The 56167-nt window shown below is 73.2% G+C and carries 55 protein-coding genes and 1 riboswitch (1 of these 56 cut by a window edge); of the genes, 24 read left to right on the top strand and 31 right to left on the bottom strand.

Annotated elements, in window-relative coordinates; all coding sequences use genetic code 11:
* A protein-coding gene (locus AC061S_RS21070) for an NACHT domain-containing protein (protein ID WP_478687496.1) crosses the window boundary here: on the top strand, nt 1–2418 show its 3' portion. 600 nt of this gene lie to the left of the window's left edge; the window shows 2418 of its 3018 coding nt (coding positions 601–3018); its start codon lies beyond the left edge, outside the window; its stop codon occupies nt 2416–2418.
* A gap of 82 nt (nt 2419–2500) precedes the next feature.
* On the opposite strand, the gene AC061S_RS21065 is transcribed toward AC061S_RS21070, so the two are convergent.
* The 4 genes from AC061S_RS21065 to AC061S_RS21050 are packed head-to-tail and all read right to left on the bottom strand — an operon-like array spanning nt 2501 to nt 6704.
* On the bottom strand, nt 2501–3727 hold the full coding sequence (locus AC061S_RS21065) for an amidohydrolase family protein (protein WP_478687495.1): 1227 nt from the start codon (nt 3725–3727) through the stop codon (nt 2501–2503).
* A complete protein-coding gene (locus AC061S_RS21060) occupies nt 3724–5010 on the bottom strand; it encodes an amidohydrolase family protein (RefSeq protein ID WP_478687494.1) in 1287 nt (428 codons plus the stop codon). Before AC061S_RS21060 ends, AC061S_RS21065 begins: the two co-directional genes overlap by 4 nt.
* Before the next feature lie 12 nt (nt 5011–5022).
* Complete coding sequence (locus AC061S_RS21055; RefSeq protein ID WP_274552546.1) at nt 5023–5907, bottom strand: SDR family NAD(P)-dependent oxidoreductase; 885 nt, start codon at nt 5905–5907, stop codon at nt 5023–5025.
* Nucleotides 5907–6704 (bottom strand): acetoacetate decarboxylase family protein, encoded by a 798-nt coding sequence (locus tag AC061S_RS21050; RefSeq protein ID WP_478687493.1) that lies wholly within the window; start codon nt 6702–6704, stop codon nt 5907–5909. Before AC061S_RS21050 ends, AC061S_RS21055 begins: the two co-directional genes overlap by 1 nt.
* Before the next feature lie 173 nt (nt 6705–6877).
* Here AC061S_RS21050 and AC061S_RS21045 point away from each other — a divergent pair, with 173 nt between their 5' ends.
* The 6 genes from AC061S_RS21045 to AC061S_RS21020 all read left to right on the top strand — a co-directional run bounded on the left by AC061S_RS21045 (nt 6878) and on the right by AC061S_RS21020 (nt 13376).
* Nucleotides 6878–7504 carry a TetR/AcrR family transcriptional regulator gene (locus AC061S_RS21045; protein ID WP_478687492.1) on the top strand — a complete coding sequence of 209 codons (627 nt, stop codon included), beginning with the start codon at nt 6878–6880 and terminating at the stop codon, nt 7502–7504.
* A 142-nt stretch (nt 7505–7646) separates the two neighbouring features.
* Entirely contained in the window at nt 7647–10304 is a 2658-nt protein-coding gene (locus AC061S_RS21040; RefSeq protein WP_478687491.1) for an MXAN_6230/SCO0854 family RING domain-containing protein, read from the top strand.
* Between the two features lie 59 nt (nt 10305–10363).
* Entirely contained in the window at nt 10364–11344 is a 981-nt protein-coding gene (locus AC061S_RS21035; protein WP_478687490.1) for a DEDDh family exonuclease, read from the top strand.
* Nucleotides 11345–11448: 104 nt separating this feature from the next.
* The gene (locus tag AC061S_RS21030; protein ID WP_112453882.1) at nt 11449–11682 is read left to right on the top strand and encodes a hypothetical protein; all 234 of its coding nucleotides are present in this window, start codon (nt 11449–11451) and stop codon (nt 11680–11682) included.
* Between the two features lie 130 nt (nt 11683–11812).
* Entirely contained in the window at nt 11813–12610 is a 798-nt protein-coding gene (locus AC061S_RS21025) for an SURF1 family cytochrome oxidase biogenesis protein (protein WP_478687489.1), read from the top strand.
* Nucleotides 12611–12620: 10 nt separating this feature from the next.
* Nucleotides 12621–13376 (top strand): SDR family oxidoreductase, encoded by a 756-nt coding sequence (locus AC061S_RS21020; protein WP_478687488.1) that lies wholly within the window; start codon nt 12621–12623, stop codon nt 13374–13376.
* 9 nt (nt 13377–13385) lie between these two features.
* Here AC061S_RS21020 and AC061S_RS21015 read toward each other — a convergent pair whose 3' ends face one another.
* From AC061S_RS21015 to AC061S_RS20980, 8 genes are all read right to left on the bottom strand, one after another.
* Nucleotides 13386–13934: an alkaline shock response membrane anchor protein AmaP gene (locus AC061S_RS21015; RefSeq protein ID WP_478687487.1), complete on the bottom strand. Its 549-nt coding sequence runs from the start codon at nt 13932–13934 to the stop codon at nt 13386–13388.
* Nucleotides 13931–14461, bottom strand: a complete 531-nt coding sequence (locus AC061S_RS21010) for a DUF6286 domain-containing protein (RefSeq protein WP_478687486.1) — start codon at nt 14459–14461, stop codon at nt 13931–13933. Before AC061S_RS21010 ends, AC061S_RS21015 begins: the two co-directional genes overlap by 4 nt.
* Entirely contained in the window at nt 14458–14820 is a 363-nt protein-coding gene (locus AC061S_RS21005; protein ID WP_478687485.1) for an Asp23/Gls24 family envelope stress response protein, read from the bottom strand. The genes AC061S_RS21010 and AC061S_RS21005 overlap by 4 nt, the downstream gene beginning before the upstream one ends.
* Entirely contained in the window at nt 14817–15044 is a 228-nt protein-coding gene (locus AC061S_RS21000; RefSeq protein ID WP_478687484.1) for a hypothetical protein, read from the bottom strand. The genes AC061S_RS21005 and AC061S_RS21000 overlap by 4 nt, the downstream gene beginning before the upstream one ends.
* A 10-nt stretch (nt 15045–15054) precedes the next feature.
* Nucleotides 15055–15489: an Asp23/Gls24 family envelope stress response protein gene (locus AC061S_RS20995; protein WP_478687483.1), complete on the bottom strand. Its 435-nt coding sequence runs from the start codon at nt 15487–15489 to the stop codon at nt 15055–15057.
* Between the two features lie 233 nt (nt 15490–15722).
* On the bottom strand, nt 15723–16502 hold the full coding sequence (locus AC061S_RS20990) for an enoyl-CoA hydratase/isomerase family protein (protein ID WP_478687482.1): 780 nt from the start codon (nt 16500–16502) through the stop codon (nt 15723–15725).
* A 170-nt stretch (nt 16503–16672) separates the two neighbouring features.
* Complete coding sequence (locus AC061S_RS20985; RefSeq protein ID WP_204357858.1) at nt 16673–16894, bottom strand: helix-turn-helix domain-containing protein; 222 nt, start codon at nt 16892–16894, stop codon at nt 16673–16675.
* Between the two features lie 354 nt (nt 16895–17248).
* Entirely contained in the window at nt 17249–18847 is a 1599-nt protein-coding gene (locus tag AC061S_RS20980) for an ABC-F family ATP-binding cassette domain-containing protein (protein ID WP_266909769.1), read from the bottom strand.
* 287 nt (nt 18848–19134) lie between these two features.
* Between AC061S_RS20980 and ypfJ the strand changes: the two genes are divergently transcribed.
* Nucleotides 19135–20025: a KPN_02809 family neutral zinc metallopeptidase gene (gene ypfJ / locus AC061S_RS20975; RefSeq protein WP_478687481.1), complete on the top strand. Its 891-nt coding sequence runs from the start codon at nt 19135–19137 to the stop codon at nt 20023–20025.
* 70 nt (nt 20026–20095) lie between these two features.
* Nucleotides 20096–20491 carry a VOC family protein gene (locus AC061S_RS20970; RefSeq protein ID WP_478687480.1) on the top strand — a complete coding sequence of 132 codons (396 nt, stop codon included), beginning with the start codon at nt 20096–20098 and terminating at the stop codon, nt 20489–20491.
* 121 nt (nt 20492–20612) lie between these two features.
* Here AC061S_RS20970 and AC061S_RS20965 read toward each other — a convergent pair whose 3' ends face one another.
* Both AC061S_RS20965 and AC061S_RS20960 read right to left on the bottom strand, forming a co-directional pair.
* Nucleotides 20613–22082, bottom strand: coding sequence for a hypothetical protein (locus AC061S_RS20965; protein ID WP_478687479.1), 1470 nt, complete (start codon nt 22080–22082; stop codon nt 20613–20615).
* A 153-nt stretch (nt 22083–22235) separates the two neighbouring features.
* Nucleotides 22236–23378, bottom strand: coding sequence for an alpha/beta hydrolase family protein (locus AC061S_RS20960; RefSeq protein ID WP_478687478.1), 1143 nt, complete (start codon nt 23376–23378; stop codon nt 22236–22238).
* Between the two features lie 322 nt (nt 23379–23700).
* Between AC061S_RS20960 and AC061S_RS20955 the strand changes: the two genes are divergently transcribed.
* The 7 genes from AC061S_RS20955 (at nt 23701) to AC061S_RS20925 (ending at nt 32627) form a co-directional block, all read left to right on the top strand.
* Complete coding sequence (locus tag AC061S_RS20955) at nt 23701–24981, top strand: inorganic phosphate transporter (RefSeq protein WP_478687477.1); 1281 nt, start codon at nt 23701–23703, stop codon at nt 24979–24981.
* Nucleotides 24982–25018: 37 nt separating this feature from the next.
* Nucleotides 25019–25240 (top strand): hypothetical protein, encoded by a 222-nt coding sequence (locus tag AC061S_RS20950; protein ID WP_243338472.1) that lies wholly within the window; start codon nt 25019–25021, stop codon nt 25238–25240.
* A 182-nt stretch (nt 25241–25422) separates the two neighbouring features.
* A riboswitch (cobalamin riboswitch) is annotated at nt 25423–25512 on the top strand.
* A 58-nt stretch (nt 25513–25570) separates the two neighbouring features.
* A complete protein-coding gene (locus AC061S_RS20945) occupies nt 25571–26548 on the top strand; it encodes a cobalamin biosynthesis protein (protein WP_478687476.1) in 978 nt (325 codons plus the stop codon).
* Nucleotides 26545–28083, top strand: coding sequence for a cobyric acid synthase (locus tag AC061S_RS20940; RefSeq protein WP_478687475.1), 1539 nt, complete (start codon nt 26545–26547; stop codon nt 28081–28083). Before AC061S_RS20945 ends, AC061S_RS20940 begins: the two co-directional genes overlap by 4 nt.
* 424 nt (nt 28084–28507) lie before the next feature.
* A complete protein-coding gene (locus AC061S_RS20935) occupies nt 28508–30634 on the top strand; it encodes a putative cobaltochelatase (RefSeq protein WP_478687474.1) in 2127 nt (708 codons plus the stop codon).
* A complete protein-coding gene (gene cobO, locus AC061S_RS20930) occupies nt 30634–31233 on the top strand; it encodes a cob(I)yrinic acid a,c-diamide adenosyltransferase (protein ID WP_243338462.1) in 600 nt (199 codons plus the stop codon). Before AC061S_RS20935 ends, cobO begins: the two co-directional genes overlap by 1 nt.
* The gene (locus AC061S_RS20925) at nt 31227–32627 is read left to right on the top strand and encodes a cobyrinate a,c-diamide synthase (protein WP_478687473.1); all 1401 of its coding nucleotides are present in this window, start codon (nt 31227–31229) and stop codon (nt 32625–32627) included. The genes cobO and AC061S_RS20925 overlap by 7 nt, the downstream gene beginning before the upstream one ends.
* A 20-nt stretch (nt 32628–32647) precedes the next feature.
* Here the strand turns inward: AC061S_RS20925 and AC061S_RS20920 are convergent, their stop codons facing one another.
* The gene (locus tag AC061S_RS20920; RefSeq protein WP_478687472.1) at nt 32648–33394 is read right to left on the bottom strand and encodes a ZIP family metal transporter; all 747 of its coding nucleotides are present in this window, start codon (nt 33392–33394) and stop codon (nt 32648–32650) included.
* A 218-nt stretch (nt 33395–33612) separates the two neighbouring features.
* On the opposite strand from AC061S_RS20920, the gene cobC reads away from it, so the two are divergent.
* A complete protein-coding gene (gene cobC, locus AC061S_RS20915; RefSeq protein ID WP_478687529.1) occupies nt 33613–35040 on the top strand; it encodes an Rv2231c family pyridoxal phosphate-dependent protein CobC in 1428 nt (475 codons plus the stop codon).
* Nucleotides 35041–35287: 247 nt separating this feature from the next.
* Nucleotides 35288–36523 (top strand): CapA family protein, encoded by a 1236-nt coding sequence (locus AC061S_RS20910; protein WP_478687471.1) that lies wholly within the window; start codon nt 35288–35290, stop codon nt 36521–36523.
* A 20-nt stretch (nt 36524–36543) separates the two neighbouring features.
* Here the strand turns inward: AC061S_RS20910 and AC061S_RS20905 are convergent, their stop codons facing one another.
* Together AC061S_RS20905 and AC061S_RS20900 are read right to left on the bottom strand one after the other, a co-directional pair.
* Complete coding sequence (locus AC061S_RS20905; protein ID WP_478687470.1) at nt 36544–37449, bottom strand: SCO1860 family LAETG-anchored protein; 906 nt, start codon at nt 37447–37449, stop codon at nt 36544–36546.
* A gap of 295 nt (nt 37450–37744) precedes the next feature.
* On the bottom strand, nt 37745–38860 hold the full coding sequence (locus tag AC061S_RS20900; protein WP_478687469.1) for an amidohydrolase family protein: 1116 nt from the start codon (nt 38858–38860) through the stop codon (nt 37745–37747).
* Between the two features lie 164 nt (nt 38861–39024).
* Between AC061S_RS20900 and AC061S_RS20895 the strand changes: the two genes are divergently transcribed.
* Nucleotides 39025–40113, top strand: coding sequence for a pyridoxal-phosphate-dependent aminotransferase family protein (locus AC061S_RS20895; RefSeq protein WP_478687468.1), 1089 nt, complete (start codon nt 39025–39027; stop codon nt 40111–40113).
* 5 nt (nt 40114–40118) lie between these two features.
* Here AC061S_RS20895 and AC061S_RS20890 read toward each other — a convergent pair whose 3' ends face one another.
* The 7 genes from AC061S_RS20890 to AC061S_RS20860 all read right to left on the bottom strand — a co-directional run bounded on the left by AC061S_RS20890 (nt 40119) and on the right by AC061S_RS20860 (nt 46944).
* Nucleotides 40119–40412, bottom strand: coding sequence for a hypothetical protein (locus AC061S_RS20890; protein WP_478687467.1), 294 nt, complete (start codon nt 40410–40412; stop codon nt 40119–40121).
* Between the two features lie 192 nt (nt 40413–40604).
* Complete coding sequence (locus tag AC061S_RS20885) at nt 40605–41315, bottom strand: DsbA family oxidoreductase (RefSeq protein ID WP_478687466.1); 711 nt, start codon at nt 41313–41315, stop codon at nt 40605–40607.
* A gap of 103 nt (nt 41316–41418) precedes the next feature.
* A complete protein-coding gene (locus AC061S_RS20880) occupies nt 41419–42873 on the bottom strand; it encodes a penicillin-binding transpeptidase domain-containing protein (protein ID WP_478687465.1) in 1455 nt (484 codons plus the stop codon).
* 62 nt (nt 42874–42935) lie between these two features.
* Nucleotides 42936–43589 (bottom strand): response regulator transcription factor, encoded by a 654-nt coding sequence (locus tag AC061S_RS20875; RefSeq protein ID WP_478687528.1) that lies wholly within the window; start codon nt 43587–43589, stop codon nt 42936–42938.
* A gap of 116 nt (nt 43590–43705) precedes the next feature.
* On the bottom strand, nt 43706–45004 hold the full coding sequence (locus AC061S_RS20870; RefSeq protein WP_478687464.1) for a sensor histidine kinase: 1299 nt from the start codon (nt 45002–45004) through the stop codon (nt 43706–43708).
* 46 nt (nt 45005–45050) lie between these two features.
* Nucleotides 45051–45950, bottom strand: coding sequence for a hypothetical protein (locus AC061S_RS20865; RefSeq protein WP_478687463.1), 900 nt, complete (start codon nt 45948–45950; stop codon nt 45051–45053).
* A 208-nt stretch (nt 45951–46158) separates the two neighbouring features.
* The gene (locus tag AC061S_RS20860; protein ID WP_478687462.1) at nt 46159–46944 is read right to left on the bottom strand and encodes an IclR family transcriptional regulator; all 786 of its coding nucleotides are present in this window, start codon (nt 46942–46944) and stop codon (nt 46159–46161) included.
* 156 nt (nt 46945–47100) lie between these two features.
* On the opposite strand from AC061S_RS20860, the gene AC061S_RS20855 reads away from it, so the two are divergent.
* Nucleotides 47101–48624, top strand: a complete 1524-nt coding sequence (locus AC061S_RS20855) for an aldehyde dehydrogenase (NADP(+)) (protein ID WP_478687461.1) — start codon at nt 47101–47103, stop codon at nt 48622–48624.
* A gap of 48 nt (nt 48625–48672) precedes the next feature.
* On the opposite strand, the gene AC061S_RS20850 is transcribed toward AC061S_RS20855, so the two are convergent.
* Both AC061S_RS20850 and AC061S_RS20845 read right to left on the bottom strand, forming a co-directional pair.
* Nucleotides 48673–49038, bottom strand: a complete 366-nt coding sequence (locus AC061S_RS20850; RefSeq protein ID WP_478687460.1) for an SHOCT domain-containing protein — start codon at nt 49036–49038, stop codon at nt 48673–48675.
* A gap of 10 nt (nt 49039–49048) precedes the next feature.
* Nucleotides 49049–49495, bottom strand: a complete 447-nt coding sequence (locus tag AC061S_RS20845; RefSeq protein ID WP_478687459.1) for a DUF6325 family protein — start codon at nt 49493–49495, stop codon at nt 49049–49051.
* Nucleotides 49496–49685: 190 nt separating this feature from the next.
* Here AC061S_RS20845 and AC061S_RS20840 point away from each other — a divergent pair, with 190 nt between their 5' ends.
* The 3 genes from AC061S_RS20840 (at nt 49686) to AC061S_RS20830 (ending at nt 52025) form a co-directional block, all read left to right on the top strand.
* Nucleotides 49686–49913 carry a hypothetical protein gene (locus AC061S_RS20840; protein WP_478687458.1) on the top strand — a complete coding sequence of 76 codons (228 nt, stop codon included), beginning with the start codon at nt 49686–49688 and terminating at the stop codon, nt 49911–49913.
* 92 nt (nt 49914–50005) lie between these two features.
* A complete protein-coding gene (locus AC061S_RS20835) occupies nt 50006–51283 on the top strand; it encodes a TerD family protein (RefSeq protein WP_478687527.1) in 1278 nt (425 codons plus the stop codon).
* A gap of 523 nt (nt 51284–51806) precedes the next feature.
* Nucleotides 51807–52025, top strand: coding sequence for a helix-turn-helix domain-containing protein (locus AC061S_RS20830; RefSeq protein WP_478687457.1), 219 nt, complete (start codon nt 51807–51809; stop codon nt 52023–52025).
* A gap of 272 nt (nt 52026–52297) precedes the next feature.
* Here AC061S_RS20830 and AC061S_RS20825 read toward each other — a convergent pair whose 3' ends face one another.
* Nucleotides 52298–52477, bottom strand: a complete 180-nt coding sequence (locus AC061S_RS20825) for a hypothetical protein (protein WP_478687456.1) — start codon at nt 52475–52477, stop codon at nt 52298–52300.
* Nucleotides 52478–52744: 267 nt separating this feature from the next.
* The gene (locus AC061S_RS20820; protein ID WP_478687455.1) at nt 52745–53983 is read right to left on the bottom strand and encodes a helix-turn-helix domain-containing protein; all 1239 of its coding nucleotides are present in this window, start codon (nt 53981–53983) and stop codon (nt 52745–52747) included.
* Nucleotides 53984–54282: 299 nt separating this feature from the next.
* Here AC061S_RS20820 and AC061S_RS20815 point away from each other — a divergent pair, with 299 nt between their 5' ends.
* On the top strand, nt 54283–54534 hold the full coding sequence (locus AC061S_RS20815; protein ID WP_478687454.1) for a hypothetical protein: 252 nt from the start codon (nt 54283–54285) through the stop codon (nt 54532–54534).
* 116 nt (nt 54535–54650) lie between these two features.
* Here AC061S_RS20815 and AC061S_RS20810 read toward each other — a convergent pair whose 3' ends face one another.
* The 3 genes from AC061S_RS20810 to AC061S_RS20800 all read right to left on the bottom strand — a co-directional run bounded on the left by AC061S_RS20810 (nt 54651) and on the right by AC061S_RS20800 (nt 55905).
* Complete coding sequence (locus AC061S_RS20810) at nt 54651–54899, bottom strand: hypothetical protein (RefSeq protein WP_478687453.1); 249 nt, start codon at nt 54897–54899, stop codon at nt 54651–54653.
* Between the two features lie 39 nt (nt 54900–54938).
* Nucleotides 54939–55451, bottom strand: a complete 513-nt coding sequence (locus AC061S_RS20805; RefSeq protein WP_478687452.1) for a hypothetical protein — start codon at nt 55449–55451, stop codon at nt 54939–54941.
* Nucleotides 55452–55530: 79 nt separating this feature from the next.
* A complete protein-coding gene (locus AC061S_RS20800) occupies nt 55531–55905 on the bottom strand; it encodes a hypothetical protein (protein ID WP_478687451.1) in 375 nt (124 codons plus the stop codon).
* Between the last annotated feature and the right edge of the window lie 262 nt (nt 55906–56167).

Genomic DNA, 56167 nt, shown 5'->3' with positions numbered 1-56167 from the left:
GAGCCCGGCCTGCAGACCCCGGTCAAGGCCGAGGTGGCCCTGAACGCCGCGGAGCGGGTTCTGCTGCGCGGACCGGCCGGCTCGGGCAAGAGCACCCTCGTCCAGTGGCTCGCGCTGAACGCCGCCCGCAGCAGCTTCGGGCCCCAGTTACGCGACTGGAACACCCTCGTCCCCTTCGTCCTGCCGCTGCGCTCCTTCAACTCCCCCGCCGGGCTCCCCCGGCCCGGGGACTGGCTGACCGCGACCGGGGTCCCGCTGACGGCCCCGGAGGGCTGGGTCGAGCAGCTCCTCGCCGCCGGGCGGGCGCTGGTGCTGGTCGACGGGGTCGACGAGGTGCCGCCGCGCCTGCGCAGCCGGACCGAGTCCTGGCTCCGGGAGCTGCTCGCCGCGTACCCGGCGGCCCGCTTCGTGGTCACCACCCGCCCGTCGGCCGTACCGGAGGACTGGCTCACCGCCCAGGGCTTCTCCTCGCTCGCCCTGCTGCCGATGGAACGCGACGACGTCGGCGCCTTCATCACGCACTGGCACGACTCCGCCCGCGCGGAGGCGGACGGCGAGGGAGCCGGCCGGGAGCGGGAACGCGAGCTGCTCGACCGGTACGAGAAGGCGCTGCTGCAAGCCGTGGGCACCCGCCGGGACCTGGGCCGGCTCGCGACGAACCCCCTGATGTGCGCCCTGCTCTGCGCCCTGAACCGGGACCGCCGGATGCACCTGCCCCGGGCCCGCAAGGAGCTCTACGACGCGGCGCTGGACATGCTCCTGATCCGCCGCGACAGCGAGCGGGACATCTCCGGGGTCGAGGGCGTCTACCTCAGCAGGGACGAGCAGACCCTGCTGCTCCAGCGCCTCGCGTACTGGCTGATCCGCAACGGGCGGGTGGAGGCCTCCGCCGAGGAGGCGATCGGGATGATCGCCGAATCGCTCGACGCCATGCCGCAGGTCAAGGCGCAGGGCAGCGCGCAGACGGTGTTCCGGCACCTGCTGATCCGCAGCGGGCTGCTCCGGGAGCCGGTACCCGGCTCGGTGCTGTTCGTCCACCGCACCTTCCAGGACTACCTCGGCGCCAAGGCGGCCGTGGAGGCGCGGGACTTCGGCGTCCTGGTGCGGAGCGCCCACGAGGACACCTGGGACAACGTGGTCCGGATGGCGGTGGGGCACGCCCGGCCCGACGAGCGCGCCTACCTGCTGCGGCAGTTGCTGCACCGCGCCGACCAGGTCGAAGCCGACCGCAGCCGCCTGGTGCTGCTCGCGGCCGCCTGTCTGGAGCACGCGCCGGAGCTGGACCCGGAGGTCTGGCGCGAGGTGGAGGCCCGTACCGCCCGGCTGCTGCCGCCGCGTTCCCCGAGCCAGGCCGGGGAGCTGGCCAAGGCGGGCGAGCTGGTCCTGGAGCTGCTGCCGGAGCCGGCCGGGCTCACCGAGGACGAGGCCGCCGCGACGATCCGTACCGCGGCGCTGGTCGGCGGCGACCGGGCCCTCCAGGTGATCGCGGGCTTCCGGACCGACGACCGCTACGCGGTGGGCCGCGAACTGTCCGACGCCTGGGGGCGGTTCCCCGTGGACGCCTACGTGGACACGGTGCTCGCGGACGCCCCCATGCGCGCGGCCCACCTGCACGTGCGCACCGCCGGGCAGCTGCGGGCCCTGGACCGGCTGCCGCACGTCCACCGTCTGCACGTCACCTGGGACGGTCCGGTACCGCGGGAGATCTCCGGGCGGCGGGACCTGGAGTCGCTGATCCTGCACCGCAACGCGCGGCTGGCCGACCTGTCCCCGCTGGCCGGGCGGACGGCGCTGCGGCACCTGGGCGTGCTGGACTGCCCGAAGGTCACCGGCATAGAGGTGGTGTCCGAACTGCGGGCGGAGAGCCTCGCCTTCGGCTACCTGCGGGACGACCTCTCGCTGGCCCCGCTGGCGGGGGCGGCCGGCCTGCGCTCGCTGGTCATCGGTTTCGAGCCGGAGCAGCGGCGGATCGGGGACGTCCCCGCCGCGGACTCGCTGACCGCGCTGCACCTGTGGCAGGGCGCCCGCCGGATGACGCTCGACGGGATCGAGCGCTGGCCGCGGGTGGAGAAGCTGACGGTCGCCGGGAGCGGCCAGTACCGGCAGCTGGTGCGCTCGCTGCCGCTCAGGGGACTGACCGGGCTGCAGATCCGGCACGCCGCGCCCCTCTCGGCCGGGGCCCTCCTGCCGTACGAACGCCTCGGCCGGCTCGTGCTGATCCGGTGCGCGCTGGAGGGGACCCTGGAGGCGCTGCGCGAGTTCCCGGCGCTGCGCCGACTGGTGCTGAGCGAATGCCTGGGGACCGTGGACCTGTCGCCGCTCGCCCCTTTGGAGGACCTGGTGATCGAGCTGCGCCAGGGCACGCACGTCACCGGGGCGGAGCTGATCCCGCCGGAGCGGCTCGTCCGCAGGGACTGAGCCGCGCCGGCGGGACCGCCCCGAGCACCGGGGCCGCCGGGTCAGGCGGCCGCGTGGCTACGGGGCGTTCGCGCGCTCCCCGTCACCAGACCCGGACCGAGCCCCCGCGGGCGAAGGCCGGGCTGGTGGCGCCCGCCGGGACCTCCGTCAGGGGCTGCGCGACCTCCGAGACGAGGGGGCCGTGCTTGGCGGCCACCGCGTCGAGGAGGGCGAGGTCGAAGCCGTACACCCGGGCGGCGTTGCCGCCGACCATGGCGGCGACCTCCTCGCGGGGCAGGCCCGCGTAGGCGATGCGCAGGCCCTCGCGGGAGTACGGCGTGGTGCCCTCGTCGTGGGGGTAGTCGCTGCCCCACATGATCTTGTCGAGGCCGATCCGGTCCCGCAGCGGGACCTCGTGGGGGCGCATGAAGCTCGCCCCCACGAAGCAGTTGTCCCGCCAGACCTCGCCCGGTCCCTTGCCCATGGACTCCGCGAGCCCCGCCCCGAACTTGGCCTCGGCGGTGGCGGAGGCCGCCACCAGGCGGCCGTGGTAGTAGTCGAGCATCTCGATCACGCCCGGGATCCAGCCGGAGCCCTGCTCCGTCAGGACCAGTTTCAGCCCGGGGTTGCGGCGGAAGGCCCCGCCGAAGATGAGGTGCCACAGGGCCCGGTGGGAGAACCAGGTGGTCTCCACCATGAAGACGGCCCGCGCCGCCGGCTCGTCGCCCAGCGGCGGCGAGGCGGAGCCGCCGTGGTGGTTGACCGGGACGTCCAGCTCGTCGCAGACGGCCCAGATCGGGTCGTACACCTGCGAGTAGAGCTCGGGAACCGTGGATCCGGGCGGGACGCCGGGCAGCAGGATGCCGCCGGTCAGGCCCGCGTTGCGGGTGCGGCGGATCTCCTCGACCGCCGCGTCCACGTCGTTCAGCAGGATCTGGACCACGCCCGCCCGGCGGCCCGGCGCGTCCGCGCAGAAGTCCGCCAGCCACCGGTTGTGCGCCTGGAGCCCGGCCCAGCGCATCTCGTACTCGGCCGCCGTCGGGGGCTGGGCCATCAGGGAGGCCTTGGGGAAGAACGGCGGGATGGTGTTCGGGAAGAGCACCTCCGCGACGATCCCGTCGGCTTCGAGCTCGGCGAGGCGCCGCTGCGAGTTCCAGTTGCGGTCGGCCGTGTCCGCGAGGAGGTCCTCGTACGGGTTGACGTAGGTCGCGGCCCAGGCGTCGAACTCCTCGTGGTGGCGCTTCTCCAGGTACGGCTTGTAGTCCAGCAGGTCGGCGCCCGCGTGGCAGTCGGCGGAGATGACCGTGTAGCGGTCGGGTGCTTCGGTCACGGGTTCACCCCCAGGACCGGGAAGTCGTTGTCGGTCAGCCAGTGCCGGCCCACGTCGCGCGAGCGCGCCCAGGAGGCTTCGACGGCCGCCTGGTCCGCGCTCTGCCCGAGCTCGGCGGGGGTGGGGCCGATGCGGCGGGCGATCGGCGCCAGCTTCTCGGTGTCGAAGCCGAAGACCTCCGCCGCGGCCAGGCCCAGCATCCGGCGGGTCTCCTCGACGGGGATGTCGTGGAAGGTGTTCTTCAGCCAGTTCCGGGTGTTCGGCCAGGTCCCCTCGGGGTGCGGGAAGTCCGAGCCCCACAGGATGTTGTCCACGCCGATCTCGTAGCGCTGCGCCAGCTCGCGCCGCTTGGTGTTGGTGGCGCAGATGAACACCTGCCGGTCCAGGTACTCGCTCGGCGGCCGCTTCAGCTCCTCGAACGGCGAGAGCTTCTTGCCGCCGTGCGCGCCGAGGTAGAGCCGGTCCATGAACCAGAGCTGGTTCGGCAGCCACCAGCAGCCCGACTCGGCGACGCCGAACTTCAGCCCCGGGTGCCGCTCGAAGACCCCGGACCAGAGCAGGAACCACAGCGGGCGGGCCGGCCACCAGGTGACCTCGGAGACGAAGATGCCCAGGTGGTCCCCGTACTCGTGGCGCGGCGAGGACCCCGAGTGGGTGACGATCGGCATCTGCGTCTCGGCCGCCGCCGCCCACACCGGGTCGTAACGGCGGTCGTGGTAAGGGGCCTTGTCCACCCACATGGCCGGGATCATCAGGGCGCCGAGCCCGGATGCCTTGGCGCGGTATATCTCGGCGACGACCTTGTCCGGATCGCCGGTGATGGGCAGCAGGGCCACCCCGCAGTGCCGCTCGGGGTTCTCCGAGACGAACTCGGCGAGCCACCGGTTGTGCGCCTGGGCCCCGGCCATGCCGAGCTCGGGGTCCTGGTCGCCGGAGAGGCCGAGGCCCACACCGAAGGGGGCGGCGGTCTGGCTGTCCACCGCGTCGGCGTCGGGGAAGACGACTTCGGCGGCCACGCCGTCGCCGTCGAGTTCCTTCAGCCGCTGGGTGACGTCCCAGCCGCCCTTGAGGCCTTCCTCGTGGTCGTGGAACCACTTCTCGGCGAAGGCCTCGTTGCGCACGCCGAGCTTGGTGGCCTCGGCGCGGCGGGCGTCGCGCTCGCCGAGGAACTCGTCGAACTGCGGGTGGAAGGCGCTGTCCAGGTAGGGGCGGTACTGCTCGGTGGGCAGCCCCGCGTGGCAGTCGGAGGAGATGATCAGGTACGGGTCTTCGTACGCACTCACGATTGAGGCTCCTCAGTCGAGGATGAAGCTTTCCAGGTAGGCGGGGTTGGCGCGGTCGAGCATCGACTGCGACCGGGCGCGGATCTGCCGGTCGCTGTGCTCGCTGTCGGGCAGCATCCAGAAGCGGTCGGCGCGGATGCCGTCCACGACGTGGTCCGCGACGTCCTCGACCGGGGTGAAGTTCACCTCGTGGCCGGCCTGCTTCATGGCGGCCTCGTACTGGTCGAGGCTGCGGTACGGGGACTTGCGCGGGCGCTCCTTGGCGTACCGGTCGGGCCGGTTGCGGTGCGACTCCCACAGGCCGGTGCGCAGCATGTGCGGTCCGGGGAAGAGCACGGAGGCGCCGATGGCCGCGCCCTCCGCCTTGAGGTGGGCGTAGAGCGACTCGGTCATGGTGACCACGGCCGCCTTGGTGACCGCGTACACGGAGGCGGTGGGCAGCGGGGCGATGCCGCCGTCGCCGGAGGAGGTGTTGACGATGTGGCCGGGGCCGCCTGCCGCGATCATGCGGGGGACGAAGGCCTGGATGCCGTGGAAGACGCCCCAGACGTTGACGGAGAAGGCCCATTTCCAGTCGTTGGGCTCGTGCTCCCACATGCGGCCCTCGGCTCCGGAGCCGACGCCGGCGTTGTTGCAGAGCACGTGCACGGCGCCGAAGGTCTCGTACGCGGCGTCCGCGAGGGAGATCACGGAGTCGCGGTCGCTGACGTCGACGATCTTGGCGAGCACCTCGGCGCCGTCGGCGGCGAGTTCGTCGGCGGCCTTGCGCAGGGCGCCCTCCTCCACGTCGGCGAGGACCACCTTCAGCCCCTCGGCGGCGAAGCGGCGGGCCATGGCGAGGCCGATGCCACTGGCGGCTCCGGTGACCACGGCCACCTGTCCCGGTTCGAGCCGCATCAGACGCTCCCCTCGGGCGGTCCGTCGAGGATCTGCATCGGGTCGTCGTAGCGCTGGTGGATGTACGGGAGCAGGGCCTGGGCGCTGACCCGCTCGACGACCCGGCCCTTCTGGTCCGTGGTCTTCTCGCCGATGGTGAGTTCGACGAGGCGGCGTACGGGGAGGTCGGCGACGGGGTCGAACATCGACTCGCGGAGCACCACGTCGCCGGTGACGTGCTCCAGCTTGCGGACCTTCTCGTTGCGGGTGCAGTGCACCAGCACCGGATCGGCGTCGAAGCCCGAACCGTCGACGGCGGGGAGGAACTTGAAGTAGAAGTCGGTCTTCACGGTGGGCTCGGGCAGCGGCAGCTCGCGGTCCACCGCCCCGCGCACCTCCACGAAGGCGATGCCGTGCCGGGCGAGGGAGGCCCGGACGACCAGGCCCTCGCGCTCCACGGTGATCTCGCCGAGCTTCTTCGGTTCGCCGAAGACCTCGCGGCCTCCGATCAGGGCGCGCTCCATGCTCATCGGCATGACCAGCGGGTACCAGCCCTCGACCCCGTCGTGCTGGGCGGCAACGGCCACCGAGCCGGCGCCGAGCGGGTAGCCGGGCAGGTCCACCTTGCTGATGTTGGCCCGCACCAGGGGCCGCTCCGTGGGCTTCAGCGGCGGCGGGAGGACCGCCGCCACCACGTCCGGGTCGGTCTCCCAGACGGCCACCACACCGGTGGACCAGATGTCGGGGAGCTTGGAACTCTTCTCGCGCGAAGCGGCGATCTCGGCCTCGGTGCGCGCTCCGTACCGTACGCGTGCCATCTGTCGCACCATCCTTCGTCTAGGACGTAGTCGGTTCTGACGCAGTCGGGTTCTAACGCAGTCGGGTTCTGACGCAGTCGGTTCTGTAACACAGTTACACCGACACCGATGAAGGGTAAAGACCCTTGCACGTAACCGATCTGACGGATCGACAGAAAGTTGGGACGGACACGATGGCCAGAACCACGCTGACCCGCGCGGAGGTGCTGGACGCCGCCGCGTCCCTGGTCAAACAGCACGGACCGGCCGCCCTGACCATGCGCAAGCTCGCCGCCGAGCTGGGCACCGCGGTGACCTCGATCTACTGGCACGTCGGCAACCGCGAATCGCTGCTCGACGCCCTCGTGGAGCGGACCGTGGAGGAGGTGGGCGCCATCCGGCCGGTCGGCCGCAACCCCGGCGAGCGGATCCTCTCGGTCGCCCGGATCCTGCGCCGCGAGCTGCGCGAGCGCCCGCACCTGATCGCGATGGTCCACGAGCGCGGCCTCACCGACCGGATGTTCCTGCCCGCCCAGCAGGCCCTGGTGCACGAGGTGCACGCGGCCGGCCTGCGCGGGACCCGAGCCGCGGACGCGGTGCGCGTGATCCAGTTCCAGATCATCGGCTTCGTCCTGGTCGAGCGCAATCGCGAACGCTCCCCCGCCCAGTCCCCCGCCGAGAGCGAGCTCTGGGACCCGGCCGACGCCCCGCACGACCCGCCGCTGGCCCGCGCGCTGGCGCGGCCGGTGAATCCTGAACGACTGTTCCAACTCTCCCTGAGGGCCTTGGTGCAGGCCTTGCTGGCGCCACCGGCCGGGTAACCGGTTTGCCGCCGCGCGGCCGCCCGTGGTGGGATCTGCTCCACGGGGGCGGCTCCCCGGCGTGCATCCTCTCCCTTTCACGGAAAGTCCGCGCGCCCTCTCTCCGCCCCCGTTTTCTCGTTCGCGGAGGGAAATCACGACCGTGCCCGTCACCCGATCCACCGACGAGCTCATGCTGCGCCGGCTCCGGACCGTCTACGTCGACCGGCCGTCGGCCGCCGCTTCGCCCGGCACCGAGGGGGTCCGCCCGCTGGAGGGAGAGCTCCTGGAGCGCGGCCACACCATGAGCCGGGAGCTCTACGCCGCCCTGGCCGTCCTCGCCCCGACCGACCTCGCCGAGGAGCGGTCGCGCCTGCTGGCGCTGGCCGACGGGCTCGCGGACGCCGACCGGGGGCACCGTCCGGCCTTCCGCCGCTTCCCCTTCTCCATCCCGCACGACACCGAGCGCTGGTACACCGACCGCGTCCTCGCCCTGCTGCGCCGGGACCCCGCCCGGCCGTGCGCGCTCTGCGCCGAGACCCGTCCGGTGCGTCCCCTCGCCCCGTGCGCCCATCTCGTCTGCGGACCCTGCTGGGACGGCGCCGACCACACCGGCTGCCCCGTCTGCCGGCGCCCCGCCGACCCGGCCGGGCCCTTCCTCTCCCTCGCGGCGGAGGACCCCGCGCCTACGGAGCACCGCGCGCCCGGCGGCGACCGGAGCGGGATCCCGCCCGGCCCGCTCCGGCCGCTGCGGCTCGGCACCGACCGCGCGGCCGACGCCGCCCGGGTGCTGGCCCGGCTGCTCGCCCGGCCGGCCCCGCTGTCCCCCGAGGACCGCGCCGACCTGCCGCCGCTGTTCGGGCTGGCCCCGGCCGGGCTCGACTGGCTGCCCGCGCGGATCCCCGTACCGCAGACCCTCGCGCTGGTCCTGGCCCGGCTGCTCCCGGGCGCCGCCCCGGACGCCGTACGGCCGCTGCTCGCCAGGCGGTTGACCGGCGCCACCGACGTGCTGCGGGTCCTTGCCGCGCTGTCCGACGGGGATCCGGGGCTGCTCGCGCCGCCGCCGTCCGGGTTCCGCTCACCTGCCCGGCCGCTGCGCCGCGCACTGCTCGGCGTACTCGACGCGCTGCCCACCGCCCTCCTCGTCGAGGACCTGCTGCGGCATCCGACGGCCTGGAAGCGGGCCGCCGAGACCCTGCACCCCTTCGAAGGGCACGCCCGCCACCCCCGGGCCGCCCTGGCCTTCGCCGTGCTGCGGGGCACCGTCCTGTCCGGCGCCCTGGGCGCGGCCCTGCGGGAGAGCGCCGCCGCACATCCGGACGCCGTCCGCGTGGTGGGGAACCGGGTCCGGCCCGTGACCCGGTCCGGGCGGCTGGAGCAGGCCCTGGCCGGGGCGGACCCCGGGGCCGCCGTCGCGGCGGCCTCCGAGCGCCCCGAGGAACTCGTCCTGCGCCTCGACCACCTGCTGCGCCTGCACACCGGCGACCGCCTGGTCCCGGAGCTGGCCCGGGAACTGGCCCACGGGCTCCCCGCCGTCGGCGCGGGCCCGCTGCTGGCCGCCCTCGGGGCCCTGCGCGGGCGCACCGCGGACCGGACCGGCTCGCGGCGGGTGTTCTTCCCCAAGGGCCCGGCCGGGCACACCCGGTCCGTGACCGAGGACCGCCCGCCGCTTGCGGGCCCGCTCGTCGCGGAGGCCACGGCCCTGCTGGCGGCGGAGGTGCTGCGCCGGTTCGCTCGGGCCAAGGACGACCCGTACGAGCTGGCCGTCCTGGACTCCGGGCTGGCGGAACTGCCCGTGCCCTCCGGGGAGCAGGCCCGCTCGGGGTCTGCGGGCGCGACGCCCCGGGGCAGCGTCCTGGCGCTGCCCGAGGGCGGGGCGCTGCGGCTGTTCCTGCACTGGACCGAGCCCCGGAACCAGCCGGCGCACCTGGACCTGGCGGTGGCCTTCTTCGACGCCGACTGGAAGTTCACCGGCCTGTGCGACCGCGACCGGCCGGTGTACGGGAGGCCCGGGACCGGCGCCGTGCACGACGGCGGCCACGGCTGGGCACCGCTAGCAGAACGGGACGGACAGACGGAGTACGTCGACCTGGACCTGGCGGGGCTCGCCGGGCGCGGGGACGCGTACGCGGTCCCGCTGGTGTCCGGCTACAGCGCCGTGCCCTTCGAGGAGCTGGCCCAGGCGTTCACCGGGTTCACGGCCCGGCCCTCGGACGGTCCGCCCGCGGTCCCGGACGATCCGCGCACGGCCGGCCGGCGCTTCGACCTGACCGGCCCCGCGACGCGGGCCCGGGTGCCGCTCGTCGTGGACCTGGCCGCCCGGCGGGCGTTGTGGGCGGACCTGCGCCTGCCGCCGTCGGACGCCTTCGAGAGCGTCGCCCCGCGCGGCGACCGGGTCGCGGCCGCGGCCTCGGACGTGTGGGCCCACTTCGCCTCCGGCGCCCGGACCACCCTGTGGGACCTCACCGTGTGGCGGGCCGCGGCTCGCACCCGGGACGTGGCGGTGATCCGGCGGGCAACCGGGAGTTCGACGTCCGGCGAGGTGTGGCTGTACCGGGCCGCGGCCGGCGAGGAACCGGCCGCCTTCGCCGCCCGGATCGCCGCCCTGGAACCGCCCGAGGAGCGCCGGCCCCGCCCGGACGCGGACGCGGAGGCCGCGGAACTGGCCGCGGGGAAGCGCGCGTTCCTGGCGCTCACCCACGCGGGCGCGGCCCCGGAAGGCGGTTCGGGGACGGCCTTGCTGCTCTTTCCCGGCCCCGCCGAAGTGCCCGGGTCCTTCGCCCGGGTGACGGCCGGGGACCTCGTGGCGGAGCTGGGCTGAGCCGAGCTGAAAGTCCGTAGGGCTTCGAGTGTCGGCGCGGGCCGATATCCTCTGTGACCATGCTCGCCGACCGTACGACCGCAGAGACGATGTGGCCGACCGCGTACCCACAGGGGTACGCGGTCGTCGACGTGGAGACCACCGGGCTCGCTCGCGACGACCGGATAATCTCCGCCGCCGTCTACCGGCTCGACGCTCAGGGCAACGTCGAGGACCACTGGTACACGCTGGTCAACCCGCTCCGGGACCCCGGACCCGTGTGGATCCACGGCCTGACCAGCGACATGCTCCAGGACGCGCCGCTCTTCAAGGACATCGCCGAGGAGTTCGCGGGCCGGCTCGCCGACCGGGTGCTGGTCGCGCACAACGCGATCTTCGACTGGCAGATGATCGCCCGCGAGTACGCGCGGGCCGAGGCCACCGCTCCGGTGCGCCAGCGGCTGTGCACCATCGCCCTGTCGAAGGAACTGAACCTCCCGCTGCCCAACCACAAGCTGGAGTCGCTCGCCGCGCACTTCGGCGTGGTCCAGCAGCGCGCCCACCACGCGCTCGACGACGCCCGGGTCCTCGCGGAGGCCTTCCGTCCGTCCCTGCACGCGGCCGCGCGGGACAACGTACGGCTGCCCCTGCTGGAATGCCGGCCGCTGACGGAGTGGTCGGACACCCCCTCCGCCCCGCGCGTCGGGTACCAGGCCTCGTACGGTGCGAGCTCGAGTTCGAGCTGGCGTGCCTCGCGCAAGCGGCCGCCGTGCCCGTACCCGAACCCGGGGCGGTGGGCGGACGGCACCCCGCTCAAGCAGGGCATGCGGATCGCGTTCTCCGGGGACACCTCGGTGGACCGGGAGCTGCTGGAGGACCGCGCCGTGGAGGCGGGCCTGCACATCGCGACGAGCCTGTCCCGGCTCACGAGCCTGCTCGTGACGAACGACCCGGACTCCTCGACCTCCAAAACGGTGAAGGCGAAGTCCTTCGGCACCCCCGTCGTCGACGAGGCGGCCTTCACCCAGCTGCTGCGGGACGTGGCTCCGGCGCGGGACTGACTCCGGGGAAGTCGGGGGCCGCCGTTGGGCCGGCCGGGTGCACGCTCGGCGACTCACCCCGGTGGATCTTGTTCCGGCGGTCCGCCCTGCGCAGCATGCCGCGCATGGCACGTTGCGAAGTCTGCGGGAACGATTACGGCATGTCCTTCGAAGTCCACGCACAGGGTGCTGTGCACGTCTTCGACTGCTTCTCCTGCGCCATTCACCGCATGGCGCCCATCTGCGAGCACTGCCGGGTCCAGATCATCGGGCAGGGCGTCGAGGTCGAGGGACAGTGGTTCTGCGGAGGGCACTGCGCCCGCGCGGAGGGGAAGGTGGGCATCACCGACCGCGTCTGACCCCCGTCCCGTCCTCCCCGGCTCCCTCCCCCTCCCCCTCCCCCTCCCCCTCCCCTCTCTCCCCTCCGCCACGACCCCGGACGGCCACCCGGCCGCCGGGGTCCTCGCCGCTGGGGGTACCGTCGTGGGCGTGTACCGCTTTGTGCTGACCCGGCAGTGGGTGTGCCTCACCCTCATCGGCCTCGCCCTGATCCCCGCGATGATCAAGCTGGGGTTCTGGCAGTTCCACCGCCATGAGCACCGCGTCGCGCAGAACGAGCTGATCGACGCGAACCTGCGGGCGAAGCCGGTCCCCATGACCGAGGTCACCTCCCCCGGCCACGTGGTCCCGCGCGCCGACTACTGGCGTGCCGTGACCGCCACCGGCACGTACGACTCCGCGCACGAGGTCGTCGTCCGCATGCGCACCGACAACGACGACAAGGTCGGCTTCCACGTCCTCACCCCGCTGGTACTGGCCGACGGCCGGGCAGTGCTCGTCAACCGGGGCTGGATCGCGGGCGGCGACGACCCGCGCGCCTACCCGCCGGTGCCGGCCGCGCCCACCGGCGAGGTCACGGTCACCGGGCGGCTGAAGGCCGACGAGACCAGCGGCGGCAGCGGCATCAAGGACCGCAAGGGCCTGCCGGACCGCCAGGTGATGCTGATCAACAGCGCCCGGCAGGCGCAGTACCTGGGCAGGCCCGTCCTCGGCGGCTACCTGGAACTCACCGCGCCGGTACCGGCCGACGACAAGCCCGAGGCGGTCGCCGAGCCCGACCACGACTCGATCGGGGCGCACATGGCGTACGCCGTGCAGTGGTGGCTGTTCGCCTCCGCGGTGCCGGTGGGCTGGATCGTGCTCGTACGGCGCGAGAAGCGCGACCGCGAGGCGGCGGCCGCCGCCGGGACCGCCGGCGCCGAGCGGGAGCCGGTGGCGACCGCGTAGCGTATCGGGCATGGATCTTGGACTGAAGGACCGTGTCTACGTAGTCACCGGCGCCACCAGGGGCCTCGGCTACGCCTCCGCCCGCGAACTGACCGCCGACGGCGCCAAGGTGGTGCTGACCGGCCGGGACGCGGGGCGCGCCGAGGCCGCGGCCAAGACGCTGGGCCCGAACGCGGTCGGCGTGGCCGCCGACAACTCCGACCCCGGGGCCGCCTCCCGGCTCGTCGCCGCGGCCCGGGACCACTTCGGCCGCCTCGACGGCATCCTCATCAGCGTCGGCGGCCCGGCGCCCGGCTCGGCGGCGGACAACACCGACGAGCAGTGGACGGCGGCCTTCGAGTCGGTCTTCCTCGGCGCGGTCCGCCTCGCGCGGGCGGCCGCCGCCGAGCTCTCCGACGGCGGGGTCATCGGCTTCGTCCTGTCGGGCTCGGTGTACGAGCCGATCCCGGGACTCACCATCTCCAACGGCCTGCGCCCCGGCCTGGCCGGCTTCGCGAAGTCCCTGTCCGTGGAGCTGGGTCCACGCGGCATCCGGGTGGTCGGCCTGCTGCCCGGCCGCATCGACACCGACCGGGTCCGCGAGCTCGACACCCTGTCCGGGGACGCGGACCTCGCCCGCTCCGGCAGCGAGTCGCGGATCCCGCTGCGGCGTTACGGCACCCCGGAGGAGTTCGGCCGCTCGGCGGCGTTCCTGCTGTCCCCGGCGGCTTCCTACCTGACCGGCGTCATGCTCCCGGTGGACGGCGGCTCCCGGCACGGCTTCTGACCGCGGTCCCTACGTCACCCGCCGCGCCCGGCGGGGGGTGACGTGGAGGCGGGCCTCCGCCGGGAGCGCCGGGAGCGCCGCCGAGGTGCGGGCCCGGCCCAGCACCGGTCCGGCGAGGGCCGCCAGCACGTCGGCCGGCACCGCGTGCGGCTCCAGCTCCAGGGCGACCCGCAGGGCCGGGGCCCCGCGCCGCCCCCGCAGCATGACCCGGCACCGGGCCACGCCGGCCACCGCCTCCTGGACGTCGGCCGCGACGGCCTCCTCCAGCGCCCGCCCGCGCAGCACCGCGAACCCCCCGTCCCCGGTGTCCACGAGCACCTCCGCGAGCCGGGCCCGGCGCAGTTGGGACAGCAGCCACCACAGCGCCAGCAGGACGCACACCGCGAGCGCGGCGAGCACCGCCCACCAGGGCGCCGGCCAGCCCCGCCCGTGCGGCGCCAGCAGGGGTTCGTGGCGGCCCTCGAAGGGTCCGGACGCGGTCAGCACCGAGGCCCCCGCCGCCAGCAGGACCAGCCCGAGCAGCGCGAGCAGGACCCGGTTCACCGTCCCGAGAGTCACCGGCGGGTCACCCGTACCCTCGGCCGCACCTCGTGGGCCAGGCCCAGCTCGTCGACGCCGACGGCCAGCACCGCGTCCAGATCGGCCCGTACGTCGTCCAGTTCGCGGAAGTGGGACACCGCCCGGACCCCGATGCGGGCCCGGCCCACGCTGACCCGCACCGACCGCACCCCGGACACCTCCATGACCCGGTCGCGCAGCACCTGCGCGGCGGCCTTGCGTTCCAGTCCGCCCCGGAACTCCGGGTGCCCCGAGCTCATCGGGAGGATCCCGCGCAGGCCCGGGGTCAGGGCGTACAGCAGCAGCGCGGCACCGGCCGCGGCCAGGACCGCGCTGCCGATCAGCACCCCGGGGTCGGCCGGGGTGTGCCGCTCCAGCGCGCGGGAGAGCTCGTCGCGCCAGCGCATGCCCGGGCGGTGGGCGCGTACCGCCGCCAGGTCGTACAGGAACAGCCCCGCCACCCCGAGGACGGCGAACGCCCCCACCGCGGCCGGGAACCGCCGGGGCGACCGGAAGCGGGCGCTCACCGCACCCGCCGGTCCCGCCCGGCGGCGGGCCGCGCGGGGCGCAGGTGCTCGATGTCGACGTCCACCTCGGGTACGGCCATCTCGGCGTACTCCTCGACGCGCTGGGCGACCCGGCGGCGTACGGCCGCGCACTGGGCGGCGAGGTCGGAGGGGTAGGGGAGCTCCAGGACCACCCGTACGCGGGCGATGTCGTGGTGCACGGTGACGGTGGCGTGCGGCGGGGCCGCGTCCGGGGCGGGCCGGGTCAGCGCCTCCCGGGCGGCCTGGGCGGCGATCTTCGCCACGACCCGGTCGGCGATCCGGGTGGCTCCCCGCTCGGCGGCGGGCACGCGGGGCGGGGTGGGCCGGGGGGTGCTCATCGGTCCCGGTCCCGGTCGCGGTCCCGGTCGCGACCGTCCCGCTCGCCGGGGCGGCCCCGGGGGCGGAAGAAGTCCCCCGGTTCCAGGTCCCCGTCGAGGAACCGGCCCACGACGAAGCCGATGGCGCCGAGCGCGGCCACCAGCAGGAAGGCCCCGAAGCCGCCGAAGTACCCGGCGAACCCCAGTGCCATGCCGGCCACCAGGCCGACGACCGCCATGCTCATGCGGGCTCCTCTACTGCAGTCGGGACTCCGGCTCCTCGTCGTCCTCGTCCGGCAGCTTGACGTCGCCGACCGCGATGTTGACCTCGACGACCTCGAGGCCGGTCATCCGCTCCACCGCCGAGACGACGTTCTCACGGACGGCCCGGGCGACGTCCCGGATCGACACGCCGTAATCCACGACGATCTCCAGGTCGAGGGCGGTCTGCACCTCGCCGACCTCCGCCTTGACGCCCCGGCTGACGGTGGATTTGGCCCCGCCGGGGACGCGGTCGCGGACGGCGCCGAAGGTACGGGAGAGGCCGCTGCCGCTGCCCATGGCGTGGACGCCGACCACCTCGCGGGCGGCCAGACCGGCGATCTTCTCCACGACCCCGTCGGCGATGGTCGTTCTCCCGCGGTCGGCGGGGGGCTTGGCGGTGCTCCCTGTGGCGGCGGATTCGGTCATCTCTGATCCCTTCGCGCGTGCGGGCTCCCGACCAACGGTATGTCGGCACCCCCGCCGCCGCCCGTCCCGACGCGGCTCCGCCGGGGTGTAGCCGCTGCGCGGGGCGAAGTCCCCTCCCCGCCCTTCGCCCGTTCCCCGAGCTGCGCCCGGACCCCTGGGGCTCCGCCCCAGCCCCCGCGCCTCAAACGCCGGCGGGGCTGGATGTATCCAGCCCCGGCGACGGCGGCGCGCGGCTAGTCCGAGAGCCCTGCCAGGTCGCGGAGGCGGCGGGCCTGGGCGGCGCGCTCGGCGACGCGCTGGTCCTCGTACGGGCGGGTCACCGCACCGCGCAGCAGCGCCTTCGTCTCGATCACCGCATCCCGCGGCGGAGCCAGCAGTGCTGTGGTGAGGTCCTGGACGGCCGCGTCGAGCTCACCCGCCGGCACGACCAGGTTCGCGAGGCCGATCCGCTCCGCCTCCTCGGCGTGGACGAAGCGTCCCGTCGCGCAGATTTCGAGCGCGCGGGCATAGCCGACCGTCGAGGTCAGCGGCTGGGTGCCGCCGAGGTCGGGCACCAGGCCCAGCCCGGTCTCGCGCATGGCGAACTGCACGTCGTCCGCGACGACGCGCAGATCGCACGCGAGGGCAAGCTGGAAACCGGCACCGATCGCGTGCCCCTGAACGGCGGCGACGGAAATGATGTCGTTGCGCCGCCACCAGGTGAACGCCTCCTGGTACTCGGCGATGGTGGAGTCGAGCAGTTCCTCCGAACCGCGCGCCAGGTCAAGGAAGGACGGCTCGCCCTCGAAGCCTTCGGGGGTGAACGCCTGCCGGTCGAGCCCTGCGGAGAAGGACTGCCCTTCGCCGCGCAGCACGACGACCCGGACGGTGCCCGGCAACGACCTACCAGCCTCCGTCAACGCCCGCCAGAGCGCGGGGGATTGAGCGTTTCGTTTGGCCGGATTGGTCAGTGTCACCGTGGCGACCGTGTCGTCGACGGTGAGCCGTACGCCGTCCTTGTCGAGCAGAGCCATCTGTGTGCCTCCGGTGGGTGTGCCGTCGTTCGGCCGCGATCTCGGCCTAAGTGACTGCACAGTAACCACCCGGCCGGCCATGGAGCCGACCGGGGGTCACCGAAGGACGGTGGAACTGGAACCGTGAAGCTGAATACGGAAAACCGTTGGAACCAAGGGGAACCAAATGGTCAGGCCGTAGCCGCCTTCTTGCCGCGCGTCGCGCCACCGCGACCACGCAGCGTGACTCCGGACTCGCTGAGCATCCGATGGACGAATCCGTAGGACCGGCCAGTCGATTCGGCCAGCGCCCGGATACTCGCACCGGAGTCGTACTGCTTCTTCAGGTCTGCCGCGAGCTTGTCACGCGCGGCGCCGGTTACCCGGCTGCCCTTCTTCAGAGTTTCGGCCACCCGTGCCTCCTCTATGGGAAGTGCGCTCTGGACTTCTCATGATCACCCCTCCCCGGCTTCCTGGCCACCCATTCAGCAAGGTCGGTACGGCGGCATTTCTTCAGCCGTGGACGGCCGAGCAGAACGGAATCTCCTCTTCCGCTGCATGACCTCCGTCACATTTCCGTTCCCCTGGCATGAATCACCAGGTCAGGGGCCGGAGTGGAAAAACGGAAGGCCCCGGCCGCATCTCCTGGGAGATGCGGCCGGGGCCTTCGTCGAGCACGGAACGGTATGAGACCGTCTCACTCAGATGATGGATCACGTCTGAGCCGAATGATCCAGAACCAACTGGATCACGGAAGCGGAAGCGACTCAGGCGAGGGCGACGAGGTCCCGGTAGTCCGGGCCCCACAGGTCCTCGACGCCGTCCGGGAGCAGGATGATCCGCTCCGGCTCCAGCGCCTCGACCGCGCCCTCGTCGTGGGTGACGAGGATGACGGCGCCCTTGTACGTGCGCAGGGCTCCCAGGATCTCCTCGCGGCTGGCCGGGTCGAGGTTGTTCGTGGGCTCGTCGAGCAGCAGCACGTTGGCCGAGGAGACGACCAGCGTCGCCAGGGCGAGGCGGGTCTTCTCACCACCGGACAGGACGCCCGCGGGCTTGTCCACGTCGTCGCCGGAGAAGAGGAACGAGCCGAGCGTCTTGCGTACGGAGACCAGGTCCAGGTCCGGCGCCGAGGAGCGCATGTTCTCCAGGACCGAGCGCTCCGGGTCCAGGGTCTCGTGCTCCTGGGCGTAGTAGCCGAGCTTGAGGCCGTGACCGGGGATGACCGTGCCGGTGTCGGGCTTCTCGGTGCCCGACAGCAGGCGCAGCAGCGTGGTCTTGCCGGCGCCGTTGAGGCCGAGGATGACCACGCGGGAGCCCTTGTCGATGGCCAGGTCCACGTCGGTGAAGATCTCCAGCGAGCCGTAGGACTTCGACAGGCCCTCGGCGGTCAGCGGGGTCTTGCCGCAGGGCGCCGGGTCCGGGAAGCGCAGCTTGGCGACCTTGTCGGAGACGCGGACGGCGTCGAGGCCCGCCAGCAGGCGGTCGGCGCGCTTGGCCATGTTCTGGGCGGCGACGGTCTTGGTGGCCTTGGCGCGCATCTTGTCGGCCTGCGAGTTCAGCGCGGCGGCCTTCTTCTCGGCGTTCTGGCGCTCGCGCTTGCGGCGCTTCTCGTCGGCCTCGCGCTGCTGCTGGTAGAGCTTCCAGCCCATGTTGTAGACGTCGATCTGGGAGCGGTTGGCGTCCAGGTAGAAGACCTTGTTGACGACCGTCTCGACCAGGTCCACGTCGTGGGAGATGACGATGAAGCCGCCGCGGTAGGTCTTCAGGTAGTCGCGCAGCCACACGATCGAGTCGGCGTCGAGGTGGTTGGTCGGCTCGTCGAGGAGGAGGGTGTCGGCGTCCGAGAAGAGGATCCGGGCGAGCTCGACGCGGCGGCGCTGGCCACCGGAGAGGGTGTGCAGCGGCTGGCCGAGTACCCGGTCGGGCAGGCCGAGAGCGGCGGAGATGGTCGCGGCCTCGGACTCGGCGGCGTACCCGCCCTTGGTGAGGAACTCCGTCTCCTGGCGCTCGTACTGGCGCATCGCCTTCTCGCGGGTGGCGCCGGAGCCGGAGGAGATGCGCTCCTCGTTCATGCGCATCTTCTTGAGCAGGACGTCCAGTCCGCGGGCGGACAGGATCCGGTCGCTGGCCAGCACGTCGAGGTCGCCGGTGCGCGGGTCCTGCGGGAGGTAGCCGACCTCGCCCGAGCGGGCGATGCTGCCGCCGGCCGGGGTTCCCTCGCCCGCGAGGCACTTGGTGAGGGTGGTCTTGCCTGCTCCGTTGCGGCCCACGAGGCCGATGCGGTCGCCCTTGGCGACACGGAAGGAAGCGTTCTCGATGAGGATGCGGGCGCCGGCGCGCAGCTCGATGCCGGTGGCGGTGATCACGGAAATACTCCAGGGCGGGTCGGGACGGCGGAAGGGGGGCAGGACGCGATGCTTCGACGCCGCTAATCCGCGAGGAGATTTGCCATGGGAGTCATTCTACCGGGGGTGCGCAACTACTTTCGGGCCCGCCCGCCCCTCCCGGGACCTGCTCCGCCCCCGCCCCCGCGTCCCCCGTTCGGCCCAGGGAACACGCCTCCCGGCCGGGGGGCGTATGAGGATGAACGGGTTGATACTCGCCGCAGGGGTGTACTCGTACCCCCCTCGGTAGGAATGGAGGGCGGTGCGGGATGCAGTTCGACGACAACGCCAATCTGGACACTTCCGAGGTCAAGGACGTACGCGGCAGCCGCATCCCGGGCGGGAAGGCCACGGTCGGCGGCGGCATCATCGGTTTCATCGCGCTGATCATGGGTCTGCTGTTCGGGGTGGGCCCGGAGCAGCTCGGCCTGTCCGACGGAAGCCCGGAGCCCGCGTCGACCTCCTCCTCCGCCGCCCAAGTGCAGCAGAGCTGCAAGACCGGGCAGGACGCGAACACCAAGGAGGACTGCCGGCTGGTGGCGGTGATCAACAGCACCCAGGACTTCTGGAAGCAGGAGTTCGCCAAGCGCGGCGCCCAGTACAGCCCGGCGCAGACGGTGTTCTTCACCGGCAAGGTGGGCACCGCCTGCGGGGCGGCCACCTCGGCGGTCGGCCCGTTCTACTGCCCCGGTGACCGGCAGGTCTATCTGGACCTGGGCTTCTTCAACGAGCTCCGCACCAAGTTCGGCGCGAGCGGCGGCCCCTTCGCCCAGGCGTACGTGGTGGCCCACGAGTACGGCCACCACATCCAGAACCTGACCGGCACCCTGCAGAAGGCCCAGGACGGCCGGCAGGGCGCGAACAGCAACGCGGTACGGGTCGAGCTGCAGGCCGACTGCTACGCCGGGGTCTGGGCCCACAACGCGACGAAGACCCCGGACGAGTCCACCGGCAAGCCCCTGATCACCAGCCTCACCGACCAGGACATCAGGGACGGCCTGGACGCGGCGGCCGCGGTCGGCGACGACCGGATCCAGGAGAAGTTCCAGGGCCGGGTGTCCCCGGAGTCCTGGACGCACGGCTCGGCCGAGCAGCGCCAGCAGTGGTTCTACCAGGGCTACCGGACGGGCGACATGGCCCAGTGCAACACCTTCCGCTGACTTCGCGCGGCGCCTGCCATGCTGTGACGTGGCTCACCGTCCACCCGCGGTACGAGAGGGAGTGATCGCCATGGCAGGCGCTCCGTCCATCTGTCCGACCCTGCTGTACACCGACGCCAAGGCCGCCATCCACCTGCTCACGGAGGCCTTCGGCTTCACCCAGGTCGCGGCCTACGAGGGTGAGGACGGCTCGGTGGTGCACGCCGAGCTGTCCTACGGGAACGGCATGGTGATGCTCGGCAGCAAAGGCACCGGCAGCGCCTTCGACAAGGCGATGGAGGCGGCCGGACCGGTCGGGGTCTACGTGCGCGTCGACGACGTGGACGCCCACCACCGCCGGGCCGCCGAGCACGGCGTGGAGATCCTGATGGAGCCGACCGACCAGGACTACGGCTCGCGGGACTACATGGCCCGCGACGCCGAGGGCAACGTGTGGAGCTTCGGGACGTACGCGCCGCAGGTCTGAGCCCGCGGCGCGCACCGACTCCCGTACGGGGCGCTAGGGCCTGTCGTCAAGCTCCCGTCTGCCTCGCGACGCCTGGCACGCGGCCGCCCTTCGGGCGACGACGGGAGTTTGACGACAGGCCCTAGGCGCCGCCGGTGTGCACCTGGAAGGCGGCCCGGCGCACCGCCTTGGCCAGGGCCGGATCGGGATGGGCGGCGGCCAGCGCGACCAGCACCTGCACCGTGCGGGGGTGCCCGACCGCGCGGACCTCGTCCAGCAGCCGCGGAACCGTGGTCCGCACCGCCGAGTCCAGGTGGCGGGCCAGCAGCTCGGCCTCGCCGTGGTCGGCGATGGCGGCCGCCGTGTCCACCCAGAGCCAGGTCTGCTCCTCGGCGGTGAGCACGTCCTGCGCCTCGTCGGGGTCGACCCCGTCGTGCTCGGCGAGCCAGAGCAGGGCGTAGGGGCGCAGCGCGGCTTCCCGGGACGCCTTGCGCACCTCCGGCTCGGCGGGGGCTCCGACCACGCGCAGGGCTTCGAAGGCGAGCCCGCGCAGCAGGGCGTCCTCGCCGCGGGCCGCGTGCAGCAGTTCGGAGACGGCGTGGCCGACGGGCCGGGCGGCCAGCCAGGCCTGGTACTCGGCGCGGGCCGGGCCGGGGGTGAGCCGCGCGCAGCCGTGGAGCATGGCGGCGGCGGACTGCTCGATGTTCCCGGCCGGGCTCTGCGCGGCCACGCAGATCTGCTCCAGCTTGACCCAGACGGCCCAGCTCCCGAGTGGGGTGAGGGCGGCCCGGGCGGGGCCGAGGGTGACGGCGTCCACGGCGGCGAGTCCGCCGAGCGCCCAGCGCAGCAGCCGGGCGAGCGGGACGGGCGGCGCGGCCGCCACGGCCGGCGCCGAGCCGTCGTGCGGCGCCCCGACGGCTTGCGGGGTCCCGACGGCCTGCGTGGTCCCGACGGCCTGAGCCGTCTCGTAGGGGACCTCGCACCGCTCGTCGCGTAGTTCGTCGACGCGCTGCCCGAGCAGGTCCAGCAGATCCGGGACGGTCACGGGACCGGCGGAGAGCTGGAGCAGGGAGAGCAGCTGGGGCATGGCCTCGACCACCTCGGCGACGGCCGCGGGGGCGATGTCGGCGGGGGCGGGGTGGACCAGCGACCAGGCGTCGAAGAGCGCGACCCAGCCGCGCAGGACGGCGGAGTCGTCACGGTCCCAGGCGCGCAGGCGCCAGCCCGGGCGGGCGTGTCCGCCGTGCATCTCGATCAGGCCGGCGAGCCGGGCGCGGTCCCAGCCGACCCGGATCTGGCCCGGCGTCAGGCTCAGCTGGCCGGCGGCGCGTTCGGCTTCGGCGGCGGGCAGGGCGCCCGCCAGGGCGGGCCCGGCGCCGCCCGCGGCGCCGAGGTGGAGCTCGGCCCAGCGGGCGAGCCGTACCGCGTCGGTGAGGGAGGCGCGGGCCCTGTTCGCCAGGTCGGCCGTGGCGGGCGTGCCCGCCGGAGGCCGCGGGGCGGTCCGGGTGCGCCGGTCGGTCACCGCCTTGCGGGCCGTGGCCACGGCCCGCGGGGCGACGAGTCGGAGTCTGGAGTCGCGAGCCAACTGCTCATCAGGCTTTCGGGACGTCACGTGAGCAGTCTCGCCCGTCACTGGCCGAAAGCCCAAACGGAACCAGCCATTGCCACAAGGCCCCGCAGGGACAGAACGGGACAACCCTCCCGCCCCGCCCCTTCCGTCCCGCAGTCTTCGGACAACTCGTCCGACGGCCCGTCACGCGATCCGTCACATGAAAGGGGTCAGGAAGCGGCGCAGCGCCTCTTCGTACGCGGCCGGACCGGCGTTCCACATCGCCCCGTGCGCGGCGTCGGAAACGGAGTGCAGCGTGACGAGGTCGGGGCGGGCCGCGGCGAGCCGGCGGGAGGGCTCCCAGGGGGCGAGCGTGTCGTCGGGGCCGTGGAAGATCAGTACGGGCACCTTCAGCGCGGCCGGATCCGACCCCGGAGCCCGCCGGTCGGCGCGCAGGCCCGCACGGCCCTCGGCGGCCTTGACCGCGAACGGGAGCAGCGGGGCCGGGGTGCGGCGCGCGGCGGCGAGGGCGCGCAGGGTGGCGTGCCAGTCCAGTACGGGCGAGTCGAGGACCAGCCCCGAGATCCGGTCGGCCAGGGCCGAGCGCTCGACGGCGTGCAGGGCCATGGTGGCGCCCGTGGACCAGCCGTGCAGGACCACGCGGCGGGCGCCGTAGCGCAGGGCGTAGCGGATGGCGGCGTCGAGATCGCGCCATTCGGACTCGCCGAGGTGGCCGAGGCCGTCCGGCGACTCGGGGGCGCCGAGGTCGCCCCGGTACCCGAGGTCCAGCACGGGCAGCTTGTTGCGGTGGAGGAAGGGCATGACCACCATCGGGTGCTCCCGGGTGGCGCCGAGCCCGTGGACGGTGATCACCCAGGTGTCGCGGGCCGCGGGGACGAACCAGGCGGGCAGCGCGCCCAGCTCCCCGGGGACGTTCACGTCGGCGTGGTCCAGCCCGAGGGCGGTGCCCGGGTCGCCCAGGTGGACCTGGGGGGTGAGGGTGACGCGGGTTCCGGGGTCGAGGCTGCCGTGGGTGACGGCGAGGAGCCGGCGCACCACGGTGTCGGGGCCGTGCGGGGCGTCGGGGAGGACGGGCCCGACCACGGCGTGCACCCCGGGCGCGGTGAGCCCGTAGGTGCCGGGGCGCAGGGAGGCGAGCGAGCGGGTCAGCTCGACCCGGCCGGCCGCGGTGGAGTGGACGCTGAGCCGGGGGCTGCCGGGGAGCGGACGGCCGGGCTCGGTCCGCAGGGCCCCGTCGGCGGCGTACCGGCCGGCGAGCGCGGCGGCGGTGACGGCGGCCGCGCCGGCGCCGAGCAGGGTCGTGGTGACGGCCGCTGCCGTCGCTGTAGCGGTACGCACCGCTCCAGTGTCGAGGCGGACGGGGCGGCGGGCCACCGGAGGAGAATGTTCCGGTCGGCGGCCCGGAGGGGTGGCGCGGAGGGTGATCTAGGTCTCTTCGGGGCCCCCGGCCTGCGGGAGGCCCTACCGGAAGTCCCGCCCCGAAGGGTGCGGCCATCCCCGCCGTGACGTGCATTAATCGATATATCAACCCCCTTCCCGGGACGAAGGTCCCGATCGGGTGCCGTGCCGATACACCGTACGAACCCTGCCAGTTCACCTTCCGTTCATCCAGGTTGCCTACGGTCCACGAACCACTGACGTCAAACAGAAGCCTGGGTAAATGGAGCACATAACGCTTCTCCTCGGGATCGTGATCATCACCGCTCTCGTGTTCGATTTCACGAACGGTTTTCACGACACGGCCAACGCGATGGCCACCACCATCTCGACCGGCGCCCTCAAGCCCAAGACCGCGGTGGCCATGTCCGCCGTGCTCAACCTCGTCGGCGCTTTCATGTCCGTGGAGGTCGCCAAGACGATCTCCAAGGGACTGGTCAACGAGGAAGGCATCCAGCCGGAGGTCATCTTCGCCGCCCTGGTCGGCGCGATCCTCTGGAACCTCGTCACCTGGCTGGTCGGACTGCCCTCCAGCTCCTCGCACGCCCTGATGGGCGGCCTGATCGGTGCGGCCGTGGCCTCCGCCGGCATGGGCGCGGTCAACGGCAGCGTCGTCGTCACCAAGGTGCTCATCCCCGCGATCGCCGCGCCCCTGGTCGCCGGCATGGCCGCGTACCTGGCCACGAAGGTCACGTACAAGGTCGGCAACGGCATGGGCGAGAAGACCTCGGCCAAGGGCTACCGCGCCGGCCAGATCGCCTCGGCCGGTCTCGTCTCCCTCGCGCACGGCACCAACGACGCGCAGAAGACGATGGGCATCATCACCCTGGCACTCGTCGCCGGCGGCGCCCTCGCGCCCGGCTCGAACCCGCCGGTGTGGGTCATCGTCTCCGCCGGCCTGGCCATCGCGATGGGCACCTACCTGGGCGGCTGGCGCATCATCCGCACCATGGGCAAGGGCCTGACCGACCTGCAGCCGCAGCAGGGCTTCGCCGCCCAGACCTCGGCCGCCAGCGTCATCCTGGCCTCCTCCTCCCTCGGCTTCTCCCTCTCCACCACCCACGCGTGCTCCGGCGCCGTCATGGGTTCGGGTCTGGGACGCAAGGGCGGCGTGGTCCGCTGGTCCACCGCCACCCGCATGTTCATCGCCTGGGGCCTGACCCTCCCGGCCGCGGCCCTGGTCGCCGCCGGTGCCGAGCTGGTCATGCGCACCGGGGACATCGGCATCGCCGGCGTCACGGTCTTCCTGGTCGGCTCCTGCGTCGCCATCTGGCTGATCTCCCGCCGCCAGGTCGTCGACCACACCAACGTCAACGAGGTCGCGCCGGCCGCCGACGAGGAGCCGGGTGTCGTCACCACGGCCATCGCGGCCGTCAGCGTCCCGCAGCCCGACCTCGCGGCAGTCGCCGCCGTCGGCAGCACCGCCGCGGTGACGGACGAGGAGCTCAAGGCCACCATCCCGGCCGCGACGGCGACCCCCGCGGCCCCGGCCGCCGCGGTTTGACCGGCCCGACCCCGAGAACGACAGAGGATTCAGCGGTATGAAGATCGACTGGGAAGCGCTCGGCTCCGTCTTCGGCGTCAGCCTCTCCGCCACCGTCGTCCTGGTGACCCTGTTCACCCTGGGCCTGATGGGGCTGTCCAAGCACGAGGCCGCCACCGAACAGGGCGGCGCCGCCACCCTGGCCCGCAGTGGTGCGTACGCCTGCTTCGCGCTCTGCGCGGCGGCCGTGGCCTACGGGATCTACCTGATCGTCGCCTGAGGGCGGGACAGCGCGTACGAAGGCTCCCTCCGGGTCCGTCCCGGAGGGAGCTTTCGCATGCCCGGGCCCCTGGCAGGGGCCTGACCCCGCCCCCTCCCCCGCCACCCCGCCGCAGGTCAACGGCGAGTTGACGGGCCTTCGCGCTGCGTGGTGGACTGCCCGAGCCAATACGGCGGCATGGAGAGGAAGTCCGGTGCGAATCCGGCGCGGTCCCGCCACTGTCACCGGCGCACGCGGACCTCGGACCGTGTGCGGCCGGGAGCCAGGAACTCTCGCCGCCGGACACGTCGAACCAGGGCGCGGACCCTGAGTGAGGACATACCTGCCACCATGCGTGCCGATCGCGTCTTCGCGTACGGCGTCACGGCGGGCCTGATCGGCGACCGGATCCTCGGGGATCCGCGCCGAGGGCACCCCGTGGCCGCCTTCGGACGAGCCGCCGCCGCAGTCGAACGCGCCCTGTGGCGCGACGACCGCGCGCGGGGCGTCCTGCACACCCTGCTCTGCGCCGGAGGCGCCGCCGCCGTCGGCGCGCTGGGCGCCCGCGCCGTGCGCTCCCGGCCCGCGGCCGCCCGTATCGCCCTCACCGCCGCCGCCACCTGGGCCGTCGTGGGCGGCACGTCGCTGGGCCGCGAGGCCCGCGCCATCGGCGGCGCGCTCGCCGCCGGGGACGCCGAAGTGGCCCGCGAGCGACTGCCCCACCTGTGCGGGCGCGACCCGCAGTCGCTGGACGAGCAGCAGATGGCCCGCGCGGTCGTCGAATCGGTCGCCGAGAACACCTCCGACGCCGTGGTCGGGGCCCTGGTGTGGGGCGCCGTCGCCGGCGTCCCCGGGCTGTTGGCCTTCCGTGCCGTGAACACCCTGGACGCGATGGTCGGCCACAAGTCCCCCCGCCACCTGCGCTACGGCTGGGCCTCGGCCCGGCTCGACGACGTGGCCGGCTGGCCGGGCGCCCGGCTGACGGCCCTGGCCGCCGTACTGGCCGGGCCCGACCGGCGGGGAGCCCTACGAGCCTGGCGCGCGGACGCCGCCGAGCACCCGAGCCCCAACGCGGGGCCCGTGGAAGCCTCCTTCGCCGGGGCGCTGGGCGTACGGCTGGGCGGGACCCTGGCGTACGCGGGCCGGGTCGAACACCGGGCCGTGCTCAACGGAGCGGCCGGTCGGCCCGTGGAAGTCGCCGACATCGAACGCGCGGTGCGGCTGTCGCGCCAGGTGACGTGGGTGGCGCTGGGGGCCTGCGTGGCGGCCCGGACGCTGGTCTCCAGGACGCTGGTCTCCCGCACTACGAAGAAGGGGCGGCGCGCATGAGCGGCGGCGCGAAGCGCGGCGGGGGACTCCTCGTCGCCGGTACGACCTCGGACGCGGGCAAGAGCGTGGTCACGGCGGGCATCTGCCGGTGGCTGGCCCGGCAGGGCGTGAAGGTGGCCCCGTTCAAGGCGCAGAACATGTCGCTGAACTCCTTCGTGACGAGGGAGGGCGCCGAGATCGGCCGTGCCCAGGCCATGCAGGCCCAGGCGGCCCGCGTGGAGCCGACCGCGCTGATGAACCCGGTGCTGCTCAAGCCCGGCAGCGACCGGAGCAGCCAGGTGGTGCTGCTGGGCAAGCCGGTGGGCGAGATGAGCGCTCGCGGCTACCACGGAGGCAGGCAGGAGCAGTTGCTCGGCATCGTCACGGACTGCCTGGAGCAGTTGCGGGGCACGTATGACGCCGTGATCTGCGAGGGGGCGGGCAGCCCGGCCGAGATCAACCTGCGCCGGACCGACATCGTGAACATGGGCATCGCGCGGGCCGCGCGGTTCCCGGTGGTCGTCGTCGGCGACATCGACCGGGGCGGGGTCTTCGCGTCCTTCTTCGGTACGACGGCGCTGCTCTCCCCCGAGGACCAGTCGCTGATCGCGGGCTACCTGGTCAACAAGTTCCGCGGCGACGTCACGCTGCTGGAACCGGGCATGGAGATGCTGCGCGGCCTCACCGGGCGGGCCACGTACGGGGTGCTCCCCTTCCAGCACGGTCTGGGCATCGACGAGGAGGACGGCCTGCGGCCCCTCTTCAAAAACACAGCCCTGCGCGGCGCCGTACGGGAATCCGTGGTCGCCCCGCCCGTCGGCGAGGACGTGCTGCGGGTCGCCGTGTGTGCGGTGCCGCTGATGTCCAACTTCACGGACGTGGACGCGCTGGCGGCGGAGCCAGGCGTGGTGGTGCGGTTCGTGGACCGGGCCGAGGAACTGGCCGACGCCGACCTGGTCGTCGTCCCCGGCACCCGCGGCACGGTCAAGGCCCTGGCCTGGCTGCGCGAGCGGGGCCTGGCGGACGCGCTGGCCCGGCGGGCCGCCGAGGGCCGGCCGGTCCTGGGCATCTGCGGCGGGTTCCAGGTCCTGGGCGAACACATCGAGGACGAGGTCGAGTCGAAGGCCGGCTCCGTGCCGGGGCTCGGGCTGCTTCCCGTACGGGTCCGCTTCGAGCGGGAGAAGACCCTGGCCCGGCCGGTGGGTTCGGCGCTGGGCGAGCCGGTGGAGGGCTACGAGATCCATCACGGAGTGGCCGAAGTCCTCGGCGGGACCCCCTTCCTGGACGGGTGCCGGGTCGGAGAGGTGTGGGGCACGCACTGGCACGGCTCGCTGGAGTCGGACGGCTTCCGCCGGGCGTTCCTCCGCGAGGTCGCGGCCGCGGCCGGCCGCCGTTTCGTCCCGGCCCCGGACACGTCGTTCGCCTCCCTGCGGGAGGAGCAGCTCGACCTGCTCGGCGACCTGATCGAGGAACACGCGGACACGGACGCCCTGCTCCGCCTGATCGAGACCGGAGCCCCGGCGGGCCTCCCCTTCCTCCCGCCGGGCGCGCCATGACGTCCCCGTCCCTGCGGGGGCCGTCCCCGACCCTCCCCCAGACTCCGTCCGGGGGGACCCCCGGTTCCCCCGTTCCCCGGGGCTCCGCCCCGGACCCGGTTCATCCTGCGGCGCCGTACCCGGGGGCCAGCCCCCGGACCCCCGCTCCTCAAACGCCGGAGGGGCTGGGTTTTGGCCGGCGTCCGGCTGAATTCGGTTCGCGCTTGCCCGCACACGCAGGCTGCGCCCGGCCACATCCAGCCCCGCCGGCGTTTGAGGCGCGGGGTCCGGGGCGGAGCCCCAGAGGGTCCGGGCACAGCCCGGGGAACGGGCGAAGGGCGGGGAGGGGACTTCGCCCCGCGCAGCGGCACACCCGACCCGGCCCCGCCGTCCCTATCCGCCCGCGCACGCGTACCCGTAACCACATACAAGAAGGGGCCACCGCATGAGCACGCCCTACCCGTTCACCGCACTGGTCGGCCAGACCGACCTGCGCCTCGCGCTGTTGCTCAACGCCGTGAGCCCCGCGGTCGGCGGTGTTCTCGTGCGCGGTGAGAAGGGGACCGCCAAGTCCACCGCCGTCCGCGCCCTGTCCACCCTGCTGCCGCAGGTGGACGTGGTGCCCGGCTGCCGGTTCAGCTGTGCGCCCACCGCCCCGGACCCCGTCTGCCCCGACGGCCCCCACGAGCCGGGACCGGCCGCCGCGCGGCCCGCCCGCATGGTGGAGCTGCCCGTCGGCGCCTCCGAGGACCGGCTCGTCGGCGCCCTCGACATCGAACGCGCCCTCGCCGAGGGCGTGAAGGCCTTCGAGCCCGGCCTGCTGGCCGACGCGCACCGCGGGATCCTGTACGTCGACGAGGTCAACCTGCTCCACGACCACCTCATCGACCTGCTCCTCGACGCCGCCGCGATGGGCGCCTCCTACGTCGAGCGCGAGGGCGTCTCCGTACGGCACGCCGCCCGCTTCCTCCTCGTCGGGACGATGAACCCCGAGGAGGGCGAGCTCCGCCCGCAGCTGCTCGACCGGTTCGGGCTGACCGTCGAGGTCGCCGCCTCCCGGGAGCCCGCGCAGCGCGTCGAGGTGGTCCGCCGCCGGCTCGCCTACGAGGACGACCCCGCGGGCTTCTCGGGCCGCTGGTCGGGGGACGAGGAAGAGGTGCGCGCCCGGGTGGTGGCCGCGCGGGCCCTGCTCCCGCAGGTCCGCCTCGGTGACACCTCGCTGATGCAGATCGCCGCGACCTGCGCCGGTTTCGAGGTCGACGGCATGCGCGCCGACATCGTGATGGCCCGTACCGCGACCGCCCTCGCCGCCTGGGCCGGGCGGACCGAGGTGCGCAAGGAGGACGTGCGGCAGGCCGCCCTGCTGGCGCTCCCCCACCGCCGCCGCCGCAACCCCTTCGACGCGCCCGGTCTCGACGAGGAGAAGCTCGACCGGATCCTGGACGGGTTCCCGGACGACGAGCCCGACCACGAGCCGGAGCCCGAGCCGGAAGGGCCGGGCGAGGGACCGCAGGACGGCGGCCCGGACGGCGGTGGCCCGGACGGCCCCGACGGCGGGGGCGGCGTACCCCCGCAGGGCTCCGGACCCGACGCGCCCGAGGCCGAGCCCGAAACCGGGCCCGAGGCCCCGGCGGAGCCCGCGCAGCGGCCCGAGACCCAGCCCTCCGCGCAGGAGAACGAGGCGGCGACCGGTCCGGCCGAGCAGGCGGCCGTACGGGCCGCCGAGCCGTTCCGCACCAAGATGCTCAGCGTCCCGGGTCTCGGCGAGGGCGCCTCCGGCCGGCGTTCGCGCGCCCGCACCGCGCACGGCCGCACCACCGGCGCCCAGCGCCCCCGGGGCCAGTTGACCAAACTTCACCTGGCGGCGACCGTCCACGCCGCCGCCCCGCACCAGAAGGCGCGCGGGCGCACCGGGCGCGGGCTGGTCGTCCGCAAGGACGATCTGCGGCAGGCGACCCGCGAGGGCCGCGAGGGCAACCTCGTCCTGTTCCTCGTCGACGCCTCCGGCTCCATGGCCGCCCGGCAGCGCATGAGCGCGGTCAAGGGAGCGGTGCTGTCCCTGCTGCTCGACGCCTACCAGCGCCGGGACAAAGTCGGCCTGATCACCTTCCGGGGCTCCTCGGCCGAACTGGCCCTGCCGCCCACCTCCTCCGTCGACGCCGCCGCGGCCCGGCTGGAGAACCTGCCGACCGGCGGCCGCACCCCGCTCGCCGCCGGGCTGCTCAAGGCCCACGAGGTGCTGCGGATCGAGCGGCTGCGGGACCCGAGCCGGCGCCCGCTGCTCGTGGTCGTCACCGACGGGCGGGCCACCTCGGCCGGCGCCGTCGGTGGCCCGCACCATGACACGCCGCGCGAGCTCTCGGCGCGCAGCGCCCGGCTGCTGGCGGCCGGCGGGGTCGCCTCCGTGGTCGTGGACTGCGAGTCGGGGCCGGTCCGGCTCGGGCTGGCCGGCGCACTGGCCGCCGATCTGGGCGGCCCGGCCGTCACCCTCGACGGGCTGCGGGCCGATTCGCTGGCCGGGCTCGTGAAAAACGTACGTACCCCATCCCCGACCCTCAGGAGGGCCGCGTAATGCCGCAGGGACAGCCGTCCGTCGTTCCGGACGACGGACTCACGACGCGTCAGCGCCGCAACCGCCCGCTCGTCTTCGTCCACACGGGGCCGGGCAAGGGCAAGTCGACGGCGGCCTTCGGCCTGGCGCTGCGCGCCTGGAACCAGGGCTGGCCGATCGGGGTGTTCCAGTTCGTCAAGTCGGCGAAGTGGAAGGTCGGCGAGGAGAACGCGCTGAAGGTGCTCGGCGCCTCCGGCGAGGGCGGCTCCGTCGTCTGGCACAAGATGGGCGAGGGCTGGTCCTGGGTCCAGCGCGACGCGCAGCTCGACAACGAGCAGGCGGCCAAGGAGGGGTGGGAGCAGGTCAAGCGCGATCTGGCCGCCGAGACGCACAAGCTGTACGTGCTGGACGAGTTCGCGTACCCGATGCACTGGGGCTGGATCGACGTCGACGAGGTCGTCGAGGTGCTGCGGAACCGTCCCGGCACCCAGCACGTGGTGATCACGGGCCGCAACGCGCCGGAGAAGCTGGTGGAGTTCGCGGACCTCGTCACCGAGATGACCAAGGTCAAGCACCCGATGGACGCCGGCCAGAAGGGCCAGAAGGGCATCGAGTGGTGACCTCGTTCAACGTACCGAGACTGGTCATCGCCGCGCCGTCCTCCGGCAGCGGCAAGACCACCGTGGCGACGGGCCTGATGGCGGCCTTCTCGGAGCGCGGCCTCGCCGTGTCCCCGCACAAGGCCGGGCCCGACTACATCGACCCGGGCTACCACGCGCTGGCCACGGGCCGCCCGGGACGCAACCTGGACGCCTTCATGTGCGGGCCGGACCTGGTGGCTCCGCTGTTCGCGCACGGGGCGGCCGGCTGCGACCTGGCCGTCGTCGAAGGCGTGATGGGTCTGTACGACGGGGCCGCGGGGCGGGGCGAACTGGCGTCGACGGCGCAGGTCGCGAAGCTGCTCCGGGCGCCGGTGGTGCTGGTCGTCGACGCGTCCTCGCAGTCGCGGTCGGTGGCGGCGCTGGTGCACGGTTTCGCCTCCTTCGACCCGCAGGTGCGCCTCGGCGGCGTGATCCTGAACAAGGTCGGCTCCGACCGGCACGAGGCGATGCTGCGGGAGGCCCTGGAGGAAGCGGGGATGCCGGTGCTCGGCGTCCTGCGGCGGGCTCCGCAGGTGGCCGCGCCCTCGCGGCACCTGGGGCTGGTGCCGGTCGCCGAGCGGCGCCGGGATGCCCTCGACTCCGTGACGGCCCTGGCCGAGCAGGTCCGCCAGGGCTGCGACCTGGAGGCCCTGATGGCCCTGGCCAGGACGGCCCCGCCGCTGGCCTGCGAGGCCTGGACTCCGGTACATCCAGCCCCGCCGGCGTTTGAGGCGCGGGGTCTGGGGCGGAGCCCCGGCGGCGGCGCCGCACCCGTCATCGCCGTCGCCGGAGGGGCCGCCTTCACGTTCTCGTACGCCGAGCACTCGGAGCTGCTGCGCGCAGCCGGCGCGGAGGTGGTCACCTTCGACCCGCTGCGCGACGAGGCTCTGCCCGAGCACACCACCGGCCTGGTGATCGGCGGCGGGTTCCCCGAGGTGTACGCGCCGGAGCTGTCCGCCAACGAGCCGCTCCGCAAGGCCGTCGCCGCGTTCGCCGCGGCCGGCGGCCCGTTGGCCGCGGAGTGCGCGGGGCTGCTGTACCTGGCCCGTTCGCTGGACGGGAAGCCCATGTGCGGGGTGCTCGACGCCGACGCGCGGATGTCGGAGCGGCTCACGCTCGGCTACCGCGAGGCGGTCGCCGTCTCCGACAGCGTCCTCGCACCGGCCGGGACCCGGCTGCGCGGGCACGAGTTCCACCGGACGGTGATCGAGCCGGGCGCCGGCGGCGCACCCGCGTGGGGCTTCACGCATCCGGAACGCCGGGTCGAGGGCTTCGTGGCGGGCGGTGTGCACGCGAGTTACCTGCACACGCACTGGGCGGCGGAGCCCTCCGTGGCCCTGCGGTTCGCCGAGGCCGCGGCAGCGCATCGGTGAGCCTCAGACGCCCGGCGCCGTCACTCGGCCAGGCCCACGACCAGCCAGATCCCCGCCACCCCGCCCACGGTGCACATCAGGGTGGACAGCGCGGGGTGCTTGTGGTGGGCCTCGGGCAGGATCTCGGCGGCGGCCAGGTACAGCAGGACGCCGCCGAAGAAGCCGAGGTAGGCCCCGAGCGGTTCCTCCGGAAGGGTGAACAGCAGAGTGGACGCGGCGCCCACGACGGGGGCGGCCGCGTCCGCGAAGAGCATGAGCAGGGCCTTGCGGCGGGCGTTCCCGTACAGCCGGGTGAGCGTGTACGTGTTGAACCCGTCGGCGAAGTCATGGGTGATGACGGCCAGCGCCACGGCCACGCCCATCCCCCCGCCGACCTGGAACGCCGCGCCGAGGGCCACCCCGTCGGCGAGGCTGTGGGCGACCATGGCGGCGGCCGCCGTCAGGCCGACCTGCGGGACCCTCTTCCCCTCGTCCGGGTGCCCGTCGCCGTTCACGCCCCCGTGGGAGGCCTGGCGGACGGCCAGGAGGCGTTCCACGCAGTGCGCGGCGAGGAACCCGCCGACGAAGAGCAGCAGGGCCAGCGGGACTCCGAAGACTTCGTCACCGGCCGCGTGCATGGCCTCCGGGAGCAGGTCGAGGCCGACGACGCCGAGCATCAGCCCGCCCGCCAGGCCCAGCACGAGGTGGCGGCGGTCGGTGACGCGCTGCGCCGTCCATCCGCCTGCCAGGGTCATCAGGAACGCACCCAACGCCACGATCACGGCCATGTGCCCTTGCATACCGACTCCGCGCCGCCCGCGCACTTCCGCGCCCGGGTGGCGGACCACGGCCGGTTGACGGGCCGGCCGTACGCGCAGCCCCCGTACGCGCAGCCCCTGCGCGCGAAGTCCGCGCGCACGGGGTCCACGAGCACTGGGTCCCCGTGCACGAAGTCCACGACCACGAGCAGCACCACGAACACGACGACGGAGAACGGGTGAACCTGTTGGGCGAGTACGCGACGCAACTGGTCGTCGGGGTCGGTGGCCGCGCGGGCGTGTCCGTGGCGGAGGTGTGCGCGCTGGTGGAGGAGACCCTGCGCGGGGCCGGGCTGGCGTCGGAGTCGGTGACGGCCCTGGCCACCGTGGAGGGGAAGGTGCTGGAGGCGGGGATCGCCGGTGCGGCGGAACGTTTCGGCGTGCCCCTGCTGAGCTACCCCGCCGAGCGGCTGGCCGCGATCCCGGTACCGCACCCCTCGGACGCCGCCCGCGAGGCCGCCGGCACCGCGTCGGTGGCGGAGGCCGCCGCGCTCGCCGGGGGCGGGGAACTCCTCGTACCCAAGCGGCGGTCGGTGGCGGCGACCTGCGCCGTGGCCACCGCCCACACGCACGACCTGCGCCACCACGGAGACGCGGAGGTCTCGGACGGGGGCGCGGGGCTGGTCGACCTCGCGGTGAACGTACGGTCCCACACCCCGCCGCAGTGGCTGAAGGACCGGATCGCGGCTTCGCTCGACGTCCTGTCCGCGTACCCCGACGGCCGCCCCGCCCGCGCGGCCGTGGCCCTCCGCCACGGGCTGCCGGTCGAGCGGGTGCTGCTGACCGCGGGAGCCGCGGAGGCGTTCGTACTGATCGCGCGGGCGCTGGGCGCCGTACGGCCCGTGGTGGTGCATCCGCAGTTCACCGAGCCGGAGGCGGCCCTGCGCGACGCGGGCCACCGGGTGGAGCGGGTGGTGCTGCGCGCCTCGGACGGCTTCCGGCTGGACCCGGCGGCGGTACCGGAGGAGGCCGACCTCGTGGTGGTCGGGAACCCGACCAACCCGACCTCGGTGCTGCACCCGGCGGCGACCCTGGCCGCGCTGGCCCGGCCCGGGCGGATCCTGGTGGTCGACGAGGCCTTCATGGACGCGGTCCCCGGCGAACGCGAGGCGCTGGCCGGCCGGACGGACATACCGGGCCTGGTGGTGCTGCGCAGCCTGACCAAGACCTGGGGCCTGGCCGGGCTGCGCATCGGCTACGTGCTGGCCGAGCCCGGGGTGATCGCGAAGCTGTCGGCGGCGCAGCCGCTGTGGCCGGTGTCCACGCCCGCGCTGGTGGCGGCCGAGGCCTGTGTGTCCCCCGCGGCGCTGGCCGAGGCGGAGGCCGCGGCCCGGCAGATCGCGGTGGACCGGGAGCACCTCCTCGCGGGGCTCGCGGAATTCGAGGAGATCTCGGTGTCGGGCACGGCGGCGGGGCCCTTCGTGCTGATCCGGGTCGAGGGCGCGGCGGAGATCCGCACCCGCCTGCGCGCGCTGGGCTTCGCCGTGCGCCGCGGGGACACCTTCCCGGGGCTGGACCGCTCCTGGCTGCGGCTGGCGGTCCGCGACCGCGCGACGACGGGCCGCCTCCTCCAGGCGCTCGACCTGGCTCTCGCGGCACGCCTGACCGCGCGCTGACCGCGCGCTGACCACGGGCTGACCACAGGCCGGCCACCCGCCGGCCACGGGCCGACCGCACCCGCGTGGCACACTCCTGCCACCCGCGTGCCCCGCGCCTCGTGCCGACGGCACGCCACCGGGGTAGGGCCCGCCCCGGGCGGACCTCACCCCGATGGCGCGTTTCCGCGGGTCGCGCAGGGCGGGGCCCGCACGGGTGCGCGACTATTTCCGCAGGTAGTGACCATGCGACACCGGGGGTACGGGGATGAAGACAGTCGGCAAGATAGGCGCGGCCGTGGCCGGATTGGCCGTGGTGGGAGGCGCCGCCTACGGCGTGACGCACCTGGCCGGCCAGGACGGCGGCACGGCGGCCGGGCAACGGCTGGGGGCGAAGCCGGGGGCGGCCGCGAGTCCGAGCCGCGACGCCGCGGCCGGAGCCACCGCCTCGGCCACGCCCGACGGGAGGCCGTTCACCCTCGTCGGCACCGGCGACATCATCCCGTACCCGTCGATCATCCAGCGGGCCGCCGACGACTCCGCGGAGAAGGGCGGCTACGACTTCGGGAAGATACTCGCCGGGGTCAAGCCCATCGTCTCCGCCGCCGACCTCGCGATATGCCACCACGAGATACCGTACGGCCGGCCCGGCGGCCCCTACACCGGGTTCCCCCTCTTCAAGGCCCCGCACCAACTGGCCGACGCCCTCAAGGACACCGGCTACGACAGCTGCTCGACCGCCTCGAACCACACCCTGGACGACGGGTACGACGGTCTCGTCCGCGTCCTCGACCACCTCGACCGCGTCGGCATCCGCCATGTGGGCTCGGCCCGCGGCCCCGAGGAGGCCAAGGCCCCGGCCCTGCTCGAAGCCGGCGGGGCCAAGGTCGCGCAACTGGACTACACGTACGGGACGAACGGCATCCCGCTCCCCGCGGACAAGCCCTGGGCCGTGAACCTGATCGACCCGGAGCGGATCATCGCCGACGCCCGCGCAGCGCGCGCGACCGGCGCGAACGTCGTCGTCCTCAGCGTCCACTGGGGCTCCGAGTGGCAGACGGCCCCGGACAAGCAGCAACTGGACCTGGCCCAGACGCTGACCGCCTCGCGGGGGGCGGACGGCCTGCCCGACATCGACCTGATCCTCGGCACCCACAACCACGTGCCGCAGCCCTACGAGAAGGTCAACGGCACCTGGGTGGTGTACGGCATGGGCGACCAGGTGGCCAGCTTCTTCGAGGCCGCGAAGGCCCGCGGCAACATGTCCTCGGTCCCCCGCTTCACCTTCGCGCCGGCGGCCGGCCGTCCGGGCCGCTGGGAGGTGGTGAAGGCCGAGTACCTCACGCAGTTCTCGGACATGCGGCCGCCGTTCCGCGTCGTCTGCACCTCCTGCGAGGCCACCTCCGCCGCCGACAGCACGTACGCCGCCGCCGACCGCGAGGTCACGAAGGCCGTGATGTCACGTGGCGCCGGAGAGCAGGGACTGACGCGCGCGACGAAGTAGGGCGGGCGACGAAGCCGGGCCTACGAGGCCCTGCCGCGCCGGGTCACGATCAGCGCGGCGGCGCCGAAGCCGAGCAGGATCAGCGCACCGCCCGTCACGAACGGGGTGAGCGAGCCGCCTCCGGTCTCGGCGAGGTCGGCCTGGGTCCCGGAGCCGCCCGCGGTCCCCGTCTGGGGCTTGACGTCGGGCAGCTTCGAAGCACTGGCGCTGGGGGCGGGGGCGGCCGGGGACTCGCAGCGGGCCTCGGCGAGCACGATCTCCCCGTCGACCTCGGCGACGTTCAGGTCGAGCGGGTTCACCGACACCCTGAGCCGCAGCGCGGCCGCGGCGGCCGTGGTGGAGGTGGTCTCGGCGGCGGAGAGCTCCAGGCTCACCAGGCCGACCTTGGGGACCTCGACCTTGGTGGGGCCGCCCGCCGAGAGGGTGACCTTCTTGCCCAGGACGGTCACGGCGCCCAGGACGTTGGAGGACGCGACCGGCTTCTTGCCCGCCTCGCAGACGGCCTTGGAGCTGACCTTCTCCACCTCGATCAGGGACAGCAGGGGCAGCCCCGGTACGTGGACCCGGGCCTTGGCGAGGTTGGCCTCGGCCACGGCGCGGTCGGCGTCGGCGGTGGCCTTGGAGGTGGCGACGTCGGCGCGCAGGATGCTCACCGGCTTTCCGCCCTCGACCCCGTCGAGGGTGACGGTCAGCGCCGTCTTCGCGGCGTCCGCCGGGGCACTGACCTCGTTGAGGGTCGCCTTCAGCGGAACGTGCACGGTCTTGTTGAGCAGGCCCACGTCCAGCGTGGTGCGCAGGACGACGGCGCTCGCCTTGCCCTTCCCCGGGTGGGAGCCGGTGGCGAAGGCGGGCGGGGCGGTGAGCAGGGCAACCGCTCCCGTGGCGACGAGCGCGGCCACGGGCATGCGGAAGGTGTTGCTGTTCAAGATGGTGGAACCCCCAGGGAGATGGGAGCCGTCGCGCCGCCAATGGGGGACATTGCGCGCGCCGACGGCCTCGACCCCGGAATCTTTACGCACTGAGAGTGAACGGGGGTGAACCCGGCGCGAGTTCACCCCAAAGGGTGGTTTCCAGGCATAGGTTCGAATAAACACGCCTCATCCGGAACGGGAGTTCCCTCCCATCCCGGGAATCCCGGACGCCGGGACCCGCGCCGGGCGTACACAACGACCGTGCGGCCGTCGGCGTCACGCCCCGTCAACTCCCGCACTCCTGCGGCCCTCAGGCCACCACCGTGCCGTTCACCACCACCCGCCGCGGCTCCGCCAGCGCCCGCACGTCGGCCCGCGGATCGGCCTCGTAGACCACCAGGTCGGCCGGTGCCCCCTCGGTCAGGCCGGGCCTGCCGAGCCATGCGCGCGCACCCCAGGCCGTCGCCGAGAGGGCTTGCAGCGGCGGGATCCCGGCCTTGACGAGCTCGCCGACCTCGGCGGCGACCAGGCCGTGCGGGAGGGAGCCTCCCGCGTCGGTACCGACGTAGACCCCGATGCCCGCGTCGTAGGCGGCGCGGACGGTGTCGTAGCGCCGCTCGTGCAGCCTGCGCATGTGCGCCGACCACCGCGGGAACTTGGCCTCGCCGCCCGCAGCCATCTTCGGGAAGGTCGCGATGTTCACGAGGGTGGGGACGATGGCCACCCCGCGCTCCGCGAACAGCGGGATGGTGTCCTCGGTGAGCCCCGTGGCGTGCTCGATGCAGTCGATGCCCGCCTCGACCAGATCCCGCAGGGAGTCCTCCGCGAAGCAGTGCGCGGTGACGCGCGCCCCGAGGCGGTGGGCCTCGGCGATGGCCGCCTCGACCTCGGCGCGCGGCCAGCAGGCGGTCAGGTCCCCGGCCTCGCGGTCGATCCAGTCCCCGACCAGCTTGACCCAGCCGTCGCCGCGCCGCGCCTCGCGGCCTACGTACTCGACGAGGTCGGCCGGCTCGATCTCGTGGGCGAAGTTGCGGATGTAGCGGCGGGTGCGGGCGATGTGCCGGCCCGCCCGGATGATCTTCGGCAGGTCCTCGCGGCCGTCGATCCAGCGGGTGTCGGACGGGGATCCGGCATCGCGGATGAGGAGGGTGCCGGCCTCCCGGTCGGTCAGGGCCTGCCGTTCGGCGGTGTCCGCGTCCACCGGGCCGTGGGCGTCGAGCCCCACGTGGCAGTGCGCGTCGACCAGTCCGGGCAGCACCCACCCGGTGACCTCGGTGACCTCCCGGGCGCCGCGCGGGCGCTCGTAGGAGATCCGGCCGCCGACCACCCAGAGCTCGTCGCGGACCTCCTCGGGCCCGACCAGCACCCGCCCCTTGACGTGCAGCAGACCCGACCTCGCGCTGTCACCGTTGACCTCGTCGCTCATGACGGCACTCTATGTGCGGGCTCGGTAGGCTCTCCAGGTCGGCCCGGACGATTCCGGACGAACGCCCCCAGAGCAAAAGAACCAGTCAGAGCAAGAGAACCACCGGGGCAAGAGAACCACCGGGGCAAGAGCCCCCGGACCGAGAGAACGAAGAGAGCGGCGCCGTGACCCACCCCCTCCTGGACCTTCCGCCCCTGACCGCCGCGCGCTTCGCGTCGATCGAGCGGGGGGTCGCGGAGCTGCTCGGAACCCGGGCCGACGTGGTGATCACCCAGGGCGAGGCGCTGCTGCCGCTGGAGGGGTGCATCCGGTCGGGCGCGCGGCCCGGTTCGACCGCGCTGAACGTGGTGACCGGCCCCTACGGGACCACCTTCGGCAACTGGCTGCGCGACTGCGGGGCGAGCGTCGTGGACCTGGCGGTCCCCTTCGACACGGCCGTGTCGGCGGCCCAGGTGGAGCACGCCCTGGCGGAGCACCCGGAGATCGACTTCGTCTCCCTGGTGCACGCGGAGGCGGCCACCGGGAACACCAACCCGGTGGCGGAGATCGGCGAGGCCGTACGGGCCCACGGGGCGCTGTTCATGCTGGACGCGGTGGCCTCGGTGGGCGCGGAGCCGCTGCTGCCGGACGCGTGGGGCGTGGACCTGTGCGTGATCGGCGCGCAGAAGGCGATGGGCGGGCCGGCGGGGGTCTCGGCCGTATCGGTCTCCGACCGCGCGTGGGCCCGCTTCGCGGAGAACTCCGCGGCTCCGCGCCGCTCGTACCTCTCCCTGCTGGACTGGAAGGAGCGCTGGATCGACGGCGGGCGCACGGCGCTGCCGCACGCGCCGGCGCAGCTGGAGATGCTGGCGCTGGAGGCCTGCCTGGACCGCATCGCGGCCGAGGGCCTGCCGGCGGTGACGGCCCGCCACGCGGCCGCGGCGGCGGCGACCCGTGCGGGCGCGGCGGCGCTGGGCATCGCCCCGTACGTCGGCCGGGACGCGGCGGCGGCCCCGGTGGCCACCACCCTGCGGGTCCCGGAGGCCTCCCTGGTGGTGGCGAAGGCCCTGGCGGCCGATCCGGCTGCCCCTCTCGCGGCGGGCGGCGGCGCGCTGGCCCGGGAGATGGTCCGGGTCAACCACTACGGCACGGCGGCCTCCCTGGACACCGTCGGCTCCAGCCTGACCGCCCTGGCCGCGGCCCTGTCGGCGGACCCGGCCGGGGCCCTTGCGGCGGCGGGTTCGGCCTGGTCGGCGGCCCTGCCCTCCGCCTGATCCGGTCAGCCCTCCAGGAGGTTCAGCAGCCGGTCCACGTCCGCCTCGGTGTTGTAGAGGTGGAAGGAGGCCCGCGGGCGGCCCGCGCGGGCGGCCAGGGCGGTGTCGTGGGCGTGCACGGCGTCGATGCCGATCCGCTCCAGCGGGGCAAGCGAGGGTTCGGCGGCGTGGTAGCCGAGGAAGGCCGGGGACGCGTCGAAGCGCCGGGCTCCGCGGCGAGTTCCTTCATGGGGCCGTAGGCGGCGTCCCACATCGATGCGGCCGCCACCCAGCCGGCGTGCAGCGGGACCAGGGTGCACAGGATGCGTGTCGCCGACCGGGCCGCGAAAGCCGGAACCCAGTGCGCCCAAGACCCTTCGGGGCGTGCCCCCGCACAGAACTCGCTTCTGCGTAGCGAGAAGGAGCGGTTGATGACGGAGGCGAAGCCCCCCGGGTCACCGGACTTCCGAACCGTCCGGGGGCGCGGCGGCCCACGGCCGCCGCGGCCCCGGCTACGGCCGCGGCACCGCGCACGCCCCGTCGGGCTCGCAGGCCTCCCCCTCGGGGGCGGCGGGCGCGAGGACCTCGCGGCCGGCCCAGGCCTGCTCCAGCGCCTGCGCGAACACCTCGGAGGGCTGGCCCCCGGAGATCCCGTAGCGGCGGTCGAGCACGAAGAACGGCACGGCGTTCGCGCCCAGCTCGGCCGCTTCGCGCTCGTCGGCCCGCACCTCGGCGGCGTACGCCGACTCGTCGGCCAGCACCGCGCGGGCCTCCCCCTCGTCCAGTCCGGCCTCGACGGCGAGTGCGACGAGCACCTCGGGTTCGAAGACGGAGCGCTCCTCGCCGAAGTTGGCGCGGTAGGCGAGGTCGAGCAGCTCCTCCTGGCGTCCGCGGTCGGCGGCCAGGTGCAGCAAGCGGTGGACGTCGAAGGTGTTGCCGTGGTAACGGCCCTCGGTGCGGTACGTCAGCCCCTCGGCGCGGGCGCTCGCGGCGACGTGCTCCTCCATGCCGCGGGCCTCGTCGAGGGTGCGGCCGTACTTCTTGGCCAGCATCTCCAGGACGGGCGCCACCTGGCCCTTGGGGCCGTTCGGGTCGAGCTCGAAGGAGCGGTGGACCACCTCGACCTCGTCGCGGTGGGCGAAGCCGGCCAGCGCCTTGGCGAACCGGGCCTTGCCTATGTAGCACCACGGGCAGGCGATGTCGCTCCAGATCTCGACGCGCATGTTCCTTCTTCCCTCCACGGAATCAACTGTTCCGTGTTCAACCATCCGCCGCCGCGTCTCATTCCCCGGACGGGTCGCTCCCGCGGTCAACGAGGTCAACGGGTTAATTCTTCAGCCAGGCCTGCATCATCTTCTGCGCCACCGGGGCGGCCAGCCTGCCGCCGCCGATCTCGGAGCGGTCCGTGTCCGAGTTCTCGATCACGACGGTGACCGCGATCTGCTTGCCGTTCATCTTTCCGTACGTGGTGTACCAGGCCAGCGGCGGCAGGCTGTTGTTCACGCCGCGCTGGGCGGTACCGGTCTTGGCTCCCGACTCGACGCCCGGGATCTGGACGTTCTTGCCGCCGCCTTCGGTGGCGACCGTCCTCATGGCGTCCTGGACCATCGAGGCGGTCTTCGCGCTCATCACCTGCTCGGACTTCGGGTCCTTGAAGCTCTCCAGCACGTTGCCGTTGGAGTCGGTGACCTCGGAGACCTGGTGCGGGGAGACCAGCTTGCCGCCGTTCTCGATCGCGGCCGTCACCATCGCCATCTGCAGCGGGGTGGCCTGGACGTCGAACTGGCCGATGCCGGTCTGCGCGACCTGGTCGACCGACATCTTCTTCGTCGGGTACTTGCTGGGCGGGCTGGTCCAGACGGGGGTCTTCTGCACCACGTTGAAGCCGAGCTTCTCCGCCATGGCGCGCATCTTGTCCTGGCCGAGCTTGTGGGCGAACTCCGCGAAGACGTTGTTGCAGGACAGCTTCAGCGCGACCCGGGGGGAAACGTTGTTGCAGAACGAGTCGTCCACCTCGCTGCGCAGCTTGGTCCGCGTCCCGGGGATCGTGTAGTCACCGGGGACCCCGGTCGGCGTGTCGATGTTCGTGACCAGGCCGTTCTCGATGGCCGCGGCGAGGGTGACCAGCTTGAAGGTGGAGCCCGGCGCCTGCGGCTTGCGCAGCGCGGTGTTCTCCAGCGCCTTGCCCTTGTCGGCGCTGAGCGCCTCCCACGCCTTCTGCTCCGTCTCGCCGGCGCCGGCGATGGAGCCCGGGTCGAAGGACGGGTTGTTCACGACGGCCAGGATCTCGCCCGTCGCCGGGTCGATCGCCACGGCCGAGCCCTGCTTGCCCTGGAGCGCGTCCCAGCCCGCCTTCTGGACTTCCTTGTCGATCGTGGTGAGGACGTTGCCCGGGGCGGCCCGCTTGTTGGTGAGCGTGTCCATGATCGTCTTGAGCCGGTTGTCGGAGCCGTTGAGGATGTTCCGGTAGACGCCCTCCAGCATGCTCGACCCGAAGGCCTGGGAGCTGTAGCCGGTGATCGGCGCGTACAGCGGCCCGTCGGTGTACGTCCGCTTGTACCGGAAGTCCTTGCCGCCCGTGTCCGTGGAACCGGTGATCGCCTCCCCGCCCACGATGATGTTCCCCAACGGGTTCTCGTACTGCCCGATGAGGTTGCGCCGGTTGTTCTTGTCGTCTGCGAGGGCCTGGCCTTGGTACGCCTGCACCCAGGTGACCCGCACCAAAAGGGCCAGCACCAGAAGCAGACAGAAGACCGACGCACGCCTGATCGTCTTGTTCATCCCCCAGAAGGACGCCCCAACGTCCCCAGCCGTTCCGCTCTGCCCCGATTGTGGCGGAGTTCTCAGCCTTTCTTCATGAGGAAGCCTCCCTCGTACGCCGCGATCACCGCCTGGGTCCGGTCCCGGGAGCCGGTCTTGGCCAGCACGGCGGCGACGTGCGTCTTGACCGTCTGCGGGCCGACTCCGAGCCGCTCGCTCACCTCGTGGTTGGAGAGCCCCGCGGCCATCAGGCGCAGTACGTCGGCCTCCCGGTCCGTGAGCCGGGCGACCCAGGGCGCGGCGGGCGGGCCGGCCCCGGGCGGGGTGTGGGCGGCAGCCAGGGAGCGGACGGCCGCCGGGAAGAGCAGCGAGTCCCCGCGGGCCACCAGCCGGACCGCGGCGGTCAGCTCGTCGGGGTCGGCCCGCTTGAGGAGGAACCCCGCGGCTCCCGCGCGCAGCGCCTCGTACACGTAGGCGTCGTTCTCGAAGGTGGTGACCACCACGATCCGGGGCGGCTCGGCCATGGTGGCGAGGATCCGCTCGGTGGCCCGTATGCCGTCGATCTCCGGCATCCGCACGTCCATCAGCACCACGTCCGGGGTGAGCGCCCGGACCACGGCCACGGCCTCGGCTCCGGTGGCCGCCTCGCCGACGACCTCCAGGTCGGGCTCGGCGTCGAGGATGACCCGCAGGGCGGTACGGACCATCCGCTCGTCGTCGGCCACGACCAGCCGCAGCGGCGGGCGCCCCGGCGGGGCCGCCGGAAGGGGCGCCGGTGCGGTCGACGGGGTCGGCGGCATCGGCGCTGACGGCTGCGGGGGCGGCGGCATCGGCGGCGGCGGGGTCGGCGGCGTCATCGGGCGTCCCCGCCGAGCGGGAGCACGGCCCGCAGCCGCCACCGATCCTCGTGCGGCCCGGCCTCGACCCGCCCGCCGAGCAGCGCGGCCCGCTCGGCCGCGCCGCGCAGCCCCCGGCCCCCGGTGGTGCGGGCCTGCGGAGCGGCCGCCGGATCGTTCGTCATGGTGATCTCCAGTTCCTCGTGTATGCCGTGCCCCGCGTGTATGCCGTGCCCCGCGTGTCCGCCGTGCCCCGTGTGGCCGCCCCGCACCCGTACGAGGATCCGCAGATCGACCGGGCCCGTCCCGTGCCGCAGCGCGTTGCTCAGCCCCTCCTGGACGATCCGGTACGCCTCGCGGGAGGCGATCGCCGGGAGCCGCCCCCAGTCGCCGGCCGGTCCCGGGTCCTGGCGGGCGGTGATCGGGGTCCCGGAGGCCCGGCTGCGGGCCAGCAGCCCGTCGAGGTCGGATGCCAGCGTCGGAGCCGGCGGCCCGGTACCCCCGGCGCCCGCTCCGTCGCCCTCGCGCAGCAGGCCGAGGACGGCGTCCAGCTCGCCCACCGTGCGCCGCGTGGTGTCCTCGATCGCGGCCAGCGCCTCCCGTACGAAGCCGGGGTCGCTGTCGAGCACCCGCCGGGCGGCGCTCGCCTGGAGGGTGACCGCGCTCAGGGCGTGCCCGACGGCGTCGTGCAGCTCCCGGGCCAGCCGGTTGCGGACCGCCAGATCCGCGGCGCGCTCCTCGGCGGCCGCCAGCCGGTCCGCCGCCGTCGGCCCGAGCAGGACGGGCGCCAGCCGGGCCAGCAGCGCCCCCGCCCCGGCGGCGCACAGGACGAGCCCGGCCAGCAGCCCGATCCCGAGCAGGGGGGCGACATACGGCTGATCCGGCAAGCCCAGCGGGCCGAGTCCGACCGGGAGCTCCCGCAGCGCGCTCACGAAGGGCAGGGCGATCAGCACCACCGCCATGGGCGGTACCGCCAGGCTCATCCCGCTGACCAGGGCGCCGACCCCCAGGTGCAGGGTCCACCAGGCCGAGGCCCGCCCCCGGGCCGCCCAACTCCGGGCCGGCCCCTCGGCGAACCGCTCCCCCGGCACCCCGCACAGGGCGCGCGCCGCGGCGACGGACATCGGCCGGACCAGCCGGAGCAGCCCGGTCACGGCGACGAGCGGCAGGGCCGCGGCGTAGGCGGCGAGGCTGAGCGGCAGAGAGGCTCCCGCGTCCCTCCCACCGGCAAGGACGCCGACCGCCACCTCCATGAGCAGGAAGTACGGCATCAGCAGGGCCCCGCCGAGGATCAGATGGACCCATCTCCGACGCATCCCACGTGCCCGGCGCACCCCCGGCCGCAGCTCCACGCCGACCCCTTCAGGCCGCGCGGCGGCCGGCGAGGAAGCGCCCCATGACGGCGGTCGCGAGGAGCGCGGTGATCATCTGGCCAGCGTAGATCACATAGCTCGCGGTGGTGGTCTGTTCGCCCGGACCGGGGTCTCCGGTCGAGAAGGCCGCCAGCATCCACATCCCCCAGCACAGGGTCGCCGCCGACCCGGTCCACGCCACGGCCAGCGGCCACCCCGCCCGCCGGGCCCCGCCCCGGGCGAGCAGCACCGCCCCCGCCCCGGCGGTCAGGGCGCATATCGCGTGGACGGCGGAGCCCACGGCAGTGTCCGAGGAGTGCTGCACGATCTGCGCCGCGTTCTGCCCGGCCGTACCGCCGAAGGCCCAGTAGAGGTGCCCAGCGGCGACCACCGAGGCCAGCGCCGCCGCGACTCCCGCCACCACCCCCGTGGGTGACGGGAGCCGCGGGCCGAGGGGGCCCTGCCAGCGCCGGCCCCAGCGCTCCCGCGCATAGGGCACGAACAGGACGGCCAGGGCTATCGCCTGGACGATGAAGCCCACGTAGACCACGTGGAAGACCCAGGGGTCGAGGAAGGGCTTCCCGGCTGCCTTCGCCGCCGCGTCGGGTCCCAGCCCCACGGCTCTCATGAGGAGTTGGCCGGGGAACCCGAGCACGATCGGGGTGAGCAGGCCGGTGGCGACGAAGGCCGGGACGGTCAGCAGCCAGGACGGCACCCGCTTGCCCCAGGGCCTGATGAGCACCAGCACGAGCGCGATCACGGCCGCGTCCATGAGCACCGTGACGGAATTCGCCACGGTGAGGACCAGCCCGGGCTCCCGCAGCACGCTGCCCGCCGGTATCCCGATGTGACTCCCCGCCAGCCAGGCGGCCTTCAGCGTCAGGTACGGGACGGTCGCGGCTACGGCCACCGCGGCCGGGATCCTGCGCCCGGCCCCCGGCCGGGGGAATGAGGTCTGCGCTTCTTCGCGCGCCGGTCGCTGTGACCGCGGCGGGTGTTCGGCTCGTGTGGTCATGCCTCAACGGTCCCGGTTCCGTGTCCCCGCCACCTCCCCCTTGAAGGGGAACCGCCTCCCCCGCCCGGGGGAGGAACCGCGCGCTCCGCCACGCCACCCGCGGCTACATCCGCCGCGTCACCACCGACAGCCGGTCGCGCGCCGCGAACAGCGCCGCCTTGATGCCCCGTTCGTGCCCCGGAGTCAGCCGCGCCACCGGCACCGAACAGCTCACCGCGTCCCGCGCCGGCGTCCGGTACGGCACCGCCACCCCGAAGCAGCGCAGTCCGAGCGTGTTCTCCTCCCGGTCCACCGCGTACCCCTGCTCCCGTACCAGTGCCAGCTCCTCGATGAGCCGGTCCCGGTCGGTGATGGTGTGCTCCGTGACGGCTTCGAGCCGCCGCGGCAGCAGTGCGCGCACCTCTTCGTCCGCGTGCGTGGCCAGCAGGGCCTTGCCGAGCGCCGTCGAGTGCACCGGCAGCCGCCGCCCGACGCGGGTGAAGGGCCGCAGGTAGTGCTGGGACTGCCGGGTCGCGAGGTAGACCACGCTCGTCCCGTCCATGCGGGCCAGGTGGATCGTCTCCGTCGTGTCGTCGGAGAGCCGGTCCAGCGTGGGCCGCGCCGCCGCGACCACCTCGTCCCCGTCGATGTACGAGCTGCCCACGAGCAGCGCCCGTACGCCGATGCCGTACCGCGTGCCCGTCGCGTCCGTCTCGACCCAGCCCAGGTTCACCAAGGTGCGCAGCAGCATGTAGAGGCTGGATTTGGGCAGGGAGAGGTCGTTCTGGATGTCGGCGAGGCTGTGCAGACCCGGCCGGGAAGCGAAGTGTTCCAGCAACAGGACCGTGCGTACCGCCGACTTGACGGCCGCCGGCGCGCCCGAGCCCCCCGACTCAGCTGTGGTGGTCATCCGCCTTCATGCCCCTCTGTCTCTTGCTGTCACTTGTCAACCCGGAAGACACGGAAATAGAGTCCACGGTGGATGTGATCATTCATCCAACGGAACAGCGTTCACAATACTGAACGCATCCGCGCGGGTCAGCGTAGATCCAGGAGGCAGTTCGCCATGGCAGCAGCACCAGTCTGGAGTGTGGACCCCCGCACCGGGAAGCACCGCGAGCAGGTTGCGGTGGAGGCCACACCCCGGGAGGTGGACGAAGCCGTGCGCGCGGCCCACGCCGCCCGCGGCTCGCTGGCCGACGCCGCGCGGCGCGTCGCCTTCCTGCGCGCCGCCGCCGATCTGCTCGACGAGGCGGCCTCCCACGTGATCGAGGCCGCCGACGCGGAGACGGCGCTCGGCCCGGGCCGGCTCACCGGCGAGCTCGCCCGCACCACGGGCCAGTTCCGGGCCTTCGCCGACGCCGTGGACGAGGGCTCCTATCTCGACATCCGCATCGACCGCGCCGATCCCGCCACCGCCCCGCCCCGCCCCGAACTGCGCCGCTACAAGGTGCCGCTGGGCGTGGTCGCGGTCTACGCCGCCTCCAACTTCCCCCTCGCCTTCTCCGTGCCCGGCGGCGACACCGCCAGCGCGCTGGCCGCGGGCTGCCCGGTCGTGGTCAAGGCGCACCCCGACCACCCGGCCACCTCCGAGCTGTGCGCCTCGCTGCTGCGCCGGGCGGCCGTCGCCGCCGGGCTGCCGGCCGAGGTCGTCGCGGTGGTCCACGGGTTCGACGCGGGCCTGGAGCTGATCCGGCACCCCCTGATCAGCGCCGCCGGGTTCACCGGGTCCATCCGGGGCGGGCGGGCGCTGTTCGACGCCGCCGCCGCGCGGCCCGTACCGATCCCCTTCCACGGGGAACTGGGCTCCCTGAACCCGGTCGTGGTCACCCCGGCGGCCGCCGCCGAGCGCGCCGAGGAGATCGGCGGCGGGCTGGCCGGCTCGGTCACCCTCGGGGTCGGCCAGTTCTGCGTCAAGCCCGGCCTGGTCCTCGTACCCGAGGGCGCGGACGGGGACCGGCTCGCGAGCGCCCTCTCCGACGCCCTCGTGAAGACCGAGCCCGGGGTGCTCCTCGACCACCGGATGCGGGACAACTTCGTCGCCGGGGTCCGCGAACGCGCCGCGCTGCCCGGGGTCGACGCGCCCGTCACCCCCGGCTCGGGCGGCGAGCACACCGTCGGCGCGGGCTACCTGAGCGTGCCGGCGCGGACCCTGCTGGAGGGCGGGCCCTACGAGGTGCTCCTGGAGGAGTGCTTCGGCCCCGTCACCGTGCTGGCCCGGTACGCCGGCCAGGACGAGGCCGCCGCCGTGCTCGGGCGGCTCCCCGGGAACCTCACCGCGACCCTCCAGCTGTCGGCCGCCGAGGCGGACGGCGGCCCGGGTCCGGCGGCGGAGCTGATCTCCCAGGTCACGACACTGGCGGGCCGGGTCGTGGTCAACGGCTGGCCGACCGGCGTGGCCGTGGCTCCGGCCCAGCACCACGGGGGCCCCTACCCGGCGGCGACCGCCCACTCCACCTCGGTCGGCGGCACCGCCATCGAGCGCTGGCTCCGCCCGGTGGCCTACCAGTCGGTGCCGGACGCCCTGCTCCCGGCGGAACTCCGCGAGGCCAACCCCCTGAACCTCCCGCGACGGGTCACGGGAGGCTAGGCCGTCTCTTTCGGATCTTGCCCGGCCCGGCTGCCGGAGGGGGCCCGGTCAGGCGTTCAGCACCCGGGCCTTCTCCGCCGCGAACTCCTCGTCGGTGAGCAGGCCCTGGGCCTTCAGTTCGGCCAGCGCGGTGAGCTGGCCGACCCTGTCGACCGCGGGAGCCGGCGCGGCCGCGGCCTGCTGGACCGGCTGGGCCTGCTGGGTCTGCTGCCAGGCCTGCTGCTGCGCGGCCGCCTGGGCCGCCGCCTGGTTGACGAGGGCCTGCTGCTCGGCGTCCGCCGCCGCCTGCTGCTGCGCGCTGCGCTCGGCCTGGCCCCGCTGCATCCTCCCGGAGACCGCCGTGGCCGTACCCGCCACGACCGCGGTACGGGCCATCGCGCCCAGCAGACCCGGGCGCCCCATGCGTCGACGCATGACTCTCCTCCTACTTCTCGGTCAGTGCGGCGACGGCGCGTTCGACGCCGTCCCGTGGGATGCGTTCCATGAAGAGCACCTGCCCGTTGGACTCCCGTACCGCCGAGGCCAGGCGCGTGGCCCAGGCGTTCTCCCACACCACCACGAGCGCGGAGGACTCCGGGGCGAGGCCCTGCGCCACGGTCTCCAGGTCCTCGTCGCTCAGCAGGTCGAACTCCTCGCCGAGGACCCGCTCGAACTGATCGGCCACCTCGGAGTCGGCGAGCTCCACCACGGACACCGCGCCGTCCCGCTCCTTGCGGACGAACGTGAGGTCGAGGATGCGCACCACTCCGCTCTCCTGGAGCTCGCGCAGGGCCGGGGCGACATCGCCGTTGAACCGATTGCCGTCGAAGGTGACCACGGCGACGTCCACCGGGCCGATCGATTCGGCCGTAAGAGCTGCACCAGCAGGCATGAGCAAAACCTCTTCCGTAGCGCATGAAATCACTGCAAAAGGGATCTTACTCGGCGCGGCTGACACCGCATCGCGAGGCGGGACGGGGGTCGGGGCTGGGGTCGGCCCGAGGGTCGGAGCGGGGCGTGCCAGGGTCGGGCCGGGCATATTGTGTTGCAGGCCACCACCCGGGGACGGCACGCTCGGCCCCATGCCGAAACCCCACGGATTCTCGTACGAACAACGGGGCGACCACAGCGTCGTCATCACCCACCAGGGCCGGTCCGCGGCCACCCTCCGGGGCGGGCGGGCCGCCGCGTTCCTGGCCGAGGTCGGAGCCGGTGACGCCCAGCTCGTGATGGCGCGCTGGACCGGCTCCTACAAGTTCGGCAACGAGCGGACCGCCAGGAACCACCCCCGCAACCGGGGTCGCGTCTGAGGCACGGGTGGGGCAAGGGTGAAGAACCGGGAAACCGGGTGAAAGCAAGGGAACGGCAAAGCCACCTCGGTCGTTCTCCCGGCATGACCGCTATGACCCCTGGTTCCAACCTGCCGCTCAATGCCGTCCGCGTGACGGTCGACGTGGCTGCCCCGGTGCGGCTCGACGTCTCCGCGCTGCTCCTCGGCGCCGACGGCAAGGTGCGTTCCGACGCCGATTTCATCTTCTTCAACCAGCCGTCCGGCCCCGGCGTCACCTACCGCTCGGGCGGCGGCACCGCGCCGGACTCGATCACCGTGGACACCGGTTCGGTCCCGCCGGGCATCGAGCGGATCGTCATCACCGCCAGCCCGGACGCCGCGGGCCAGTCCTTCCAGGGCATCGAGCCCACCGCCACCGTGCGGGACGCCGGCAGCGGAGCGGCGATCTCCACCTTCACCCCGCCGAAGCTCGGCACGGAGACCGCCCTGGTGGTCGTCGAGGTCTACCAGCGCGGCGGCGTGTGGAAGGTGCGCGCGGTCGGCCAGGGGTACGCGAACGGCCTCGCCGGCATCGCGACCGACTTCGGGGTCTCGGTGGAGGAGGAGCCGGCTCCGGCGGCCGCCGCCCCGGCCCCCGTCGCGCCGCCCGTCGCCCCGCCCGCGCCCCCGGCTCCCCCGGCGCCGCCCACCTACGCGGCCTCCCCCTGGCTCACCAGCGGCGCTCCCGGCGCGACCCCGGCTGCCCCAGCACCGGCCGCCCCCGCGCCGGTCGCGGCTTCCGCCCCCGCCCCCACCCCCGCCCCCGGCGCCGGGAAGATCAACCTCGACAAGGGCCGGGTCAGCCTCCAGAAGAACCAGACCGTGTCCCTGGTCAAGGGCGGCCGCCCGCTGCTCTCCCAGGTCAAGATGGGCCTCGGCTGGGAGCCCGCGTTCCGCGGCCGGGACATCGACCTGGACGCCTCGGTCATCGCGTACGGCCCGCAGCGCAACCACATCGACAGCTGCTACTTCGGCAAGCTGTCCATCCTCGGCGGCTCCGTCAAGCACTCCGGCGACAACCTCACCGGAGAGGGCGCGGGCGACGACGAGGTGATCGTCGTGGACCTCGGCCGGCTGCCCGCGGACGCGACGGGCCTCGTCTTCACGGTCAACTCCTTCTCCGGCCAGAAGTTCACCGAGGTGGCCAAGGCCTACTGCCGCCTCATCGACGCCGCGACCAACGAGGAGCTCGTCCGCTTCGACCTCACCAGCGCCGAGCCGCAGACCGGCGTGATGATGGCCAAGCTGATCAAGCAGTTCTCCGGCGAATGGGAGATGACGGCCATGGGCGAGTTTGTGAAGTCGCGCACAGTGCGGGGCATGGTCAAACCGGCCGCGCAGGCACTCTGAGTTTCCGCAGGTCAACGGCCCCACTGGGGAGCGCAGGAGTCGACAGCCCTCCGATGAGGAGCGCGAGACGGGCGCCGCCGGTGGGGCCGACGACTGTCTCGAGACCTAATACGTCTAGAGGTTTTTAGAGGGATTTCGAGCCGATTCGAGGCTGCTCCCCCGCTTGATTTCCCATTGGTCTCCCACTGGAAGCCAGGCAGACCGAAGCCGGGCGGCACCCTGGAGGGGTGTGTAAGCCGCCCGGCTTCGGCGTTTCCGGCTGACGGATGTCTCGTACAACGGTGCCGTTGTGCGGTTCACTCGTCAGGCTGGATGCCCGTCGTGACCTGACGGGCATCCAGCGGGGTCACCGCTGGCCGCGCATGGGGTGCTGCGGCCCTCGGTGTCCCCTTCGGCGCGGCTGGATTAGAACCAGCCGCGCCGAAGCTTTTGATCCCCTGCCCATCAGTCAGCAAGGGCTAGATCCAGCAAATGCCCCACTACTGGGGCAGACTTTTGATCATGAAACTCGCAGCGTTTGTGGGTGCACGACGATCAGAGTGAGGCCCTCAGACGGCTAGGCGACCGCGTCCGCGACGCACGCAGGGCCGCCCGCCTCACCCAGGAGGACGTCTACCTCCCGGCCGGCATCCCCCGGAACACGTACCAGCGCATTGAGTACGGACAGACGGATCCACGGTTCAGCCACCTTGCCCGTATCGCTCGAATCGTGCGTGTGCCACTGCGTGATCTCATGCCCTAGCCACCTGCTCGCAGTGCCAGTTTCGGCCACACGACAGGTTTCCAGTCTGCCTGCATATGCCAGGCAGCGGGAGGGGGGTCCGTGCATTTATGCAAACGCAGGGTTCACACCCCGTGCGATTCCGTAACCAACTGTCATGCGCTACCAGGGATTTCGCGACTGCCACTTCGAACACACGCACGAAACTTTGTTGAAGCGAACACAAACCTGCTGGCTTGTCTCAATTGCGTACCCGCCTCTCCCGCTGCCGCCGCGGCCGGAGAGGCGGGGGCTTAGGGGTGGCGTGGCAGGTAGCGGGCCACCGTCGAGCGGGCCGGCTGCCTGGGCGGGCACTCGCCAGGAGGGTGCGCGTAGTCGTTCGGGCGGACACCACTCGCACTGTGCCGGGTGATCTCCTTGGCCTCACCGTGGATGGCCTGCTGGCACTCGCAGCAGATCCGGCCGGCGGTCACGATGCACGCTCCACGGGGACCAGCCGGTACAGCGGCGCAACGCCGCGGTCGGCAGCGCACGCTGTGTGGGCGAACTCCAAGCGGGGCCCGCTGACAGTGGGGACGGCGCGGACGCACACGTCAACGTCGGGCTGGAGGCAGTACGTGCATTCCGGCATCTGATCGGCCATCGGTGGCACCTCGTCTCGGCGGCTGGGTACCGACATCCTGAGGCCCGACAGCAGGAACGAGGGGCAGGAATCCTGCCCCTCGCCCAGATGCTCGAACTCAGGCCGAGAGCAGACCGACCTTCACCGCCAGCTGCGAAGCTTTCTGCCGGCGCTCCGGCGACCTGGCCTCGGTCTCCTCGAGGATGATCCTTCTCGCGTAGCCGTTATAGCGGATCGTCTCCGGGGCCGCGGCGTGAGCCCGGTCGAGGGTGTCGAGCGCCACCTCGGGCTGGCCGTCGAGCTGGTAGCCGCGGGCTTCCTCGATGCGGTGTCGGGCAAGACGGGGCCGGGAGGGGATTGGTGTCCGGTCTGCCCGTACCGCCTGCCGTACCGACTCTCCGCCGGCCCGAAGCTCGACGGCGATGGTCACGGCGTGGGCGCCCATGATGGCCGGGCCGAAGCTCGTGATGGGGTGAAAGTAGCCGAGGTCCAACTTCTTCGCGGCCTTGCTGGCCTTGTCCCACCACGCCCAGGCGCTCGCCGTATCGCCGCGACGGGCTGCGGTGTAGCCAGCCTCGTGCTGGAGCGCCCCGGAGATGGCGAGGACAGGCTCGGGCCCAGCGTTGAGGTGGGGCTCGAGGTAGCGGAGCGCTTCATGGACGACCATGTCGGCCGCTTCGAAGTGCCCAGGTCCGCTATCGCGGTGCGCTTGCGCGGCGAGCCAGGCGGCAACCCCGATGGCGTGCGGGTCTTCGCTGTCCTGGGCGGCGACCATGCCGCGTTCGGCAACCCGCCACAGCAGGGCCGAGTCGGGCTGGTAGGCGCAAAAGAACTGGGCGAGGAAGTACACCTCGGCCAGCGTGGCCTGCGCTTCCCTTCTGGCGGCCGCACTGTCGGCTTGGCGCACCGAGAGCTGGGCATCCCGGATCAGGGCTGGCAGGAGGGCGCCGATGACTTCGCGGTGGTTGGGGGCCGTGTGCCTTGCGCCCCATGCTCTGGCGAGCCGGTGCTGCAGATGTTCGGCGCTGGGTGCTTCCCGATCGGCGACGAGCGGGAAGGTGTCGATGGCGGCCTTGACGGCGGGGAGGCTGGAGTGGCCGGGGCCGATGAACAGCTCGATAGTCATGGACTGGTCGCCTGTGAGGTCGGCGAGGTCACGCACGCGGAGGGCTTCCGCGATGCGCAGGATCGTCGGCAGCTTGGGCACCTGGATCTGACCTGTCTCAATCTGCTTGAGCCACGACGGCGACTTGCCGAGGAGGCCGGCGAGGACTGGGCGGCTCATGCCGCGGCGGGTGCGGAGGATTTGTACGCGCTGCCCGAACCTGATGGGTTCGGGAGTAGCATCAACTGGCATAGCGGCCTTGCCCCTTTCCTGCAGCTCGACACTGTCAGCGTAGGGGGTGAGGCCGGTTCTGCGTCCGGGCGTTGATCAGAACCGAGGACCCCCGATTCTGAGCGCTGCCCGATATCCTGTGCGACATGTCCCCCACCCCTTCAGGCCGTGGCCCTGTGCGCCCTCTCGCGGAGATCAACGCGGAGATTCGGGCGCTCGTCGCCGCGGGCCGGGCTGGGGAGCCGCGGTACGAGGAGCTTCTCGCGGAGTGGGCTGCGGCGATCCGCGGCGATGTCAGACCTGCCGCCTAGGATCCGGCCGTGGCAGACGAACAGGTAGACGAAGCAGCAGGCCGGCAGCGACTGGTCGAGCTGAAGCTCGCCAGCGAAGCGGCGCGTGTGGAAGCTCAGGCCGGGGACTACTCGCCGGAACGGTGGGAGCCCTGGATGGAGGCCGCGGCCGTCTTCAACCAGGCGGTGACCGACCATGCGAAGGCCCACGGACTGAACCGCTTCGACCTCGAGAAGGCAGTCGTCAAGGCGGCCCTGCATCCTGAGCCAGCCGAGTCCTGACAGCACTCCGCCCCGCCGGGCACGCAGCCAGCGGGGCGGGTACTCGGTCCAGCAGCATCCCCGCGTACTAGAGCCGATTGATACGAACAGGCTAGCGGTGGGCACTGACAACGGGCCTACTCGTCGTCCCCGACTGCCTCGTTGTATGCCGTCAGGATGCGGGCGAGGTTCGAGGCCTGCCGCGGGGTGACCGGGATTTCGCCGAGCTCGGCGTCGTCGTTGTGTGCGAAGTGCAGCGGCTCGTCAAGGGTGGCATCGAAGGCGACCTGCAGCCGGGGGGTCAGCTCGTAGTAGTGGGCGGTCTCGCGATCCCAGGTGCTGATCGCGGTGAGGATGCCTTCGAGGTCGCTGTCGTGGTTGCTCACGTCGTCTCCTTGGAGTGGCAGGTCTGGTCGGGTTGGCGGTCACTTCGCCGGGGGGAAGGGGCCTTGCGGCGGGATGAAGGGGCCCTCTTCTTCGTCGGTGAGGACGCCCTGCGCCTCTTCCGGGGTGGCGGGTCGGACCATGTAGGGGATCTCCCAGTCCTCGTCGTTGTAGTCATAGCCGTCGTCCATGTCGTGGATGGCGTCGTGCTCGACGTGCTGTGGGGTGACTTCCTCGGGGGTTTCTCCTCGGACGAGGACGATGCAGGCCCTCACCCAGTTGTCGCCCAGGCGCTTGTAGCCGGGCGTGTCCTCGGGGAAGGGGTGGCCGTCGGGCTCGTAGACCTCGTCCAGGAGGGTCAGCCCGGTCAGTTCGAAGGGGTTGGCGTCAGCCGGGTTATAGCCCTGCCGCCGTCGCTCGTGCCAGAAGGCGCGCCACGGGGTTTCGACTTGGCGGCACTGGCCCGGGTGATGGAATGTGCCACCCCAGGCGCCGAACGTGGGCCCGCGTCCGGGCGGGAGGATCGGATCGCAGTGGCCGCATAGGATTTCCATGGCAGTCTCCTTCGACTGGCTCGGTACATGCTTCGCTGGGGGTCGCTGACGCTGACAGGCGCTCTGCCGGGCTGTGCGGTCAGCGGCGGCCGTCGCGGATCTGGTAGATGCGGGCCCGGCTGAGGTTCGCGGCGCGGGCGATCGCGGTCACCTGGTGTCCGGCGGCGACAGCTCGGCGGATGGCTTCGTCCCGGTCTTTCTCGGCGGCTTCGATCCGGTGGGCGGCGGCGACGATTGTGGTGATCTCTCCGAGGTCGGCGGGGTCGGGGGCGCCGAGGACGTCGGCGAGGATCTGCCACTGGCTGTCGAGGGGGGTGCCGTCGTTGTCGGTGTCGATGTCGCAGTTGTCGATGTACTGGATGAGCTGGTCCCGAGTGAGGTCTTCGCCGTCGGCAAGGGTGATGCTGCCGCCGTGGGTATAGAGGTCTTCGACGGTCTCGGCGGTGATGTTCATGGTGCTCCCCTCCGACGCCACCTTGTGTAGCGCGCTACACACACAATGGCCCTGCGCCTCGCCTCTGTCAAGCTCGCTACACATGGTCTCGACGTAGAGGCGCGCCACGACAACGAAAGAAGACCCCCAGCTAGAGGCGGTTTCTAGGGGTCGTCGCAACACGTGGTTGGTTGTTCAGGCCGCGAGGAGTTTATGCAGGCGCTCGGCTGGGGTTTCCCAGCCGAGCGTTTTGCGTGGTCGGCCGTTGAGCTGGGCGGCGACG

This window comes from Streptomyces sp. CA189 (assembly GCF_056428985.1).
The sequence above is the reverse complement of the archived record's forward strand: the minus strand, read 5'-3'. Positions and strand labels throughout refer to the sequence as shown.

Coding starts and splice junctions, on each gene's coding strand:
- AC061S_RS21055 (WP_274552546.1), bottom strand. CDS start 5,907: ATGCGGCTCGAACCGGGACAGGTGGCCGTGGTCACCGGAGCCGCCAGT.
- AC061S_RS21050 (WP_478687493.1), bottom strand. CDS start 6,704: ATGGCACGCGTACGGTACGGAGCGCGCACCGAGGCCGAGATCGCCGCT.
- AC061S_RS21045 (WP_478687492.1), top strand. CDS start 6,878: ATGGCCAGAACCACGCTGACCCGCGCGGAGGTGCTGGACGCCGCCGCG.
- AC061S_RS21035 (WP_478687490.1), top strand. CDS start 10,364: ATGCTCGCCGACCGTACGACCGCAGAGACGATGTGGCCGACCGCGTAC.
- AC061S_RS21030 (WP_112453882.1), top strand. CDS start 11,449: ATGGCACGTTGCGAAGTCTGCGGGAACGATTACGGCATGTCCTTCGAA.
- AC061S_RS21020 (WP_478687488.1), top strand. CDS start 12,621: ATGGATCTTGGACTGAAGGACCGTGTCTACGTAGTCACCGGCGCCACC.
- AC061S_RS21005 (WP_478687485.1), bottom strand. CDS start 14,820: ATGAGCACCCCCCGGCCCACCCCGCCCCGCGTGCCCGCCGCCGAGCGG.
- AC061S_RS21000 (WP_478687484.1), bottom strand. CDS start 15,044: ATGAGCATGGCGGTCGTCGGCCTGGTGGCCGGCATGGCACTGGGGTTC.
- AC061S_RS20995 (WP_478687483.1), bottom strand. CDS start 15,489: ATGACCGAATCCGCCGCCACAGGGAGCACCGCCAAGCCCCCCGCCGAC.
- AC061S_RS20990 (WP_478687482.1), bottom strand. CDS start 16,502: ATGGCTCTGCTCGACAAGGACGGCGTACGGCTCACCGTCGACGACACG.
- ypfJ (WP_478687481.1), top strand. CDS start 19,135: ATGCAGTTCGACGACAACGCCAATCTGGACACTTCCGAGGTCAAGGAC.
- AC061S_RS20970 (WP_478687480.1), top strand. CDS start 20,096: ATGGCAGGCGCTCCGTCCATCTGTCCGACCCTGCTGTACACCGACGCC.
- AC061S_RS20955 (WP_478687477.1), top strand. CDS start 23,701: ATGGAGCACATAACGCTTCTCCTCGGGATCGTGATCATCACCGCTCTC.
- AC061S_RS20950 (WP_243338472.1), top strand. CDS start 25,019: ATGAAGATCGACTGGGAAGCGCTCGGCTCCGTCTTCGGCGTCAGCCTC.
- AC061S_RS20945 (WP_478687476.1), top strand. CDS start 25,571: ATGCGTGCCGATCGCGTCTTCGCGTACGGCGTCACGGCGGGCCTGATC.
- AC061S_RS20940 (WP_478687475.1), top strand. CDS start 26,545: ATGAGCGGCGGCGCGAAGCGCGGCGGGGGACTCCTCGTCGCCGGTACG.
- AC061S_RS20935 (WP_478687474.1), top strand. CDS start 28,508: ATGAGCACGCCCTACCCGTTCACCGCACTGGTCGGCCAGACCGACCTG.
- cobO (WP_243338462.1), top strand. CDS start 30,634: ATGCCGCAGGGACAGCCGTCCGTCGTTCCGGACGACGGACTCACGACG.
- AC061S_RS20920 (WP_478687472.1), bottom strand. CDS start 33,394: ATGGCCGTGATCGTGGCGTTGGGTGCGTTCCTGATGACCCTGGCAGGC.
- AC061S_RS20910 (WP_478687471.1), top strand. CDS start 35,288: ATGAAGACAGTCGGCAAGATAGGCGCGGCCGTGGCCGGATTGGCCGTG.
- AC061S_RS20900 (WP_478687469.1), bottom strand. CDS start 38,860: ATGAGCGACGAGGTCAACGGTGACAGCGCGAGGTCGGGTCTGCTGCAC.
- AC061S_RS20885 (WP_478687466.1), bottom strand. CDS start 41,315: ATGCGCGTCGAGATCTGGAGCGACATCGCCTGCCCGTGGTGCTACATA.
- AC061S_RS20880 (WP_478687465.1), bottom strand. CDS start 42,873: ATGAACAAGACGATCAGGCGTGCGTCGGTCTTCTGTCTGCTTCTGGTG.
- AC061S_RS20870 (WP_478687464.1), bottom strand. CDS start 45,004: ATGCGTCGGAGATGGGTCCATCTGATCCTCGGCGGGGCCCTGCTGATG.
- AC061S_RS20860 (WP_478687462.1), bottom strand. CDS start 46,944: ATGACCACCACAGCTGAGTCGGGGGGCTCGGGCGCGCCGGCGGCCGTC.
- AC061S_RS20855 (WP_478687461.1), top strand. CDS start 47,101: ATGGCAGCAGCACCAGTCTGGAGTGTGGACCCCCGCACCGGGAAGCAC.
- AC061S_RS20850 (WP_478687460.1), bottom strand. CDS start 49,038: ATGCGTCGACGCATGGGGCGCCCGGGTCTGCTGGGCGCGATGGCCCGT.
- AC061S_RS20845 (WP_478687459.1), bottom strand. CDS start 49,495: ATGCCTGCTGGTGCAGCTCTTACGGCCGAATCGATCGGCCCGGTGGAC.
- AC061S_RS20840 (WP_478687458.1), top strand. CDS start 49,686: ATGCCGAAACCCCACGGATTCTCGTACGAACAACGGGGCGACCACAGC.
- AC061S_RS20835 (WP_478687527.1), top strand. CDS start 50,006: ATGACCCCTGGTTCCAACCTGCCGCTCAATGCCGTCCGCGTGACGGTC.
- AC061S_RS20820 (WP_478687455.1), bottom strand. CDS start 53,983: ATGCCAGTTGATGCTACTCCCGAACCCATCAGGTTCGGGCAGCGCGTA.
- AC061S_RS20805 (WP_478687452.1), bottom strand. CDS start 55,451: ATGGAAATCCTATGCGGCCACTGCGATCCGATCCTCCCGCCCGGACGC.
- AC061S_RS20800 (WP_478687451.1), bottom strand. CDS start 55,905: ATGAACATCACCGCCGAGACCGTCGAAGACCTCTATACCCACGGCGGC.